The 47,443-nt window shown below is 61.1% G+C and carries 47 protein-coding genes, 1 tRNA gene and 1 pseudogene; 29 read left to right on the top strand and 20 right to left on the bottom strand.

What is annotated here, in order from left to right; all coding sequences use genetic code 11:
* A pseudogene (locus SYN63AY4M2_RS01050) lies at positions 1-169 on the top strand (IS630 family transposase); the annotation flags it as partial.
* Here SYN63AY4M2_RS01050 and SYN63AY4M2_RS01045 read toward each other — a convergent pair.
* The gene (locus tag SYN63AY4M2_RS01045; RefSeq protein ID WP_240527912.1) at positions 154-723 is read right to left on the bottom strand and encodes a helix-turn-helix domain-containing protein; all 570 of its coding nucleotides are present in this window, start codon (positions 721-723) and stop codon (positions 154-156) included. The pseudogene SYN63AY4M2_RS01050 and the gene SYN63AY4M2_RS01045 sit on opposite strands and share 16 nt — an antisense overlap.
* Before the next feature lie 139 nt (positions 724-862).
* On the opposite strand from SYN63AY4M2_RS01045, the gene purL reads away from it, so the two are divergent.
* Positions 863-3,163, top strand: a complete 2,301-nt coding sequence (gene purL, locus SYN63AY4M2_RS01040) for a phosphoribosylformylglycinamidine synthase subunit PurL (protein WP_099884011.1) — start codon at positions 863-865, stop codon at positions 3,161-3,163.
* A gap of 66 nt (positions 3,164-3,229) precedes the next feature.
* Here purL and trxB read toward each other — a convergent pair whose 3' ends face one another.
* Entirely contained in the window at positions 3,230-4,660 is a 1,431-nt protein-coding gene (gene trxB / locus SYN63AY4M2_RS01035; protein ID WP_011430211.1) for a thioredoxin-disulfide reductase, read from the bottom strand.
* Between the two features lie 372 nt (positions 4,661-5,032).
* Here trxB and glnA point away from each other — a divergent pair, with 372 nt between their 5' ends.
* The 4 genes from glnA (at position 5,033) to SYN63AY4M2_RS01015 (ending at position 10,337) form a co-directional block, all read left to right on the top strand.
* A complete protein-coding gene (glnA, locus tag SYN63AY4M2_RS01030; protein ID WP_099887141.1) occupies positions 5,033-6,457 on the top strand; it encodes a type I glutamate--ammonia ligase in 1,425 nt (474 codons plus the stop codon).
* Positions 6,458-6,723: 266 nt separating this feature from the next.
* Positions 6,724-7,305 carry a hypothetical protein gene (locus SYN63AY4M2_RS01025; RefSeq protein WP_099813189.1) on the top strand — a complete coding sequence of 194 codons (582 nt, stop codon included), beginning with the start codon at positions 6,724-6,726 and terminating at the stop codon, positions 7,303-7,305.
* A gap of 66 nt (positions 7,306-7,371) precedes the next feature.
* Positions 7,372-8,100, top strand: coding sequence for an SDR family oxidoreductase (locus SYN63AY4M2_RS01020; RefSeq protein WP_240530466.1), 729 nt, complete (start codon positions 7,372-7,374; stop codon positions 8,098-8,100).
* Between the two features lie 179 nt (positions 8,101-8,279).
* On the top strand, positions 8,280-10,337 hold the full coding sequence (locus SYN63AY4M2_RS01015; RefSeq protein WP_011430215.1) for a cation:proton antiporter: 2,058 nt from the start codon (positions 8,280-8,282) through the stop codon (positions 10,335-10,337).
* Positions 10,338-10,429: 92 nt separating this feature from the next.
* Here SYN63AY4M2_RS01015 and SYN63AY4M2_RS01010 read toward each other — a convergent pair whose 3' ends face one another.
* The 3 genes from SYN63AY4M2_RS01010 to SYN63AY4M2_RS01000 all read right to left on the bottom strand — a co-directional run bounded on the left by SYN63AY4M2_RS01010 (position 10,430) and on the right by SYN63AY4M2_RS01000 (position 12,025).
* Positions 10,430-10,921: a hypothetical protein gene (locus tag SYN63AY4M2_RS01010; RefSeq protein ID WP_011430216.1), complete on the bottom strand. Its 492-nt coding sequence runs from the start codon at positions 10,919-10,921 to the stop codon at positions 10,430-10,432.
* 147 nt (positions 10,922-11,068) lie between these two features.
* The gene (gene recR / locus SYN63AY4M2_RS01005; RefSeq protein WP_011430217.1) at positions 11,069-11,668 is read right to left on the bottom strand and encodes a recombination mediator RecR; all 600 of its coding nucleotides are present in this window, start codon (positions 11,666-11,668) and stop codon (positions 11,069-11,071) included.
* Between the two features lie 21 nt (positions 11,669-11,689).
* Positions 11,690-12,025: a YbaB/EbfC family nucleoid-associated protein gene (locus SYN63AY4M2_RS01000; RefSeq protein ID WP_011430218.1), complete on the bottom strand. Its 336-nt coding sequence runs from the start codon at positions 12,023-12,025 to the stop codon at positions 11,690-11,692.
* A gap of 167 nt (positions 12,026-12,192) precedes the next feature.
* Here SYN63AY4M2_RS01000 and SYN63AY4M2_RS00995 point away from each other — a divergent pair, with 167 nt between their 5' ends.
* Genes SYN63AY4M2_RS00995 through SYN63AY4M2_RS00985 form a run of 3 tightly spaced genes read left to right on the top strand, consistent with a single transcriptional unit; the run spans position 12,193 to position 15,870 of the window.
* On the top strand, positions 12,193-13,089 hold the full coding sequence (locus SYN63AY4M2_RS00995) for a carbohydrate ABC transporter permease (RefSeq protein ID WP_011430219.1): 897 nt from the start codon (positions 12,193-12,195) through the stop codon (positions 13,087-13,089).
* Between the two features lie 36 nt (positions 13,090-13,125).
* Positions 13,126-14,634 carry a UbiD family decarboxylase gene (locus tag SYN63AY4M2_RS00990; RefSeq protein ID WP_099812145.1) on the top strand — a complete coding sequence of 503 codons (1,509 nt, stop codon included), beginning with the start codon at positions 13,126-13,128 and terminating at the stop codon, positions 14,632-14,634.
* Between the two features lie 21 nt (positions 14,635-14,655).
* Positions 14,656-15,870, top strand: a complete 1,215-nt coding sequence (locus SYN63AY4M2_RS00985) for an SLC13 family permease (RefSeq protein WP_011430221.1) — start codon at positions 14,656-14,658, stop codon at positions 15,868-15,870.
* A 16-nt stretch (positions 15,871-15,886) separates the two neighbouring features.
* On the opposite strand, the gene SYN63AY4M2_RS00980 is transcribed toward SYN63AY4M2_RS00985, so the two are convergent.
* A complete protein-coding gene (locus SYN63AY4M2_RS00980; RefSeq protein WP_041438297.1) occupies positions 15,887-16,129 on the bottom strand; it encodes a hypothetical protein in 243 nt (80 codons plus the stop codon).
* A gap of 319 nt (positions 16,130-16,448) precedes the next feature.
* Between SYN63AY4M2_RS00980 and SYN63AY4M2_RS00975 the strand changes: the two genes are divergently transcribed.
* Both SYN63AY4M2_RS00975 and SYN63AY4M2_RS00970 read left to right on the top strand, forming a co-directional pair.
* On the top strand, positions 16,449-16,736 hold the full coding sequence (locus SYN63AY4M2_RS00975) for a hypothetical protein (RefSeq protein ID WP_011430225.1): 288 nt from the start codon (positions 16,449-16,451) through the stop codon (positions 16,734-16,736).
* A gap of 161 nt (positions 16,737-16,897) precedes the next feature.
* Positions 16,898-17,209 carry a hypothetical protein gene (locus tag SYN63AY4M2_RS00970; RefSeq protein WP_011430227.1) on the top strand — a complete coding sequence of 104 codons (312 nt, stop codon included), beginning with the start codon at positions 16,898-16,900 and terminating at the stop codon, positions 17,207-17,209.
* Positions 17,210-17,212: 3 nt separating this feature from the next.
* Here SYN63AY4M2_RS00970 and SYN63AY4M2_RS13695 read toward each other — a convergent pair whose 3' ends face one another.
* On the bottom strand, positions 17,213-17,389 hold the full coding sequence (locus SYN63AY4M2_RS13695) for a hypothetical protein (protein ID WP_168174238.1): 177 nt from the start codon (positions 17,387-17,389) through the stop codon (positions 17,213-17,215).
* Positions 17,390-17,695: 306 nt separating this feature from the next.
* Here SYN63AY4M2_RS13695 and SYN63AY4M2_RS00960 point away from each other — a divergent pair, with 306 nt between their 5' ends.
* The gene (locus SYN63AY4M2_RS00960; RefSeq protein WP_099812143.1) at positions 17,696-18,496 is read left to right on the top strand and encodes a DUF4168 domain-containing protein; all 801 of its coding nucleotides are present in this window, start codon (positions 17,696-17,698) and stop codon (positions 18,494-18,496) included.
* On the opposite strand, the gene SYN63AY4M2_RS00955 is transcribed toward SYN63AY4M2_RS00960, so the two are convergent.
* From SYN63AY4M2_RS00955 to SYN63AY4M2_RS00940, 4 genes are all read right to left on the bottom strand, one after another.
* Positions 18,493-19,170 (bottom strand): chorismate pyruvate-lyase family protein, encoded by a 678-nt coding sequence (locus SYN63AY4M2_RS00955; RefSeq protein ID WP_240530465.1) that lies wholly within the window; start codon positions 19,168-19,170, stop codon positions 18,493-18,495. The two genes, SYN63AY4M2_RS00960 and SYN63AY4M2_RS00955, sit on opposite strands and share 4 nt — an antisense overlap.
* Positions 19,171-19,245: 75 nt before the next feature.
* Positions 19,246-19,749 (bottom strand): AbrB family transcriptional regulator, encoded by a 504-nt coding sequence (locus SYN63AY4M2_RS00950; protein WP_228375487.1) that lies wholly within the window; start codon positions 19,747-19,749, stop codon positions 19,246-19,248.
* Complete coding sequence (locus SYN63AY4M2_RS00945; protein ID WP_011430231.1) at positions 19,746-20,195, bottom strand: transcriptional repressor; 450 nt, start codon at positions 20,193-20,195, stop codon at positions 19,746-19,748. Before SYN63AY4M2_RS00945 ends, SYN63AY4M2_RS00950 begins: the two co-directional genes overlap by 4 nt.
* 34 nt (positions 20,196-20,229) lie before the next feature.
* Positions 20,230-20,553 carry a DUF1825 family protein gene (locus tag SYN63AY4M2_RS00940; protein WP_011430232.1) on the bottom strand — a complete coding sequence of 108 codons (324 nt, stop codon included), beginning with the start codon at positions 20,551-20,553 and terminating at the stop codon, positions 20,230-20,232.
* A gap of 151 nt (positions 20,554-20,704) precedes the next feature.
* Between SYN63AY4M2_RS00940 and cobT the strand changes: the two genes are divergently transcribed.
* Complete coding sequence (cobT, locus tag SYN63AY4M2_RS00935; protein ID WP_011430233.1) at positions 20,705-21,832, top strand: nicotinate mononucleotide-dependent phosphoribosyltransferase CobT; 1,128 nt, start codon at positions 20,705-20,707, stop codon at positions 21,830-21,832.
* Here the strand turns inward: cobT and clpS are convergent.
* The 3 genes from clpS to SYN63AY4M2_RS00920 all read right to left on the bottom strand — a co-directional run bounded on the left by clpS (position 21,781) and on the right by SYN63AY4M2_RS00920 (position 24,597).
* Entirely contained in the window at positions 21,781-22,086 is a 306-nt protein-coding gene (gene clpS / locus SYN63AY4M2_RS00930; protein ID WP_011430234.1) for an ATP-dependent Clp protease adapter ClpS, read from the bottom strand. The two genes, cobT and clpS, sit on opposite strands and share 52 nt — an antisense overlap.
* Positions 22,087-22,289: 203 nt before the next feature.
* Positions 22,290-24,056, bottom strand: coding sequence for a hypothetical protein (locus SYN63AY4M2_RS00925; protein WP_240527370.1), 1,767 nt, complete (start codon positions 24,054-24,056; stop codon positions 22,290-22,292).
* 145 nt (positions 24,057-24,201) lie between these two features.
* Complete coding sequence (locus SYN63AY4M2_RS00920) at positions 24,202-24,597, bottom strand: hypothetical protein (protein ID WP_099812140.1); 396 nt, start codon at positions 24,595-24,597, stop codon at positions 24,202-24,204.
* A gap of 111 nt (positions 24,598-24,708) precedes the next feature.
* On the opposite strand from SYN63AY4M2_RS00920, the gene SYN63AY4M2_RS00915 reads away from it, so the two are divergent.
* From SYN63AY4M2_RS00915 to SYN63AY4M2_RS00900, 3 genes are all read left to right on the top strand, one after another.
* The gene (locus SYN63AY4M2_RS00915; RefSeq protein ID WP_240527369.1) at positions 24,709-25,362 is read left to right on the top strand and encodes a dihydrofolate reductase family protein; all 654 of its coding nucleotides are present in this window, start codon (positions 24,709-24,711) and stop codon (positions 25,360-25,362) included.
* Between the two features lie 607 nt (positions 25,363-25,969).
* Entirely contained in the window at positions 25,970-26,170 is a 201-nt protein-coding gene (locus tag SYN63AY4M2_RS00905; RefSeq protein ID WP_011430239.1) for a DUF2811 domain-containing protein, read from the top strand.
* Between the two features lie 169 nt (positions 26,171-26,339).
* The gene (locus SYN63AY4M2_RS00900; RefSeq protein ID WP_011430240.1) at positions 26,340-28,142 is read left to right on the top strand and encodes a tetratricopeptide repeat-containing glycosyltransferase family protein; all 1,803 of its coding nucleotides are present in this window, start codon (positions 26,340-26,342) and stop codon (positions 28,140-28,142) included.
* Here SYN63AY4M2_RS00900 and SYN63AY4M2_RS00895 read toward each other — a convergent pair.
* From SYN63AY4M2_RS00895 to deoC, 3 genes are all read right to left on the bottom strand, one after another.
* Positions 28,112-28,843 carry a response regulator transcription factor RpaB gene (locus tag SYN63AY4M2_RS00895; protein ID WP_011430241.1) on the bottom strand — a complete coding sequence of 244 codons (732 nt, stop codon included), beginning with the start codon at positions 28,841-28,843 and terminating at the stop codon, positions 28,112-28,114. The two genes, SYN63AY4M2_RS00900 and SYN63AY4M2_RS00895, sit on opposite strands and share 31 nt — an antisense overlap.
* Before the next feature lie 453 nt (positions 28,844-29,296).
* The gene (gene recO / locus SYN63AY4M2_RS00890; protein WP_011430242.1) at positions 29,297-30,202 is read right to left on the bottom strand and encodes a DNA repair protein RecO; all 906 of its coding nucleotides are present in this window, start codon (positions 30,200-30,202) and stop codon (positions 29,297-29,299) included.
* Complete coding sequence (gene deoC / locus SYN63AY4M2_RS00885; protein WP_099812139.1) at positions 30,199-30,900, bottom strand: deoxyribose-phosphate aldolase; 702 nt, start codon at positions 30,898-30,900, stop codon at positions 30,199-30,201. Before deoC ends, recO begins: the two co-directional genes overlap by 4 nt.
* Before the next feature lie 183 nt (positions 30,901-31,083).
* Here deoC and SYN63AY4M2_RS00880 point away from each other — a divergent pair, with 183 nt between their 5' ends.
* Positions 31,084-31,455, top strand: coding sequence for a YtxH domain-containing protein (locus SYN63AY4M2_RS00880; RefSeq protein ID WP_011430244.1), 372 nt, complete (start codon positions 31,084-31,086; stop codon positions 31,453-31,455).
* Complete coding sequence (locus tag SYN63AY4M2_RS00875; RefSeq protein ID WP_011430245.1) at positions 31,452-31,979, top strand: hypothetical protein; 528 nt, start codon at positions 31,452-31,454, stop codon at positions 31,977-31,979. Before SYN63AY4M2_RS00880 ends, SYN63AY4M2_RS00875 begins: the two co-directional genes overlap by 4 nt.
* Positions 31,980-31,982: 3 nt before the next feature.
* On the opposite strand, the gene metG is transcribed toward SYN63AY4M2_RS00875, so the two are convergent.
* The gene (metG, locus tag SYN63AY4M2_RS00870) at positions 31,983-33,533 is read right to left on the bottom strand and encodes a methionine--tRNA ligase (RefSeq protein WP_011430246.1); all 1,551 of its coding nucleotides are present in this window, start codon (positions 33,531-33,533) and stop codon (positions 31,983-31,985) included.
* Between the two features lie 76 nt (positions 33,534-33,609).
* Between metG and SYN63AY4M2_RS00865 the strand changes: the two genes are divergently transcribed.
* From SYN63AY4M2_RS00865 to SYN63AY4M2_RS00855, 3 genes are read left to right on the top strand one after another with little or no spacing between them, the layout of a single operon-like run.
* Complete coding sequence (locus SYN63AY4M2_RS00865; protein ID WP_041438306.1) at positions 33,610-35,481, top strand: FAD-dependent oxidoreductase; 1,872 nt, start codon at positions 33,610-33,612, stop codon at positions 35,479-35,481.
* 38 nt (positions 35,482-35,519) lie between these two features.
* Positions 35,520-35,837, top strand: a complete 318-nt coding sequence (locus SYN63AY4M2_RS00860) for a hypothetical protein (protein WP_041439036.1) — start codon at positions 35,520-35,522, stop codon at positions 35,835-35,837.
* On the top strand, positions 35,827-37,143 hold the full coding sequence (locus SYN63AY4M2_RS00855) for an ATP-binding protein (RefSeq protein WP_228375489.1): 1,317 nt from the start codon (positions 35,827-35,829) through the stop codon (positions 37,141-37,143). Before SYN63AY4M2_RS00860 ends, SYN63AY4M2_RS00855 begins: the two co-directional genes overlap by 11 nt.
* A gap of 101 nt (positions 37,144-37,244) precedes the next feature.
* Here the strand turns inward: SYN63AY4M2_RS00855 and SYN63AY4M2_RS00850 are convergent, their stop codons facing one another.
* Complete coding sequence (locus tag SYN63AY4M2_RS00850) at positions 37,245-37,562, bottom strand: DUF3067 family protein (protein ID WP_041439037.1); 318 nt, start codon at positions 37,560-37,562, stop codon at positions 37,245-37,247.
* A gap of 173 nt (positions 37,563-37,735) precedes the next feature.
* Here SYN63AY4M2_RS00850 and SYN63AY4M2_RS00845 point away from each other — a divergent pair, with 173 nt between their 5' ends.
* Positions 37,736-38,254, top strand: a complete 519-nt coding sequence (locus tag SYN63AY4M2_RS00845; RefSeq protein WP_011430251.1) for a cytochrome b6-f complex iron-sulfur subunit — start codon at positions 37,736-37,738, stop codon at positions 38,252-38,254.
* A 174-nt stretch (positions 38,255-38,428) separates the two neighbouring features.
* Positions 38,429-39,412, top strand: coding sequence for an apocytochrome f (locus tag SYN63AY4M2_RS00840; RefSeq protein WP_099812137.1), 984 nt, complete (start codon positions 38,429-38,431; stop codon positions 39,410-39,412).
* 61 nt (positions 39,413-39,473) lie between these two features.
* On the opposite strand, the gene SYN63AY4M2_RS00835 is transcribed toward SYN63AY4M2_RS00840, so the two are convergent.
* Complete coding sequence (locus tag SYN63AY4M2_RS00835) at positions 39,474-40,286, bottom strand: PhzF family phenazine biosynthesis protein (protein ID WP_011430253.1); 813 nt, start codon at positions 40,284-40,286, stop codon at positions 39,474-39,476.
* 243 nt (positions 40,287-40,529) lie between these two features.
* Between SYN63AY4M2_RS00835 and groES the strand changes: the two genes are divergently transcribed.
* From groES to SYN63AY4M2_RS00805, 6 genes are all read left to right on the top strand, one after another.
* Complete coding sequence (groES, locus tag SYN63AY4M2_RS00830) at positions 40,530-40,841, top strand: co-chaperone GroES (RefSeq protein ID WP_011433225.1); 312 nt, start codon at positions 40,530-40,532, stop codon at positions 40,839-40,841.
* Positions 40,842-40,931: 90 nt separating this feature from the next.
* Positions 40,932-42,566 (top strand): chaperonin GroEL, encoded by a 1,635-nt coding sequence (groL, locus tag SYN63AY4M2_RS00825; protein ID WP_011430255.1) that lies wholly within the window; start codon positions 40,932-40,934, stop codon positions 42,564-42,566.
* A 173-nt stretch (positions 42,567-42,739) separates the two neighbouring features.
* Complete coding sequence (locus SYN63AY4M2_RS00820; protein WP_011430256.1) at positions 42,740-43,567, top strand: DUF429 domain-containing protein; 828 nt, start codon at positions 42,740-42,742, stop codon at positions 43,565-43,567.
* Positions 43,568-43,722: 155 nt separating this feature from the next.
* The gene (locus SYN63AY4M2_RS00815; RefSeq protein WP_099887140.1) at positions 43,723-44,886 is read left to right on the top strand and encodes a GuaB3 family IMP dehydrogenase-related protein; all 1,164 of its coding nucleotides are present in this window, start codon (positions 43,723-43,725) and stop codon (positions 44,884-44,886) included.
* 40 nt (positions 44,887-44,926) lie between these two features.
* A tRNA-Val gene (locus SYN63AY4M2_RS00810) sits at positions 44,927-44,998 on the top strand.
* 307 nt (positions 44,999-45,305) lie between these two features.
* Positions 45,306-46,886 carry an iron uptake porin gene (locus tag SYN63AY4M2_RS00805; RefSeq protein WP_099835934.1) on the top strand — a complete coding sequence of 527 codons (1,581 nt, stop codon included), beginning with the start codon at positions 45,306-45,308 and terminating at the stop codon, positions 46,884-46,886.
* The last annotated feature ends 557 nt before the right edge of the window (positions 46,887-47,443 follow it).

Here is a 47,443-nt window from a genome sequence, read left to right as displayed (position 1 = left end):
GGAGTTGAATCCCATTGAGATGATGTGGTCGGTGTTGAAGCATTTTATTCGGCAGCTTTGCAGAATTGGGAAATATAGCATGGAGCAGATAGTGAAGACTTCTTTACTACTGATCAATCCATCCTCCTTCCGAAGTTGGTTTGCTAAGTGCTGCTATTGTACCCCTTGAGCCCTTAACAGGCTGTACCACCCATCAACCTTGCGGGTAACGGTAGCAGTCTTGATCGTAAAACCGTCGGGCAAAGGACGGTGCTGGATCAGCTTAACCGGCCCAATTTTGGGCAGATGGATAAACTTCCCTCGAATGCAGTCCTGCTTCATTTGGGGGAAGGTAAAGGAGCGGTACCGCCCAACACCCTTAAATCTCGGCCTTCCTGCCCGCTTGCCGTTGGAGTCACCTTTGATCCATCTATCAAAGGCCCTTTGTACCCGCCGTATGCAGTTTTGGAGCACCTGGGAATAAATCTCTCGGTATTCAGGAAACAAAGCCTTGGTATTGGGCAAGTCCCGCTGCTGCGAGTACAAGTCGGGCTGCTCCTTCAACTCAGGCAGATGACAGACCGTTAAGGAGCAAGCATGGATACCGCAGCGATTTTGCTCCCACCAGCGGAAGCGCTCCGCCAAGCGATAGTTGTACTGTTTACGCAACAACTCCAGCCACTCACCCATTAGGGCGACTTGGCTAGAAGTAGGGCGCAAGCGGTACTGGTAGGCAATTCGCACATGAGATTACGATATCTGTTCATGAGTGTCTTCGCCATTCATCCCGACCCTGACCGGCCCCCCAGTCCCCCCGTGTACGGGGGGATATAGGGGGGTACAGGGCAGGCCTTCCTGGCGAATTAGGTAAACCTTGAACGCTATGACCTCCGCTTCTGCCCCGCCAGACCTGAAAGCCCACGGCCTTTCCCCAGAGGAATACCGCCAGATCCAGCAGCAACTGGGCCGGGATCCCAACCCCACCGAGCTGGCCATGTTTGGGGTGATGTGGTCGGAGCACTGCTGCTACAAGAACTCCCGCCCTCTGCTAAAGCACTTTCCCACCACGGGCGAGCGGGTGGTGGTGGGGCCGGGGGAAAATGCCGGCGTGGTGGATCTGGGGGATGGGGACTGGCTGGCCTTTAAGATCGAGTCCCACAACCATCCTTCCGCCGTGGAACCCTTCCAGGGGGCGGCCACCGGGGTGGGGGGCATCCTGCGGGATATCTTTACCCTGGGCGCCCGCCCCATTGCGCTGTTGAACTCCCTGCGCTTTGGGCCGCTGACGGATCCCCGCAACCGCCGCCTCATGGCCAGGGTGGTGGAGGGGATCGCCCACTACGGCAACTGCGTGGGGGTGCCCACGGTGGGGGGGGAAGTGGCGGTGGATCCCTGCTACAGCGGCAACCCCCTGGTCAACGTCATGGCCCTGGGCCTGCTGGAGACGCCGGCGGTGGTGAAGTCGGCAGCGCGGGGAGTGGGCAACCCGATCTTGTACGTCGGCGCCACCACCGGCCGGGACGGGATCCGCGGGGCCAGCTTTGCCAGCGCCGAGCTCAAGGAGGACGCGCAGCAGGATCGGCCGGCGGTGCAGGTGGGGGATCCCTTTCTGGGCAAATGTCTCATCGAGGCCTGCCTGGAGGCCTTTGCCACGGGAGCGGTGGTGGCGGCCCAGGACATGGGGGCAGCCGGGATCACCTGCTCCACCGCAGAGATGGCCGCCAAAGGAGGGGTGGGGATCCGCTTTGACCTCGACCGCGTGCCGGCGCGGGAAAGCGGCATGGCGGCTTGGGAATACTTGCTCTCGGAGTCCCAGGAGCGGATGCTGCTGGTGGTGCAAAAAGGCCGCGAGGCGGAGGTAATGGAGATCTTCCATCGCTGGGGCCTGCAGGCCAGCGTGGCCGGAGAAGTCATTGCCGAGCCGCTGGTGGAGATCTGGCACCAGGGATCCTGCGTGGTGAGGGTGCCGGCGCGGGCCTTGGCGGAGGATACTCCTGTTTACGTCCGCCCCCTGTTGCCAGAGCCGCCGGAGTATGTGCAAGCGGCATGGCAATGGGATCCCGCCACTCTACCCCCCTGCGATCGCGAAGGGATTCACCTAGGTCAGGCAACGCTGGCCTGGCAAGAGGTGCTGCTGCAGCTTTTGGCCCGCCCCACCCTGGCCAGCAAAGCCTGGATCTACCGCCAGTATGACCACCAGGTGCAAAACAACACCGTCCTTTGGCCGGGACAGGGAGATGCGGCGGTTATCCGCATCCGCTCCCAAAAATTTGGCGTGGGCGAGGTGCCCCCTCTGCAGGCTGCCCGCAAAGCCATTGCCGCCACCCTAGATGGCAATGGCCGCTGGGTGTATTTGGATCCCTACGAGGGGGCCAAGGCCGCCGTGGCCGAAGCCGCCCGCAACCTCTCCTGCGTGGGGGCGGATCCCCTAGCCATAACCGACAACCTCAACTTCGGCAGCCCGGAAAACCCAGTGGTGTACTGGCAGTTGGCCCTGGCCTGTCGGGGGATTGCCGAGGCCTGCCGCGCCCTGGGCACGCCGGTTACGGGGGGGAACGTCTCCCTCTACAACGAGAAGGGATCCCAGGCCATCTACCCCACCCCCGTCATCGGCATGGTGGGCCTCATTCCGGACTTGAAATTCATCTGTGGCCAGGGGTGGCAGCAAGAAGGGGATCTCGTCTACCTCTTGGGATCCCAGGCCGTCACCAGCCTGGGCGGCAGCGAGTATTTGGCGGCAATCTACAACAAGGTCACGGGTCGTCCTGCCCCCGTGGATCTGGAGCTGGAAAAGCGCGTGCAAGGGGCCTGCCGCCACGGCATCCGCCAGGGGTGGGTGCGCTCCGCCCACGACTGCAGCGAGGGAGGGCTGGCGGTGGCCTTGGCAGAAGCCTGCCTGAGTGGGGGCCGCGGCGCCAGCGTCTCCCTAGCTCCTGGATCCCTGCGCTGGGATCAGGCCCTCTTTGGCGAGGGATCCAGCCGCATCCTCGTTTCCGTCGATCCAGCCCAGCGCTCTCCTTGGGAAGCCTACTTAGAGTCGCAGCTCCCCGGCCAGTGGCAGCTTCTAGGACAGGTGGGCGGGCCAGCGGATCCCTTGGTGGTGACTACTGCAGAAGGGGATCCCGTGTTGTCAGTCTCTTTGGCCGCCCTGCAGGGTGCATACTACAGCGCCTTTGCCGACTAGCCGCCTAGCTCCCCTCTCCCTCAGGGAGAGGGGCTGGGAGAGGGGCCGGGGGTGAGGGGGACTACCTCAAGCTGATTTTGCCTCAGACAAATTGGCCTGGATCACCTCCCGGTAGTGGGACTTGGGCTTGACACCCACCACCTGAGCCACCAGCTCCTTGTTTTTGAAAAACTGCACCGTCGGCGTGCAGGTGACCCCCCCTGCCTCGGCGATCTCCGGGTCTTTCTCGATGTCGATCTCCACCACATGCAGCTTGTCGGCAAACTCTTCGATGACCTTGTTCAAGATCAGCTTGAGGGCATGACAAGGGGCACAGGTGGGGGCGGTGTACTTGACCATCAGCAGGCGATCGCTTTCGTGGTAGAGCCGCCGCAGGGCATAGCTCCCCTCGTGGCAGGTCTGGCTGAAGTCGAGGTCATCTTGCACCTCCTGCTCAAAACTGGCCTCCTCAACAGCCGAGTCTCCCTCCGGCTCTACCTCGACAGCAGAGGCAGAAGCGGGCTCAAGATGGCTTTGAGGGACGACGTGATACTCCTGTGCCAGGCCGTGTTCGGAGAGCCAGCGCTCCGCCAGCATGGCCGCCATACAGCCGGTGCCGGCAGCGGTGATGGCCTGGCGAAACTCGTGATCCTGCACATCCCCGGCGGCAAACACGCCCTCTACACTGGTGGCTACAGATCCTGGGCGGGTGACAATGTAGCCCACTTCATCCAGTTCCAGTTGCCCTTTGAACAAGTCGGTGTTGGGCTTGTGGCCGATGGCGTAGAACAGGCCGCCCACTGCCATCTCCCGGATCTCGCCCGTCTGGTTGTTGCGCACCTTCACCCCCGTCAGGCGCAGGCCGTCGCCCAGAACCTCCACCGCCTCCGTGTGCCAGTGGACGGTAATCTTGGGGTGGTTGAGCACCCGGTCTTGCATGGCCTTGCTGGCCCGCATCTTGCCACTGCGCACCAGCATGTGGATATGGGATCCAAACTTGGTCAGGTAGGTGGCCTCCTCACAGGCGGTATCGCCGCCGCCAATGACCACCAGCTCCACCCCCCTAAACATGGGCATGGCCCCATCGCAGACGGCGCAGGCCGACATGCCCCGGTTCCAGTAGATCTCCTCTCCGGGCAAGTGCAGGCGCTTGGCCGTGGCCCCGGTGGCAATAATCAGGCTGTGGGTGCGCACTTCCCGTTCGTCAGAGCGAACCACAAAAGGCCGCTGGCTCAGATCCACAAAGGTGACGTCCTCGGGGTAAAGCTCTGCCCCCCACCGCTGCGCCTGGGCACGCATGTTTTTCATGAGTTGGGGGCCACTGATGCCCTCGGGAAAACCCGGAAAGTTCTCCACCTCGGTGGTGGTCATCAACTGCCCGCCCGGGATCCCGCCCACCTGAAACCCCTCAAACACAACCGGCTTCAGGTTGGCACGCCCGGCATAAATGGCCGCCGTAAACCCAGCAGGGCCAGAACCAATAATCACCACGTTCTCAACCCGACTTTGCTCTGTCATCCGATGTCGCTCCTTGCTGTTGCTGAAAACTAAACCAAACTCATAACGACTACGTTTTAGCCTAACACGAGCTGGTACCCTCGGCGAGGCTGGAGCTTGTTAGTCCCATTTTCGCTTTCCTCTAGCTAGGGGGACAGGGTTTTGTCTCTGTCTGGAGGACAACAGGGCAGAAACGCCTGGCTGAGAGGCGCGATGGCCAACCTCTGGAGCAGAAGGCCAAAGCCAGGGCAATTTCGTATCAGAAACTACAAAATGCTGAGATCGGCTTTTCTAGGATGGGTGAGCGCTTTTGGCTCATTCAAGTCGAAGCGTGGGGATCCCGTCTACCTTTGATTACCCCAGTCTCAACCGCAACCCAATCAGGAGAGAGTAATGGCATCCACGCCCCAAGAAGTGCTTCAGATGATCCAGGACAACGATGTCCAGATGGTGGATCTCAAGTTTGTGGATCTCTTTGGCACCTGGCAGCATGTCTCCTTCCACTCTTCAATGCTGACGGAGCAAGTTTTTAGCGAAGGGCTGCCCTTTGATGGCTCCAGCATCCGGGGCTGGAAATCCATCAACGAGTCGGACATGTACATGGTGCCAGACCCCAAAACGGCCTGGATCGACCCCTTTTTCCAAGTGCCTACCCTCAGCCTCATCTGCAACATCATCGAGCCGCGCACTGGCCAGCCCTACAGCCGTTGTCCTCGGAGCCTAGCCATGCGGGCTGTGGCTTACCTGCAATCGACAGGCATTGCCGATACGGCTTACTTTGGGCCCGAGGCGGAGTTTTTCATCTTTGAAGATGTACGGTTTGACCAAACTCAGAACGCCGGCTACTACTTCGTCGATTCCATTGAGGGCCGCTGGAACTCAGGCCGGGAGGAGAAAGGGGGCAACCTGGGCTACAAGCCGCGCTACAAAGAAGGCTATTTCCCTGTGCCGCCCACCGATGCCCACCAAGACCTCCGCACCGAGATGCTGCTAACCATGGCCAAGTTGGGGGTGCCCATCGAAAAGCACCACCACGAGGTGGCCACTGGCGGGCAAGGAGAGCTGGGCTACCGCTTTGCCGATCTGATCACGGCTGCCGACTACATGATGATTTACAAGTACGTGATCCGGAACGTGGCCCGCAAGCACGGCAAGACGGTGACGTTCATGCCCAAGCCCCTCTTCAATGACAACGGCAGCGGCATGCACACGCACCAGTCCCTCTGGAAAGACGGTCAGCCCCTGTTCTACCAAGAGGGCAACTATGCCGATCTCAGCGAAACGGCTCTCTACTACATCGGCGGCCTGCTCAAGCACGCCCCGGCCATCCTGGCCTTCACCAATCCCACCACCAACTCCTACAAGCGCTTGGTGCCCGGGTTTGAGGCGCCGGTAAACCTGGCCTACTCGCAGGGCAACCGCTCGGCTTCCATTCGCATTCCGGTCACGGGCAAAAATCCCAAGGCCAAGCGGCTGGAGTTTCGCTGCCCCGATGCCACCTGCAACCCCTACATCGCCTTCTCGGCCATGTTGATGGCCGGCTTGGACGGGATCAAGAACAAGATCCACCCCGGCGAGCCCCTGGACAAAGACATCTACGATCTAGAGCCAGACGAGCTGGCCAAGATCCCCTCCACGCCCGGATCCCTGCTGGATGCTCTGGAAAGCCTGCAGAAGGATCACGCTTTCTTGTTGGAGGGAGGTGTCTTTACCGAAGATCTCATCGAGGCCTACATCGAGTACAAAATTGACAACGAGATCAACCCCATCAACCTGCGGCCTCACCCCTACGAGTTCGCGCTCTATTTCGACGCCTGATTCTCATCTAAACCATTAGTTCTCGGCCAAGGCTTTTGAACGGGATCCCTTCTTGCTGGAGGGATCCCTTTTTTGTGCCTGCTCTGGTACTCTGGGTGGGGGTGCTGAAGTTTACAGACTCAGGGGGGGTTTGGATGGGATGGCTTATAGCTCTTATTATTTGGGTCCTTATTCTCTTAGGCCTTCTGGCGCTTGTTGTCTATCTAGCTGACTATCTAGAGAAGAAGCGTCGGGAAGCTTTGGAGCAGGTGGCCAGGAGCCTGGGCATGTCGTTTTCAGCAGAGCTACCCGAAGGGATCCGCTCCCGCTTGCTTCAGGCAGGCTTTAAACTATTTGAACAAGGCTACGATCGACGTTTCTACAACTCAATGTCCAAGCGGCTAATCGATGGAACTGAGATCGGTGCCTTTGACTATCAGTATAGGTACCCCAGCGGCAGGGGCAAGAGTCGCAGGATTGTCTGGGGCAAGAGTCGCGGCACTCATTGCCAGTCTGTTTTCTGGGCCTATTGCGAAGACCTACGGCTACCTCATTTTCGGCTACATCCGAATATTCCCCTGTTTCATGACATTGCCAAAGCCTTTGGCATGCAAGATATCAACTTCGAGGGCCACCCTCGGTTTTCCCGCAGCTACCTTTTGCGCGGAGAAGATGAGGCTAAGATTCGCCTGCGCTTCCATCCTAGGTTTCTTAGCTTCTTGGAGCAGCATCCTCCTTGTTGCGCTGAGGGATCCGGGCCGCAGCTTATTGTTTGGCGGGACGACCAACAGGTGAGTCCAGAAAAAATGGCAGACTGGCTGCGCTTCGGGGAAGAATGGGTGCAACGACTGCGGCTGCGTCGCGTTTAACTCTCTGGATCGTCCCTCAAGGCCACTCCCTGGGTATGATGAGAGGAAGAGTTTAAAAAACGTAACGTGTCTTCCTCATTGTCCCAGGCGGTTGTTCTCATTACAGGGGCCACAGGGGGAATTGGCAGTGCCCTTGTGCCTCTCTTGGCCCAGGCCGGAGCCCATCTGGTGCTGGCGGCGCGGCGAGAAGGGCCCCTAGCCACCTTGGCCGAGAAAGCAGTAGCCCTCGGGGCTGCTTCTGGAGTAGGGATCCCCACAGATGTAACCGACTACGCCCAGGTCGAGGCGCTGGTGACCCAAACGCTGCAGAGGCACGGGCGGATCGATGGGCTAATCAACCTCGCCGGCGCCGGCATCCTCAAACCTGCCCCGCAAATTACCCCCGCTGACCTGGAGCAGATGCTGGCGGTCAACCTCAAGGGCAGCTTCTACACCAGCCAACTGGTGGCCAACGCCATGCGGGAGCAAAAATCCGGCCACATCCTCAACTTCCCCGGCATTCTGGGCCGCCACCCCATGGCCATGGCCTCTGCCTACTGTGCTGCCAAGTTTGGCGTGGTCGGTTTTACCAAGTGCATGGCTGACGAGCTGAAGCGCTTTGGGGTACGCTTTACTCTGTTTTACTTTGGCGGCATCGACTCCCCCTTCTGGGATCCCATCAGCCTCAAGGTGCAGCGGGACAAAATGCTCAGCCCTGCCACGGCTGCCGAGGCGATTCGCTTTGTCCTGACGATGCCTGCCAATGCCGTGCCCAACGAGGTGGTGTTGCAGCCGGAAAGCCACCAGTTTCTCTAAGGCTTGCCGAGTTCTGGAAGAAATCCCTGCTGCAGGATCCAGAGCTGGCACAAGTCGGTATTGCCAGCGGGAACTTCCCCAGGCAAGAGAGGGTGGGTTGGGGCTGGCCAGATCTCCTTGCGGCCCTTTGGGCAGATTGCCTCCATAATCAGGAAGACGTCCAGCCGGGGGCCTAGCCGATGGAGGCCATACGCTCACTTGTGCAAGAGGAGCCCATCCTCTCCTTTGCTCTGTTGCTGGGGGTGATCCTGGTGGTGCCGCCGCTATTTGAGCGGCTGCGCCTGCCGGGGTTGGTGGGCCTTTTGGTGGCGGGGATCGCCCTGGGTCCTCAGGGACTGAACCTGTTGACTTCAGAGCTGCCGACGGTGCAGTTGCTCTCGGAGATCGGCGTGGTCTATTTGCTGTTTGTGGCCGGGCTGGAGATCGACCTGGAGCAATTTCGGCAGACCCGCAACCGCTCTGCCACCTTTGGCTTGTTGACCTTTGCCATTCCCCTAACCGTGGGCACCGCCATTGGGCGGCTGTTTGGCTTTGGCTGGAACGCGGCCATCCTGCTGGGATCCCTGTTTGCCTCCCACACCCCCCTGGGCTACCCCATCGTCAGCCGCTACGGTCTGGTGAAAAACGAGGCGGTGCTGGTCACCATCGGCGGCACCATCTTCACCGACATTGCCGCGCTGCTGGTCTTGGCGGTCTGTGTCGGCATCCACGGCGGCGAGTTTTCCCTCTGGAGCTTGGTGCGGCTGCTGGGATCCCTGCTGCTGTATGCGGCTGCTGTGCTGTTTGGGGTGGACTGGCTGGGGCAGCGGTTTTTTCGGGTCACCGGCAGCGAAGAGGGCAACCAATTTTTGTTTGTGCTGCTGGCTCTGTTTGTGGCGGCTCTGGGGGCGCAGTGGATTGGGGTAGAGAAGATCATCGGCGCCTTTCTGGCGGGGCTGGCCGTGAACGATGTGCTGCGGGAGGGCTCTGTCAAAGAAAAGATCGTCTTTGTCGGCAGCATCTTGTTCATCCCCGTCTTCTTTGTGGATATAGGGCTGTTGCTTGATCTACGCGCTTTTTTGCAGACCCTTAGCTCCCTTTGGCTGCTGTTGAGTATCCTGCTGGGGCTGGGCCTCAGCAAGTACGCTGCTGCCCAACTCTGTCAGTGGCTCTACCGCTACACCCCGACCCAAAAGCTGATGATGTGGTCGCTCTCCTTGCCCCAGGTGGCGGCTACCTTGGCGGCAACCCTGGTGGGGTACCGCGTGGGGTTGCTCAATGCAGACGTGCTCAACAGCGTGGTGGTGTTGATGTTGGTAACGGCCACCCTGGGCCCAATTTTGACCAGTCGGGCGGCCACGCAAATGGCTATGGAGGAGGAACAGAGTCGGTTCCCATCTCCACCAGGAGTCGCTCCCGCCTCCGCAGCGCCGCCTCCCCAGCCCTACGTGGTCGTGGTGCCGCTGGCCAATCCCGAAACCGAGGAAAACCTGCTGGAGATGGCCTGCCTCCTGGCCAAGCAGGAGGGCGGGCGGGTGGTTCCCCTCTCGGTGGCGACCGGCCACCTGCACATGGACTCTCCCTTGCTGCAAACTTCCCTGGAGCACGGAGACCACCTCCTCAAGCGGGCGACGGAGTTTTGTCGGCCCTTTGGGGTGGAGGTCACCCCTCTCTGCCGCATCGACAGCCACGTGGCCCAGGGGATCAGCCACGCCAGCCGTGAGCAGAACGCCAGCCTCATCGTCATGGGCTGGAGCGATCCCACCCGCTTACAGGCCCGCCTCTTTGGCAGCGTCATCAACAGCGTCCTCTGGGCTGCCCATTGCCCAGTTGCCGTAGCACGCCTGCTCCATCCCCCCCACAAGCTGCGGCGGATCCTGGTGGTGCTGGAAAACTTTCGCTCGCAGACGGCTCGGGCGGTGCGCCTAGCCCAGATCTTGGCCGCCGCCAGCCAGGGAGAAGTTACCTTGCTTCACATCTGCTTCGCCAGCACCCCCGAAAGCGATCGCCAGTGGCTGGAGGCGCAGCTTTTATCCCTAGCCCAACAGCCAGACTTGGGCTACCCCGTCCAGGTCAAGGTCTTGGCCAGTGACGAGGTCGTCAAAACCCTCTTGCAGGAGGCCCAAGGATTTGACCTGGTGGTGCTGCCCTCTTTTCGTCGGCGCAACCCCAGCGGGAGCCTATCCTTCAGCGACACGACCACTCGCCTCCTAGAACGCCTCACCTGCTCTCTGATCATGCTCGGAGAGCCACTGTAAACTGCTCTTCCAAGGGTAGGCCCTGAGGTGGGACTCGATGTATTTGCCTAGTTTCGGCAACAGGGATGTGGTAGCGATAGCTGCTAGCGGGCTTAGAAATGCTGATGGGTGTGGGGGTGCTGCTTGATGTTGTCGGCATCCCTCACTTCCATTGCCGCATTGAGAATCCGCCGCGGCTCAGCGCTGAAATGGAGCTTGAACACCCCCCTCTCTGGCGTGCAGACCTGGTGCAGAGGGATGTGACGAAATTGGGGCTTGCTGCGGTACGTACGGGCCGCCGCTTGTAGCCGCTCCACAAAATCTTCTCCCAGCACCACCCCTGGCGGGAAAACATCGGCGGGCAAAGTCGGGATCCCGTTGTCGACAACTTCTGCGTAAGTAGTGGCGTAGAGAAGGCAGTAGGAAGTGCTGCGGCGCTCTTGGGCCAGGCAATCCAGGGCGGCGGCGGGAACCGGCTCGGCCACCAACACCTCCCTGAGGCGACCGTCCTCATCCCGTTGGAAGCAAGAGGCCACTCCCAGAACTACATAGTCCAGCCCCTGGACGGTGCCTGAGCTGAGGTGAGTTTGTGCCGTATCCGCCATCGCTGCCCTCTCCGCGTTGCTGGTTGAACTTTCTTGACCTCAGGTAAGTGCCGGGATCCCATGACAAGACCCGTGGTCCTCACCTTAGCAACAACTTCAGGGTTGGACACCTTGCTCTGGGCAAGCCCAGCCCGCAGTTACCTGGGCCTAAAACTCCTGCCGCGCTTCTAGGGCACGGGCCAGGGTAACCTCGTCGGCATACTCCAACTCGGATCCCATGGGCAGGCCAAAGGCCAGACGGGTCATGCGCAGGCCGGGGGCAACCGGCTTCAGGTAATCTTTAACCACGTGCATAGTGACCTCCCCCTCCACGCTAGGGCTGAGGGCGAAGATCAGCTCTTGGGGCTTCTCCCGCGCCACCCGGGCCACCAGCTCGCGGATGCGCAACTGCTCGGCCCCGATCCCGTTCATGGGCGAGATCAGACCCCCCAAAACGTGGTAAAGGCCCTTGAACTCGCGGGTGCGCTCCATGGCGATGAGATCCTTGACATCGGCCACTACGCACCAGGTCGACGGATCCCTCTGCGGCGAGCGACAGATCTCGCAGGGATCCTCCGCCGACCAGTTAAAACAGATGGAGCAATGCTTAACGGTTTGCTTAGCCTCCAGCAGGGCTTTGGCCAGGGCCTCGACCTCGCCAGCAGGCCGGTTGAGCAAGTGCAAGGCCAGGCGCTGAGCTGTTTTGGAGCCAATGCCGGGCAGGCGCTGCAGCTCCTCGATCAGGCGAGCCAAAGGGCGAGTGTACATAGGAAGCCAGGCTGGCCGGGATCAGCCCAACCCCAACCCCGGCAGGCTGATGTTTCCGGTCAGCTCCTCCATGCGCTTGCGCATCGTCTCGGCGGACTGAGTGTAGGCGTTCACCATCGCCGTCAGGAGCAAGTCCTCCACCACATCCACCGGCTCCTGGAGCACTTGGGGATCCAGAGAGACCTTGAGGGGCTCCTGGTTGCCGTTCACTGTCACCTTCACTAGCCCATTGCCGGCCTCGCCGACGATCTCCATTTCTTCTAGCTCTTTTTGCAGCCTTTGAGCGCCGTCGCGCACCTCTTGGGCCTTCTTGAGGGCTTCTTGGATTTTGCCGAAGGGACCAAAGCCTCGGGTCATGGGATCCTCTTCTAGACACTGCTGTTCTACTCTACCCCTTTCCTCTTGTCGGTAAAAGTACCCGCCAAGCTGGAAACCCAGGTCAGATCGGCCTTTTTAGCCTGGGGTTAACCCTGACGAATTATCCTCAACAGAGAGGGCAAAAGCGTCCCCTGCCTGGAGGTGTCATGGCTCAACTGTTGCAGGATCCGCAGTCGCTAGCCGCCCAGCCCAGCCCCGTGCGCCAAAAGGCTTCTCCCTTGTCCTGGCGGCGCTGGATCCCGGAGCGCTGGTATGTTCACCTAGGCCTGTGGCTGGCCTGTTTGGCGCTGGGGTTTCCGGTGCTGTATGCGCTGATCGTGAGCACCCAAAACAATGCCGAGGTATTTCGCTATCAATTGACCTTTGGCTCCTCGTTGGCCTTTAACTGGCAGCAGGTGATGGTGGCGCGTCACCTAGGCCATTACATGGTCAACAGCGCCATCGTGGCCACGGCCATCACGGTGGGCAAAACGGTTTTGTCACTATTGGCGGGGCTGGCCTTTGTCTACTTTCGCTTTCCGGGCAAGGGGCTGGCCTTCGGCTTTGTGCTCATTACCCTGATGATGCCCACAGAAATTCTGATCATCGCTCTGCTGCGGCTGGTCACCAACCTGGGCTGGGGATCCACCTACTACGCCCTGATCGTGCCCTTTCTGGCCAGCGCCACCTCGACGTTTTTGTTTCGCCAACATTTTTCCAACATCCCCCGCGAGCTGGCGGAGGCGGCTCAACTGGACGGGGCCAACCCGCTGCAGTTTCTCACCCAGGTGCTGATCCCCCTGAGCTGGAACGCCATCGGAGCCCAGGCGGTGATTCACTTCGTCTACGCTTGGAATACGTACCTGTGGCCCCGCTTGATCGTGCAAGGCCGGGAGCGGCAGGTGGTGCAGGTGGGGCTGCAATCCCTGCTCAACCTGGATAGTTCCGCCTCCTATGGCCCCATGATGCTGGGGGCGATCATCGCCAGTATTCCGCCGCTGGTGGTGTTCATTGCCCTGCAAAAGCCTTTCATGAGCGGCCTGGCCCTCAGCCGCGACAAGTAAGTTAGCGAGATCCTCATCCCCGCGAGTGCTCCCTTCATGCCCAGAGATCTGCGCCGTTTCATCGCCCTGCTGGAGTCCCGTGGCCAGCTTCGCCGCATTTCAGCAGAAGTAGATCCCGACCTGGAAATTGCCGAGATCGCCGATCGCCTCTTGGCCTGCGGGGGGCCGGCGCTGCTGTTTGAGCGGGTGAAGGGATCCTCGATGCCCCTGCTGATCAACGTTTTGGGCACGGTGGAGCGCATCTGCTGGGCGCTGGGGATGGAGCAGCCGCGGGAGCTGGAGGAGCTGGGGAAAAAACTGGCCTTGCTCTACCAGCCGCGCCCGCCCAAAAATTTTGCCCAGGCCCTGGAGCTGGGGCAGGCGCTGTTCCGAGTCTTCCAAGCTCGACCCAGCCGGGATCTCTTCCCCCCCTGTCAGCAGGTGGTGCTGCTGGGTGAGGCGGTCGATCTCACCCAACTGCCCCTGCTGCGGGTCTATCCCGGCGATGCCGGGCGGGTGCTGACCTTGGGGCTGATGGTTACCAAAGACCCGGAAAATGGCATTCCCAATGTGGGGGTGTACCGCCTGCAGCTCCAGAGCCGCAACACGATGACGGTGCAGTGGCTGTCGGTGCGGGGGGCCACCCGGCATTTGCGCAAGGCGGCGGCCCTGGGCCGGAAGCTGGAAGTGGCAGTGGCCATCGGGGTGGATCCCGCCGTGATCCTGGCGGCGGCTACGCCCCTGCCGGTGGATCTGTCGGAGTGGCTGTTTGCCGGCCTCTACGCCGGCGAAGGGTTACACCTGGCCCGCTGCAAGACGGTGGATCTGGAGGTGCCGGCCCACGCCGAGATTGTTCTGGAGGGCACCATCACGCCAGGGGAGGTGGCCCCCGACGGCCCTGCCGGGGATCACATCGGCTACTACGGCCCTCGCAACGAGCAAGCTCCGCTCATCCGCTTCCACTGCCTCACCCACCGCCGCGATCCCATCTACCTCACCACCTTCAGCGGCAAGCCTCCCAAAGAAAACGACATGATGGCGCTGGCCCTGAACCGCATTTACACCCCCATTCTGCGGCAGCAGGTGCCGGAGATCGTGGATTTCTTTTTGCCCATGGAGGGCTTGGGCTACAAGGTGGCGATTCTGTCCATCGACAAGGCCTATCCCGGCCAGGCGCGGCGGGCGGCCCTGGCTTTTTGGAGCGCCTTGCCCCAGTTTAGCTACACCAAGTTCGTCATCGTGGTGGACAAGGACATCAATGTGCGGGATCCGCGGCAGGTGCTCTGGTGCCTGTGTTCGCGGGTGGATCCGCAGCGGGATGTGTTTATTCTGCCGGACAACCCCTTTGACGCCCTGGACTTTGCCACCGAAAAACGGGGTCTGGGGGGCAAGATGGGGATCGATGCCACCACCAAGATCCCCCCGGAAACCGACACCCCCTGGCGGCAACCGCTTGCCCCGGATCCGCAAGTGGCCCGTCTGGTGGATCGCCGCTGGGCGGAATACGGCCTGGCGGATCTGGACTTGCAGCCGGCGGATCCGCGCCTATTTGGCTACGAGTTCTAGGGGTGGCTAAGAGGCTGGCAGGTGCAACAAGCGCTGTCTTGGCTGGTGCTGCTCCTGAGCTATGTCGGGCTGGGGCTGGGATCCCTGCCCAGGCTGCGCATGAACCGGGCCACGATTGCCCTGGCGGGATCCGCTTTGCTGATTGCCCTAGGAACAGTGCCGCTGCTGGAGGCTTGGGCAGCCATCGACGCGACCACGATTGTCTTTCTCCTCAGCATGATGGTGGTGAACGCCAGCTTGTCCCAGGGCGGCGCCTTCCAGCTAGCTTTGCTGGGCCTGATTCGGGTTAGCCGCAGTCCCTTTGGCCTTTTGCTCATGCTGGTGTTCGGCAGCGGGCTGCTCTCGGCCTTTCTCCTCAACGATACCCTGGCACTGGTGTTTACCCCCCTCACGTTGCAGGTGACAGCCGTGCTGGGGCTGAACCCTATTCCTTACCTCTTGGGCTTGGCGGCGGCCACCAACCTAGGGTCTGTAGCCACCCTGAGCGGCAACCCGCAGAACATCCTCATCGGCTCCTTCTCCGGGATCGGCTACCTGGAGTTTGCCGCCCAGATGACCCCGATTGCCGTGGTGGGGCTGCTGTTGGAGGTGGGGCTGCTGTGGCTCTACTACCCCGAGGTGCGCTCGCTGCAGCCCTTCGCCCAGGTGCCTTGGACGCCGCTGCGCCTCTATCCCCCCCTGTTGCGCAAGAGCGTGGCCATTACAGCGGGCCTGTTTGGGGCCTTTGTGGCCGGCCTGCCCCTAGCGGAGTCGGCCCTGGTGGCGGCGGCCTTGCTGCTGATTACCCGCCGGCTGAAGCCGGAGCGGTTTTTGGGGCAGGTGGACTGGAACTTGCTGGTGATGTTCTCCGGGCTGTTTATCCTGACACGGGCAACCCGAGAGCTGCTGGCCGGCTGGGGAACGAGTCTGGGGCCCTGGGCGGAGCAGGTGGCGGGATCCCCGTTGGCGCTGCTGGCCGCTGTCGCCCTCTTGTCCAACCTCATCTCCAACGTGCCGGCGGTGCTGCTGCTGCAGTCGCTGCTCCCGCTGCAGGGAAAGACGGCCTGGCTGTTGCTGTCTGCCGGCTCTACGCTGGCCGGTAACTTGACTCTGTTTGGGGCAGTGGCCAATTTAATTACCGTCGAAGCGGCAGCTAGAAAGGGGTATGTGTTAACGTTCGGGGAACATCTCCGCTTTGGCCTGCCCCTGACGCTGCTTACCCTTGGGTTTAGCGGTCTGTGGCTGGGTCAGCCCTGAGCCTTGCCGGGAGCCCTCACTGGGCACTAAGGGCGGCCAAAAGCTCATCTGCCAACAACACTGCCGTGTAGACCAAAGCCTGTCGCTGCTCAGGCGAGAGATTGCCAATGGCAGTTTGGGGATTGCTGAGCATGCCCTGCAACACCCTGCTGGCCACGTATTCCCGTTTGGAAACGCCGGGGCTAGAGATGGTGGGGTTATCCAGGGAAAACTTCTGGTGGTGCTCGAAGGGAAAGGCATATTCAGAAGCTACCGGCATGGCTCCACTCCAAACCTGGACTCTACGCTGCGCTTGGCCTATTTTCGCATTGTCCCTTGCGGGGAAGCTCCAAAAACAGATGCGCCGTACGCCTATTTGCTTCACCTGAACCGCGTGCGGCATCCCGGCTCCAAAGAGCTTGCCCGTCGCCTGGAGCAGGCGGCCAGGGAGCCCTCCAGTTGTTACCCTGGGGCTCCGGCAGGGGCAGCAGCGTTAGCGACAGGATTGGGCATTCCCAAAAAGATGCAGGAAAATCAGGAGAAGTTGAGCCGGGATCCCAGACCCACCGGCTCTCCATCTCGTTTGCTGAGGAAACCCGATGCACGACCTGGACAGTTTGCCAGAACCGGTAGCCGATGCCCTAATCAAAAGCCTGCTTACAGATGTGGAGCGGCTGATCAACCAGCACGGTTTGTCGGAGGTTTTGGTGGGGTTGGCCATGTATTGCAATGTGCAGTTCAAGGCCAAGTTCAATAAACCCAACCGCACCGAAAAGGATGAGGAGCTGGGATTTTACTTCCGCGACGCCGCCAAAGCTCTGGAGGTAGCGGCCAGCCTCACCTATCGCACCATCGATCGCTCTCGGCCCACCTCGCCTGGCACCTAGACTTTAGGGATCCCTTTTCAACCCTCACCCCCGGCCCCTCTCCCAGCCCTCACCCCCGACCCCTCTCCCAAAGGGAGAGGGGAGTTGGCGAGCGCTCCGGGGTGGCAAGGGATCCCCCTGAGTTTTTATGCTGGTGGGCGAAAGTTGCAGTGAGGCCGCGCGTGAGAGTTGTCTGGGAACGCAGCATTTACGGGGGCAATGGCCGGGTGCCCTGCATCGTCTGCGGTGGATGGGCCGCCCCTATCCCAAAAAAGGGGCAGCAGGTGTTGCTGGCGGTGGTCTATAACGACCGCGGCCAAATCTACGGCGAGATCTGCCGCAGTTGCCTCAGCCTGGGGCCCAAGGGCATCAAAGAGTATCTACGAGAGCGGATTGCCCGCCTGCGCAGGCAACTGCAAGACCTAGAGGAGCTGGAACGAGGAGAGGTGCAGTTGCCCACCCTGGAGCAGGAGCTGAGCGCCTACTTGGATTAACCGCTATACCTTCTTCTCGACCGAAACCTGCAGCCAGCAGCCCAGCTCGGCGGCCAGCCATTGCAACTCCGGATCGTGCAAGTTCTTCAGCTCGTACTTGCAAACGCCCGCCCAGATGTTCAACTGTGGGCCCACCTCTACCCGATCCCCATCGCAATCGCGTCGGGTATGGCGCGGCATCAGCTCCAGCCGGTGAGGAGATCCCGCGCCAGGCGGGTGGGTCTGCCGCTGCACCTGCTCAGCCGCCGCTCCGGTCGATGCCGCTGCTGCCAGGGTGGGCGCTCTGAGACCATATCCCCTCGCTTCTGGGACTTCTAAACAGGGATCCCTTGAGAAAGTTGTTCTGGATCCCAGAATCATCCCTGGAAAGCCTGTCCGCAAGCCCCCACGCATGGGCCAGCAGCTTTCCCGAAACGGGGAGGATATGCTGGGCGACAGAGAGGGATCCCCACTTGCCGAGGCGATGGTTTTCTAGCTGAGTCTTCCATGTCTACTCCGTCTGTTTTCCCCACCTACTACCAACAGTTGGGGCTTTCTCCCCAAGCCAGCCTGGAGGAGATCAAAGCCGTCTACCGCCGGCGGGTGCGCGAGATTCATCCGGATCGTCTGCCTGCCGATCTCCCCGAGGGGTTGCGGCAATTGGCCCAGCGAGAGTTTCTTCAGCTCCAACAGGCCTACCGCGTCCTCAGCGACAGCCGGCAGCGCCGGGCCTACGATCTCAGCCTCCAGCCTTCTCCTTTGCCGGTGCCGCAGCCGACCGTGGCCCCTGCCGGTTGGCTGGCCCTCTTGAGCGCTGTCTTGAGCGGAGCTGCTCTCTGTTTGGCAAGCTTGGCCCTTTGGAATGCTCGCATCCCGGCCCAAGGTTTGGATGTGGCCGGCAAAACGGCTGTTGTTGGCGCCCCTCAGTTGTCCGGCAACGCGGATCCCTCCCTGGCCACCGTCCCCCAGACATCCGAGACGGGCAACGCCTCGGAAAGGAGGATCTCGGCCCCAGCCGCCCCTTCTGAAGACTTCTTGAAGCCTTCCCCAGAGCAGGTCGACCGCTTCGCCCGCGCTCTGCTGGCGGTGCAGCCCCTTCTGGCGGCCACCCAAACTCGCCTGCAGCAGGCCAAGGGCAGCGAGGAACGTCGGCAAATTGAACAACAGTTTGAAACCGCAGCCGCCAAGATCATCGCCGCCCATCAACTGACCCCAGAGGACTATCACCGCATCTCTGCCAGCGCCCAGTCGGATCCGGGTGTGGCAGCCGCAGTCACCGCAGCCGTGCGCCGCTGGATGTCGCCCTAGCCCGACAAGACCCTGGCCTGTAGGCGGGAAGAAAAAACTTCGTAAATAACAGTCAAAGGCTGGCCTCGGTGCAGCAAAAGATAATGCCTAGCCCAAAAAGGGCCGCGACAGTTGAGCAGCCGGGCAACTGGCTCGGCTTCGCCATAGTAGAGGCGACGCACTTCGCGAAAGGTCTCCAGTTTTTCTTGGATTAGATTCTGGCCGATGGGCAAATCGGGATGGGGCAAGTATTGAGCCAGATGTTCCGCGTTCCACCAAGAGGTGGCATAGAGCAAGGGCTGCTGAGAGGTTGCTCCACACAGCCAAACCCGCCGCCGCAGCAAGGGGGATCCCAGCCGCGCCAGATCCTTGGTCAGCCGTTGCATGGACTGGGGGGCGGCGCTCTGCTCTGCCAGCAGCTCGACCCGGCCCGTGTCGAGCAGATGGGCCTGAATCGGCTCTTGGGTCAAGGCAGCCAGAGTGCGGGTGGTCAAGCCATCCCCCAAAAGCAGCAAGCGCAACACAGGATCCACCTGCACCAACTCAGGCTGTAGCGGATCTGCCTCCCCCTGCCAATACAGTTGCAGGGGCCACCAATCGCCTTGGCCAGAGGAGACGTTAGAACAGAGGGCAGCGCTCCAAGGGGATCCCGCAGCGTCGCCATGGCAGGTGAGTGAAGAAGGGAAAAGTTCCAAGGCGGAGGTTGAGTTGTTAAGTTCTGTATCGCTCCTTAGTCTAGCCCACCCCATGTCTCTGCTCTAGGGATGTTCCTAGCTGGTGCCCGGCTGGATCAGCAGCCGTACCAGCCAGGGGACGACCACGATGACGCTGATCAGGCGGGCCAGGTGCATGACCACCACCGTGCTGGCTTGCGCCCCCATGTCCAGGGCTATCAGGCTCATGTCCGAAATGCCTCCCGGAGCGGTGCCCAAGATGGCGGTCAGGCGCTCGATCCCCAGCCAACGGGAGATCAAGTACCCCGACAAAACTCCCGTGCCCACCGCAATCACCGTACAGAGCAGGGCCGGTCGCCACAGATCTTTCAAGGCCAACAGCGTATCGGCGGTGAGCTTGCTGCCCAAAAGAATGCCCAGCACCACCTGCATGACAAAGCGGATCCCGGCTGGGGGAGTGGGGATCGGGATCGCTCCCCAAACATTGACCAAACCCACTGCTACCATCGAACCCACCAAAGCTCCTGCCGGCAGCCTCAGCTTGACTGCAATCAGGGCGCCCGCCAATCCGATCAACAGCGTCCAGAGATAGTTCATCATTGCGGTTTGGCCTCAAGGCAAGAGGATCGCTGTGAGCCAGGGTTGGAGCTGCTCTCCCCACGGCATTCGGCGCAGATGCCGTAGAAGTCAAGCACATGGTACTCGATGACAAATTGGTAGCGGCTGGCAAGCTGCTCCTCCAGGTCTCCCACTGGGCAATCCGGCAGAGGCACCACCCGCCGACATTCGGTGCAAATGAGGTGATGGCGGTTGTGGCCGTTGCTGGGCAAAACCTGATAGTAGGTCTGCTGATCTCCCAAGTTGACCGCTTGCAGCTTGCCCTCGTTGCGCAGAGCCTCCAAAGCCCGGTAGACCGTGGCCAAGCCAACGCTATGGTTGGCATTGCGCAACTCCAGGAAGATCTCTTGGGCCGAGAGGGGCCGCAAGCTCTGCTTCAAGACTTCCAGGATCAGTTTTTGGCTGCGGGTCTGGCGGGAGGAGGACATGATCCCTTTTCGTTCTGAGGGGTCACCAGCAAGGTTAGCGCTCGGCGTCGGCCTCGGCTTTCATGCGCTCTAGGGTTTGGTGCATTTGGTCGAACATTTGGCTGAGGGTGAGCCCAAACCCCCCAAGCTGGGTTTGCAGTTGTTTGATGGTCATCTGAGCCATAAAGTCGTCGGAGAGCTCCAGCCGCTTCATGAAAATGCGCTGCCGCTCCAGCAATTCTTCCATTCGCTCGATGAAGATTTTTTTGCCTTCCCGGTCGAATTGGCCGTAGCGCTCGCCAAGTCGCATCAGGTTTTGGAAGTCCTGAAACAGCTGCTTGGCTTCTTCTTGAACGATCTCCGAGTCGAAGAAGCTCATGGCCTTTCGTCTGCCCTAAATAAACTGCATTGGGTATACCCATCCTATCCGATCGGGTTGGGGGGTCGCAGTCCCTGCCGTTTTCCGGCCAGTACGGGATCCCGTCCTTCGCTTGGGTGGAGAATGGAGTTTTGACCTGTCTGCCCCGCTTATGTTCCCCTTTCCTGGTGTGAAGGCTTATACGCAGCCGTCTTTGGCCCAGCAGTGGTGCCAACGGGTGCAGGGATCCCGACCGCTGTTTTTGGCCTGCCTGGGGTTTACGGAAACGGCCCTTATTCCCGGCATCTCGGCTGCCGGCGCCACGCCCTCCTTGCGGCGCTACACGGCCCTTGCCGATGGAGAGGTGTTGCTGGGGGACTATTCTCACCGCCTGCCCACCTCTCCCGATGGCTATCCTTCACCGGTGGTGATCAGCCGCGCCGTCCTGAGGGAGTTGGGGATCCCCTGTCGCGTGTTCGACTGTGGTTTGCCGGAGCCTCTGCCGGGGGCAGAAACGGTCAGCGCCAGGGGAATAGCCCGCTGCTTGAGCACAGGGCAGGCTCTGTCTTTGGAGCAGGTGGGATCCCTGTGGCAGGAGGGGTATGAGCGGGGATCCCGGCTGGAGTCGAGCTACTGCGTCATCGGAGAATGTGTGGCGGGAGGCACCACCACGGCGCTGGCAGTGTTGTTGGGGCTGGGCTGGCAAGCAGAGGGCATGGTCAACAGCAGCCACCCGGTCTGTAACCACGCCCAAAAGCTGGCCTTGGCCCGGCAGGGATTGGCCAGACTTCCCGCCAGGGCTACCGCCCCAGAGGTGGTGGCCGCTGTGGGGGATCCGATGCAGCCTTTTGTAGCCGGGCTGGCGATGGCGGCAGCCCAGCGGGGGCCGGTGCTGCTGGCGGGCGGCACCCAAATGCTGGCGGTGCTGGCCCTGATGCGGCGCTGGGGGGAAGAGCAAGGGATCCCCTGGCCCCCGGAGAATGTAGCCATAGGTACCACCCGCTGGGTGGCCGAGGATCCCTCGGGCAATACGGTGGGTTTGGCGGAGCTGCTGGGCGAGGTTCCCCTTTTGGCCACCCAACTCAGCTTTGCCCAAAGCCGCTATGCCCCCCTCCGGGCCTACGAGCGGGGCTATGTCAAGGAAGGGGTGGGGGCGGGTGGGCTGGCCATTGTCAGCAGCCTCTATGCCGGCTGGGGCCAGGCAGAGCTACTGGCCGCCGTTGAGCGCAGCTACGAGCAGCTCGTGCTTCAGGCCGGCTCCAGGGGGGCCATCGTCAGGCCCTCCCGCAGCAACTGTTGATGGTAGAGCTCTGCTTGCTCTTGCGGGCCGACCCAAACCACCGCCTGCCCTTCGGCATCCACCTGCACGGTCAGTTGCCGTGCCAGGGGCAGGGTCATGCCGGGGATGTACTTGAGCAAGCATTCGGTAACATGCTGAAAGGTGTTGAAATCGTCATCCAAGACGATCACCTTGAAGTGGGGGTAGGGCTGGCGAACCCGGGTTCTCGACGGAGACGACTGCTGAGCAGGTCGAGTGGGAGCTTCCGTGGTCATAGCAGCAGAACTCAGGACAACATCTGGATACCTAGGTCACATTCAACTTTCTCAACAGCCAAAAATCGGTCGCTGTTGATTCTGAGTCCATTCTAGTTCCTAGTCTCCAGTGGACGCATGGGGTCTGCCGGCAGCCCGTATTTGCCTTTGGATCCCTTGCCGGTGCAAGAGATGGGAAAGAGGTGCGGATCCCCGATCCGCTCTCACAACATCAGCTCTTGCCGCAGGGAGCGACGGGGCTTTTTGCCACCGAAGTGGCGCTCAAAATAGAGGGCGGTGGCTTGCGACAGGATCCCGGCTTCGACAAGCGCCTGGCAGAGGGATCCCCCAGGGGGTAGGTGCTCTTGGATCTGCTGGATTTGCGCGGCGCTGACCAGCCCCGAAGCCTTAAGGTAGTCGGCCACGTGCCGTCCGCCTGCCAGGTAGACAGAGTAGCCGTCTTCGCTGAAAAACTTGACTGTCTCCGGCTTGAGGCCGCTGTGGTGGGTCAGCACGTCTGTGAAAGTGCCGCCCTCTGTTTCCCAGGCGTGGAGGACGGTTTCGATGCCGGCGTTGTCGAGGAGACCGGCTGCGCGCAACTGGGTCAAGATCCGCCGCACCCAAGGGTTGGCCCGCTGCAGCGCTTCCAGATCTTCTTCTCCCAAATACTCCTGAGGCGGCAGCTCGGCATCTGCGGTCGATTCGGCCACGCTCGCAGTTTGGGTAGCCGGGGCAGGCGACGGCGTCCGGTTGGCCTGCACTTGGGCCTGGAGCTGGCGCACCTGCTCTCGGGCCTGTTGGAGCTGGGCTTCGGTGGACTGCAGATGGCTTTGGGTGGCTTGCAGTTGGGCTTGGACTTCCTGCAGGCGTTCTTGAGTTACCTGGAGTTGGGTCTGGGCTTCCTGAAGTTCCCCCCGCAGCCGGTGGATGGTCTGGCTGGCTTCTTGGCGGGCGTGGGCCAGGTCGGCAATGAGGCGGGCCTTCGTCGATTGGGCCACTTGAAGCTGGTGCTGCTGCTCCTGCAGCGATTGGCTGAGAGCGGCCAATTCGGCTTCCTTGTGCTCAAGAGCCTGGCGCAGTTGAGCCTCAGCTTGCTGATGCTGCTGCAGCCGGGATCCCAACTCTTGCAGCTTGAGCTTGGCCTGAGATTGCCATTCCGTCAGCTCGTGGCAGTGGCGCCGCAGGGTCTCCAGCTCGGCCTGGGCAGCTTGCAACTGCTCGGCCAGTGCCTGGACTTGCGCGGATCCCCGATCTTGCTGCGCTCGGAGCTGCTCCTCCAACTCCTGAATGCGCTGCTGGGCAGCCCTGTGTTGCTCGGATCCCTGCTGGATTTGAGCCGCCAGTTGGGCTTCCAACTCGGCAATGCGCTGTTGCTGCTGCTGCTGGCGGGATTGAGACTCAACGAGCTGCTGTCGCTCCCGCTCCAGTTGCGCTTCTAGGGCGGCAACCTGCTCTTGGTAGTGCTCCAGTCGGGCTTGGTATTGCGCGGTAGCTTTGTGAACTTGCTGCGCCACCTGCAGCGGCGAAGCGTAGAGGGGGGGCTGATCCGGAATGGTGGACCACTGCTCCAGCATCACTTCCCAACTGTTGGCAGCTCCTCGCCGTCGCCGGAGCTGCTGCTGCTTGTCGAGGGCCCACTCCAACCAGTGGGGCTGCACCCAGCCCTGCTGCACCAGGATCTGCCCCAACTTGCGCTCGGGGTGGTGCTTTTGCTGAAGCAAAGCTTGATACACGTGCTCCAGTTCCAGATACCCATGCAGCACCAGGATCTCGCCGATGCGCACCAACTCGACCGGGATAAAGGGATAGAGATCTTGCGGGGCAACCCAGCCGTGCTGCATGCACAGCTCCCCCAACATCAAGGGGTTATCCGCCTTTTCCCACATGGCCTGAGCCAACTGGGCGGGGGTGAGCAACCCCGCTTTGTTGAGGGCTTCCCCCAAACGGATCTCAAACTTTTCCTGGTCGGCTGCAGCTAGGGGAGGGTTCATCGGGCTCCTTCGCTGTGACTAGTAAATCTAGTACATCTCTCGTAGCAGAAAACCCTTGAGGAAGGGAGATTTAAACCTACAAGTTAGCTCGATAAACCGCGGATCCACGGATTTTATTGCAGCGCCCGCTTTGGTTAATTCCTGCTCAGGAGGGCTGTTGTTCTTGGCGTCGGGCAAACTGTTGCAACTGCCTCAGGAGCAGCAACTGCCCCAGTCCAAGGGGCAGGAGGGAGACGGCCTCAACCCGGAGCTGTACCCAGCCGTTGCCCCACATCCAGTCGCAGTAGCCATCGGCTCCGCCCCACATTAGTAGGCGTAGCCGTTTCGGCAGCAGGGTTTCCACCTGGTGCGTGATCGAGACGGGGCCCCACTGGACGGCAAAGGTGCTGCCCAGCTCCAGCCTAGCGGGCAGGGATCCCTGCAACTGCTGCGGCCAGAGCCACTGCTGCAACAGCCCCACCTCGGTCAAGCAGCGCTGCAAGGTCGAGGAACTGGCCTCGACCTCGATGCGGATGGTGGAAGATTGGAATGTCCCGAGCATACTTATCCGGCTGAGGCGACCCCAGAACCGAAGCGGCAGCCGGGGCGACAACTTCTAACTCCATTCTGGCCAATTGTTCGAGAGTTGCCTTTGAAAACAGCTCGTCCTCACGTGGTTGCCATCCTGGCCCAGAGTCTGGACGGCAGGATCGCCACCCACCGCGGGCAAAGGCCCCACTTCGCCAGCGCCGAAGACCACCAGCACCTGGAAACCCAAGCTGCCCGGCAACAGGCTTTGATCATGGGGGCGGCCACGCTGCGGGCCTACGGCACCAGCCTGCGCATCCGGGATCCCGAGCTCATCCAACGCCGACTCCAGCAGGGCCTCTCCCCTCAGCCCCTGACGATCATCTGCTCCGGCAGCGGGGAGATTCCTGAGGATTTGCCGTTTTTTCGCCAGCCCCTCACCCGCTGGCTGTGGACAACTCCCCAGGGATCCCGGCTTTGGCAGAACCGAACCGGCTTTGAAGAGATCTGGGTGGCTGCCGATTGGGATCTGCCGGCACGGCTGGCGCGCCTGCGCAGTTTGGGCATCGAACGGGTGGGGTTGCTGGGCGGGGGCCGGCTTTTGGGGGCGTTTTTGCAGGCAGGGGCCTTGGATGAGCTGTGGGTGACCCTGGCGCCGGTGCTGCTGAGTGGGTATGCCGATGCGCCCGCCAGCATCGAGGGCTGGCAGCTGCAGGGATCCCCGCCCCAACTGGAGCTGCTGGAGTGCCACCGTGGCTCTAAGGAGCTGTTTTTGCGCTACCGGGTCGAGTGGCCCTGAGGGGGCTCGCGAGAAAAATTTTTGGACAAATTTAGATTTCTCAGAAATCCACAGGTTTTCCCCAGACTTTCCACAGAGAGGAGGCCTGTTTTCCACAGGCCTGTGACCTCAGGAAACGGCAGCGAGGGTTTTTGTGGAAAAGTCCAAACTGGAAAGTTCAGACGGATACACCTTGAGAAACGCAACGGGATCGCGCCGTTTTTGCCGATGGCATCAAAGCCGGCGGCGGGCTTGAACAAACTTGGAGCCGCTGCCCAGGATTGACACCCCCCATGGGGCAGAGGGCAGAATAGCCGCACCTGAGGTGAGGGGGAGATTTTCCTGGCAGCTCTCCTCAGAGGCAAAGAACCCTTTGCCCAAAAACTCTATCCCTTCTCCTGCCTGAGACAAGGCCAAGGGGCAGTTTGGTATCCTCTGGCCGCTGCCGGACGGGCTAGGGGCAAACTTCTACACACTGTCTTGCTTTTGGCGGGACCGATGCGGCCCCCGGCGTACCCAAGTTAGAGAGCTGGGTTGGCTTGTTTTTTCCCTTCTGGGCAGGCCCGGTTTTGGCCGGCTCCTTAGGTTTTCTTGGTTTCCCTGTTAACCCCGAGTAGGTGGTTGGGCTATGGATTCTCCCACCGTCAGCATTTTGAGCGAAATTCCCGAGGAGCTACACGACACCCTCAAAAACTACCTCTCTCGTCACCCCGATTGGGATCAAGATCGGGTCGTAACGGCAGCGCTCTCGTTATTCCTGCTCCAGAGCGGAGACACGGATCGGCGCGCTGCCCGTATTTACTTAGACAGCCTGTTTCGCCGCAACTGAGCCCTCGCAAGGCAAGCGCCGAGGATGGCCCGATTCAGGAGCGGGGGGGTAGGAACGCTCTGTCAAGAACGTCCTATTCACCTGAACTGTTAACCTGAGTAGGGAGATGTCCCGCTGTTGCTGAATACCGGCGGGAAGGGCAAAAAAGGGATCCACCAAGGGAAAAACCGTGCCACAGGGCTTTGGGCGAGGAAAGGGCGACCGGCAGACGGCTGGGCCAAAAGGCCTAGGAAGAGGCTCCGGTCTATCCCCCTTCCCTTCCCCAGAGGCGACCCTGGCGCTGGCCGAGCGCCACCGACAAGCAGGGGATCTGGAGACAGCACTGCACCTCTGCCGGCAGCTTACCCGGGCCCATCCCCACCTGTTCGCCGCCCAGGCGTTGCTGGGATCCCTCTATCTGCAGATGGGGGATCCCCGCCAAGCTTTGACCCCTTTGCAACTGGCGCTGCACCTACGGAGAGATTGGGTGCCGGCCTGGCAGGAGCTGGGCGATGCCTGGATGCTGCTGGGCAACCCGGAGGAGGCGGCGCGCGCCTACAAGCAGGGGCTGGCCTTTGCCCCTAACGACGGGCAACTGCTCTTCCGGTTGGGCAGTTGTTGGCTGGCTTTGGGGAAACGGGAGCAGGCGATTGCAGTGCTGCGACAGGCGGCAGCGGCCCAACCTCCTCAGGCTTATGCGCTGGCAGCTCTGGGCAATGCCCTCCTATTCGACAACCAGCTTGCAGAAGCCGAAGCCTGGTTTCGCCGCGCTCTTGTCCTGGCGCCGCAGGAGGGGCGGATCCTCGTCAACCTCGGCCACTGCCTACACCTGCAAGATCGCCTGGAGGAGGCCGCCGACTGTCTGCTACGGGCCATCCCGCTGCTGCCAGGGGAGGCGCAGCCCCACAACAACCTGGGCACCGTCCTGCAAGAGCAAAACCGACTCGAGGCCGCTATCGAGGCCTATCGGCGCGGCCTGCAGTTGGCCCCCGACTGGCCGGAGATCCACTACAACCTGGGCACGGCCCTGCTCACCCTGGGCCGCTACGAGGAGGGGTGGCAGGAGTACGAGTGGCGGCTGCAGCGCCAGGGAGCGGCCTACCCCTGCTTCCCTTTGCCCCTGTGGACGGGATCCCCCTTGGGCCGGCAGACGCTGCTTGTCTACGCCGAACAAGGGCTGGGAGACACAATTCAGTTCGCGCGCTACCTGCCCCTTTTGGCCGCCGCCCATCCGCAGGCCTCCCTCTATTTCCGCTGCCCTCACTCCCTAGTCGAGTTGCTGCGAGCCTCCTTTCCTCAAGTCCAGGTCATTTCCGATACGGATCCCCTGCCCCCCTTCGACTGGCACCTGCCCTTGCTTAGCCTGCCCCATCGCCTGGGCACCACGCTGGAGACAATTCCCGACCGCATCCCCTATCTGGTTTGTCCCGATGGGAGCTCCGCCTGGCCGGAAGATTGGCCAGAGCTTCCCCAGAGGGGGATAAAGGTGGGGCTGGTGTGGGCCAGTGGCCGCCGCGACGACCTCGCCCTCAGCCGGGTGCAGAGGTTAAAAAGCTGTTCTCTTAACCTCTTCCTCGAGTACCTTAATCTGCCCCAGGTGCAGTGGGTTAGCCTGCAGGTGGGTGAAGATCTAAGCCAGGTAGAACCCCTTCTCAAGCAGCACCAGGTGGTGGAGCTGGGATCCCGTTTCCGGAATTTTGTTGATACTGCTAGGGCAGTTGCCCAGTTGGATCTGGTAATTAGCGTCGATACTGCCGTTGCCCACCTGGCTGGGGCGCTGGGCAAGCCGGTGTGGGTGCTGCTGCCCTTTGCCGCTGATTGGCGCTGGCTACTGCAGCGGCAAGACAGCCCCTGGTACCCCAGGGTGATGCGCCTATTCCGCCAAGAAGCCCGCGGCAACTGGGTTGGTGTGCTGCAACAGGTGCGGGCAGCCCTGGAAGAGCTACTAAGGGGGATCCCGTCCTACTCCTCGCCTTTTGGAACGATGCGCTGAAACAGATAGCCGGTACCGCGGGCTGTCAGGATAAGCTCAGGGTTGCTCGGGTCATCCTCCAACTTGGCCCGCAGCCGCGAGATGTGGACATCCACCACCCGCGTATCCACGTGGCGCTCCGGCGTGTAGCCCCACACCTCTTGCAAAATCTCGGCGCGGGAAAACGGCTCCCCCGACCGGCTGACCAGCAGCTCCAGCAAACTAAACTCCATCCCCGTCAGGCGGATGCGCTCGTCCCGCTTGTAAACCTGCCGCTTGTTGGTATCGATGCGAAGATCCCCCACCTGAATTACCCCTGAGCTGGGGATCCCTTCATGGGACGACCGCGCCACCCGCCTCAGCACCGAACGAATGCGGGCCTCCAGTTCTTTGGGCGAAAACGGCTTAACCACGTAGTCGTCTGCCCCCAGTTCCAAGCCAGTAATGCGGTCGGCCACGTCCCCCAACGCCGTGAGCATGATGATCGGGATGTCGGATTCTTTGCGCAACTCCTGGCAGACCCCGTAGCCATCCAGCTTCGGCATCATCACATCCAGCACCACCAGGTCAGGATCCTGCTTGCGAAAAACCTCCAGCGCCTCCTCTCCGTCGGCAGCAGTAACCACGTCGTACCCGATCATCGAGAGGCGGGTCTCCAAAATGCGGCGGATGCTGGCCTCATCATCGACCACGAGAATCCGTTCTTTGCGCTGGGCTTCCACGGTGCTGCAACTCCTAAACTTCTAAATGAAAAGGATTGGAAAAAATTGAGGTGAGCGCGAACTCGAGGTGGTCAGATGCAGCCTCCTCAGGGGCTCCTCCTGGAGGGGTGGACTCACCCCGGGAGCTGCAACGCTGCCAAACCCTTGTTTGTCGGCAACGGAAACCGCAACCCAAGGATGGAGCTTCAGAAAACAAACACCGAAGGCTCGCCCGGCAGTCGATTCAATCTTGTTAAAAGCGCCAACTTCAACTTCACTTGCCCCTGCTCGGTAGCACAGGTGTGGCACTCCTCCCCAAACGCTACCCCGGTCGACCGCCGCCAAACCTGAGAGGCCTTCGTAAGAAGTTACTAAGAGGTTACTTTCTACCACCCAATTTATCATCCAGAAGCGGCTGCTAACCCGCCTTAACCCTTTATTGTGCAGCTATTTTGCTCGACTTGATACATACCTTCACAACTTCTTCAGGTTGCTGCCAAGCGTTTCGGAATCCTCCTCAGAAAAAGCTGCTGCCGCCACTGGGGATCCCTGGCCACTGGGGGTAGGAGGGAGGGTTTCGGCAACAGGGACAGAGTAGCAACTGGCCAGCAGGCCAGCGGAACGGATTGCGCGGTCGGCATGCAGCTCCAAAACCCGCCGCAACAGACGTTCTGCCGCCAGCCAACTCGCCAGAGGCAGCGCACGCTCGGCCAGCGAGGGCAAGGTCGGGTTGGGCAGGGATCCTAAGGCCTGCAGGACAGAACTGGAGACCCAGGCAACTGGGCTGAGCCGCTGCGCCAGCCGACAAGGATCGCAGACCAGGCCACCCGCGTGGGGAGAGAAGAAAGCCTCACCTGCTAACTCCTCCCCACAGGAGTAGCAGGCTTGTACTGAGGGGGCAACCCCCCCCACCACTAAAAGGTGGTAGAGCCCATGGACAAGGAGCGGCAAAACGGCCTCTGTCGCAGGGGCCTGCTCGATGCGCTCCAGATGCTCCACCAGCAGCACAAACAGCTCTTCCTGGGGCTGGTTGGGCAGGGCCAAAAGCAGGGCCACCTCTGCCAAGTACTGCGCCGCCGTCAGATGGGCCAGGCTGCGGCCAAGACGGGGAAAACTCTGCAGGGTTTCTGCCTGGGCGATGCGCTGGAGACACTGCGAGGGATCCGTTTGGGCCGACCAACGCCCCCGCGCCACCAGCAGATCGTTGACAACAAAGGGCTCCATCCGCCCTCCCCACTTGGAAAGCTGCTTACGGGATCCCTTGGCCACCGCCCGAATCAAGCCCTGCTCGCGGGTCAAAATAGTAATGATCCGATCCGCCTCCCCCAGCGGCATCGCTTTGAGGTTAATACCCGTCACCCGGTAGGTGACCCCGCTCATGGGCCGCCGGCTCCTCTAGCCTCCAGCTCTCGCATCAGCTCCAGCCCCCAGGAGGTGCCGATGCGGCTCGCCCCCGCGGCGATCATCGCCTCCGCCTGCGCCACGGTGCGGATGCCGCCGGAAGCTTTGACTCCCACCCTGCCGCGGCTAAGCTGCCACAGCAGTTGCACATCGGCCGGTGTCGCCCCTCCCATCCAGCCGGTGGAGGTCATCAAGAAGGCAACTCCCGCGTCCATGCAGATCTCGGCGGCCAGCTTTTTTTCCTCGTCAGTGAGCTGGGCAGTTTCCAAAATGGCCTTGACGCAAACCCCCGTTTCTTCCACCAGTTGGGCAATCTCGGCATGGAGGCGATCCAGCTCCCCCGCCTTGAGCCAGGCCAAGTTGAGGCGGACATCCAGCTCCCGGCACCCCTGCTCCACCGCCAGTTGAGCTTCGTAGAGCTTGACCTCCGCCGTGTTGGTGCCCAGGGGAAACCCCACCACTGTGCTCACCCGTACTGGCGACCCGTGCAGCCGCTCAACCACCCGCGGCACGTAGCACGGAGGCACACAAAAGGTGGGGAAGCCATAGCGCAGAGCAATTTCACACCCCTGGTCAATCTCCTCTGGGGTCACCATCGGCAGCAGCAGGGTATGGTCGATGTACTCCGCCAAGTTGATCGGGCCGTCTGCCAGGCCCTTGGGCTCCAGAGAGAGCATCAGTTGCCAGATCCCACAGCACTACCTCTACTTTAGCCCCAAGGATCCCGGAGAGCAGCCGCAGCAGCCAATCCCCCCTACCCCTGAGATTTCAGCCAATTCGACGCCTCCACGGCAAAGCACAGCATCATTTGATAGTCTGGTTTGGGGGCCACCTGTATCCCCCCTCAACCCTGGCAAGGCATGGCGGAAAACCGGACTGGCGCGTTTGTCGGCGGGCTGCTGTTGGGAACGGCGGTGGGCACGGTCATCGGTCTGCTTTTGGCTCCCCGCAGCGGACGGGAGACGCGGCGACTGCTGAAAAAATCGGCAGAGGCCCTGCCGGAAGTGGCAGAAGACGTGACCACCAGCCTGCAATACCAATCGGAAAAGCTGCTCGACTCCGCCCAAAAAAGTCTGGATGAGGCCCTGCTGCGGCTGCAGCAGGCAGTGGCGGTGGGCAGGGAAGCCATGTTGCAGAAACGGCAAGAGCTGATGCAAGCCCAAAACCTGCGTCCCCTCGCCCGGGAGGAAGCCGACTCAGAAGCCCAAGGTCGGGAGGAGGCGGCGCGATGACCGAGCCGGTATTTTGGTTGGGCCTCTCGGTAGGTCTGGTGGCAGTGGCCATTTTGGCGGTGATCCTGACCCTGTTGCCCGCCGTCATTCAATTGGGTCGAGCCGCCCAGAGCGTGGAACGCTTTTTCGACACGCTGCTGCGGGAGTTACCGCCCACGCTGGAGGCTCTGCGTCTGACCAGCTTGGAAGTGAGCGAGATCGCCGACAGCCTCGACGAAGGGGTCAAGGGGGCCGGACAGGTGGTGAAGCAGGTGAACCGCTCCCTGGAAGGGGCCCGCAAGCAAGCCCGCGGCGCTCAGGTCAATGTCCGCAGCTTTTGGGCAGGGGTACGGGCGGCCTGGCAGGCGCTGTCCAGCGAGACTCCCCCCACCGCCATGGGTAACTCTCAGCTGCGCTCGGGCCAGGCTGGCCGTTCTTTCTCTGCTGCTGTGCCAAGCATTTCCTTGGGAGATATGGGTCTTTCCGCCGGCAAGGCAACACCAGAGGGATCCCAGCCTTCCCAACCCGATGCCGCCAATTCTTAGGAGCTACTTGAGTATTCTCTGGAAGACGGGCACAGGAGGTTGGGGCTCTTGCCCAGGCGGAAGCCGGCCCCAACGGGCATCGGGATCCCAGCGCAGTTGTGCGACATCCTGCAAAGGAAACCCCATCTGCTGCAGGATCTTGAGGCTGAGGTTGGGAATGATGGGCGAAAGGGCCACGGCCACCCAGCGCACGCTTTCCAAAACGGCGTAGAGGATCTGGGCCACCTGCTCGCTTTGCCCTTGTTTGTGCAACGTCCAGGGGGCCTGCTCGTCGAGGTATTTGTTGCTGGCCTGGGCCAAGCTGAGAGCTTTGCGGGCGGCAGAGCTGGGATCCAGCCGCTCGTAGGCGTCGGCCACTGTCGGGGCCAGGCGCTCGGCCAGGGTTTTGAGGGGGTGATCCGCAGGGATCTCGACGGCGGGGATGCGGTAGTCGGGCTGGTATTTTTTGAGCATATTGAGGGTGCGGTTGAGCAGGTTCCCCAGGTCGTTGGCTAGGTCAGCGTTGAGAACCTCGATGAAGCGGCCCTCACTAAAGTCTCCATCCTTGCCCAGCTCAATTTCAGTCAAGAAATAGTAGCGCACGGCATCGGCACCGTAGCGCTGCACCAGCTCAAAGGGATCCAGCGTGTTGCCCAGGCTTTTGCCCATCTTGAGGCCATCTTTGGTGAGAAAGCCGTGGCCAAAGATCTGTCTGGGCAGCGGCAGCCCTGCCGACATGAGCATGGCCGGCCAGTAGATGGCGTGGAAGCGGACGATATCTTTGCCCACCAGGTGCACGTCGGCAGGCCAGTAGCGGCGCAAGGCGTTTTCCAGCGTCGGCTCGTCCTCGGGATCCACGGCGGCGCTGAGGTAGTTGATGAGGGCATCAAACCAGACGTAAAGGGTTTGGCTGGGATCCGCCGGGAAGGGGATCCCCCAGGAGACGCTGGGGCGAGAGATGGAGAAGTCCCGCAGGCCCTGCTTGACAAAGTTGATCACCTCATTGCGGCGGCTTTCTGGTTGAATGAACTCCGGGTGCTCCGCATAGAGGGCTTCCAGTTTTTCCTGGTAGCGAGAGAGGCGAAAAAAGTAGTTTTCTTCGTCTTTCCACTCCACTTTTTTGTTGGGGTGAAGCGGGCAAAATCCGCCTTCTAAGAGCTCTGACTCGTCCTTGAACTCCTCGCAGGCAACACAGTACCAGCCCTGCTGCCGGCCAACGAAAATATCCCCCCGATCCCACACTCGCTGGAAAAACTCCCGCACAATGGCTTTGTGGCGAGGGTCGGTGGTGCGGATAAAGCGGTCGTAGCGGATGTCCAGCAACTGCCAAAGCTGGGCAAACTGGGCCGCGATCTCGTCGCAGTGCTGCTGCGGGGGAAGGCCGCGCTCTTCGGCGGTGCGCTGGATCTTCTGGCCGTGCTCGTCGGTTCCCGTTACCATCAGCACATCCTTGCCCCGCAGGCGATGGTAACGGGCGATGGCATCCGCCGCCAGGGTGGTGTAGGCGCTGCCGATGTGGGGGGCAGCGTTGACGTAGTAGATCGGCGTGGTGATGACGAAGGTGGAATTCGGCATGAGCACTCGCAGCGCTTTCCCCCATGATAAAAGTTGCCGGAAAGTCCGACAGGCCCAGTTACGGGGCGGAGGTGGGATGAAACTTCTGTTCAACCTCAAGGGATGGGGCGGCGGCCTTGTGGGGGCCGGGATCCTGGGCGCCGGGGCGGCTCTGGCCCAGCCCTTGTCGGAAACCCGCATCCCCTGTGAGATCTTCATCGCCGGGGGCGGGCTGGGGGGGGTGGCAGCGGCCTACGAGGCTCTGCAACTGGGCCGACAGGTGTGCATGACCGAGATCACCGACTGGATTGGCGGCCAGGTGAGCGCCCAGGGGGTCTCGGCTTTGGATGAGCGGCCCTTGCAGCGGGAAAACGAGATCTTTCCCCAGGGCTATAGAGAGTTTCGCCGCCGGGTGCGGGAAAAGTACGGCGGTGATCCCAATCCCGGCAAGTGCTGGGTGAGTGTGCTCTGCTTCTCGCCCCAGGTGGGCCACCAGGTCCTGCGGGAGATGGTGGATCCCTATCTGCAGTCGGGGCAGTTGCGGCTGTTTACCGAGACGGTGGTCAAGGACTTGCAGATCGAGGATTACCAAATCCGCAGCGTGCAGGCCATCCGCAACATCCCCAAACACGCCGGCGTCCAGCCGGAGAATCGGGGGGATCTCTCCAGCTACTTTCTGGATTTTTACCGCCTAGAGCCCACCGAGGATTGGGACAAAGAGATCCTGCGCTTTGAGCCGCCGCCAGAACGCCAAGGCAAAACCCTGCCCTGGGTGGTTATCGATGCTACCGAAACCGGCGAGCTGCTGCCGCTGGCGCGGGTGCCCTACCGCCTCGGCACGGATGGGGAAAGCCGCTGGGAGCCCAGCTCCAAGCCCTACAGGGATCCCTACTGCACCCAGGGGTTTACCTACACCTTTGTTATGGAGCGCTCTGCTGTGCCGCAGGTGCCCATCAAGCCCAAGTTCTACAACGACCCGCTGCACGGCCCCTACTACAGCTTTGAACATCCACGCTTTAACTTTGGGATGGTCTTTACCTACCGCCGCATCCGCGGCCAGGTGTTTGGCTTTGGGGAAGAGGCCATCCGGGTGGGGGATCAATCCATGCAAAACTGGACCTGGGGCAACGACTGGCGCATCACCGGGCCGGAGATGAACCTGATTCTCACCCACGAGCAACTGCAAGCCTCAGGCCAACTGGATCCCGGCGGCTGGATGGGGGGCTTGCGGGTGGAGGCGCTGCGGCGGGCCGAGCAGCATGCCAAGGGCTTTTTCTACTGGCTGGTGGCGGGGCGGACGGATTTTCTGTTGCAGCAGGCGGATCCCGACTTTCAAAAAGACTTCTACCTGCGCTATGCCTACCTGCGGGGGCCCGATAGCCCCATGGGAACTGCCAGCGGCCTTTCCAAGTACCCCTACATTCGCGAGTCGCGGCGCATCATCGGTCGGCCCAGCCCTGCCTACCCGCAGGGATTTACCATCTACGAGTCGGATATCACCACGCGAGAATCGGAGCTCAATCGCGGGCGGCCCTTTATTTTCTACGACTCGGTGGGGGTGGGCCAGTACCCCATCGACTTTCACGATTGTCTATTGCCGGATTTTTCCCTGCCCCCCAGCCACAACCAGGATGCACAGGCCCCCAGCTACCCCTACCAGATCCCACTGCGGGCTTTGATCCCCCAGCGCATCGACAACCTCTTGGCCGGCAACAAGAACATTGCCACCAGCCGCATTGCCAGCGCCTCCTATCGGGTGCACCCGGTGGAATGGGCCATCGGCACAGCCGCCGGCCACACGGCCCACTTTGCCCTGGAGCGGGATCTGATCCCGGCGGAGATCCTGCGCGAGCCGCTGCTGGACTTGCGGCTGTTGCCGGCTCTCCAGGCCCAGATCCAGAGCCTGGGCAATCCCATCCAATTTCCCGGCACCACCATCACCGCCACTGAGTGGGCCCAATCTCGCTAGCCTAGAAAGGCAAGGTTGGGAGCTGGCCGATGGATGCTATGGGGGTTGAACTGGGGGGACTGGAGGCGATCCGCCCTTCGTTGTGGGCGGCCACAGCCCTGTGGAGTCTGGGGCTGATGTGGGGCTTGTCGCCGCTGCACCGCCGCCTGCAGGAGGGTTGGGAAAAACAGTTGGCCTGGGATCCCAGCGGAGCTCTGGCCTCTTTGCTCAGCGTCCTTCCTTTCTTGCTGGCAGCAGCGGTGGTGGTGGCCCTCACCGAACTCTCTTTGGGCAACAGCTGGGCCGTCTCCTGGGGTCTGATTGCCTGCGTTGGCGGTGGCCTCTACGAGCTGGGCCGGCGGGACAATGCCCGCTAAGCGCTCTGGACCGGCCCTCACCCCCAGCCCCTTTGACAACGCCAAGTTAGAGCGACTTGAAGCGATGACCCCCCTCGAAGAAGCGGCGGAAGCGGCGGCTAAGCTGCTGGTGTTTCGGGAAATCTGCGCCCACCCCTTGGCCCTGACCTGGCAGGAGCTCACCCAGGAGTTGATGAGCGGGGATCCCTTGCCCTGCTGGAGAGCCTACGGACGCTGGTTTGAGCTTTTGGCCCAGGAGGGCTTGAGCTGGCGGGAGTGGCTAATCCGAGAGATCCGCTGGGCCGATAACCCTTTCTCGCGGGCGGCGCTTCGACCCCAAGGGATCCCAGCCCCCCTTGTGCAAGCGGCCCGCCACGATCTCCGCTGCCTGCAGATCCTGGCCGATAGCCAGGAGACCATTGCCGAGCAGATGCGGGCGCTGGGCCTGGGGATCCCTTGGCCGGATGGGGAAGGGGAGAGCCCTGGCTGGGATCCGCGCTCTTTTGCCGACTGGGGCCTGAGCCTGGAGGCGCTGATCGCCCACTACCGCCGAGCGGGGGTGGGGCTCTGTGGCCGCTATTGGGCCTTTCGCTGGGGGCCGGCAGGGCTAGAGGGGATCCCCACTCCCGACTTGCCCGACTGGGAAGAGATCTACGGCTATGAACGGCAGAAACGGCAGTTGGCTGCCAACACCGAAGCCCTGCTGCGGGGGGATCCGGCGTTGCATGTGCTGCTCTATGGGGCGCGGGGCACCGGCAAGTCTTCGCTGGTGAAGGCGTTGCTGCGCCGCTACGGTTCCCAGGGGCTGCGCCTTTTGGAGCTGAGACGGGGAGATTTGGGTCAATTGCCTCAGATCTTGGCAGATCTGGGAGGGTGGGGGCTGCCCTTTGTCCTGTTTGTGGACGATCTCTCCTTTGAGGCCGACGAAACTGAGTTTAAGCAGCTCAAGGTGCTCCTGGAAGGAGATCTTGTTCCACCACCGCCCAACGTCCGTCTCTACGCCACCAGCAACCGCCGCCACCTTATCCGCGAGTTTTTTGGCGATCGTCCCAGTCCCCAAGATCAAGAGGTCCACGCCTGGGATACGGTGCAGGAAAAGCTGTCGCTGCGGGATCGCTTCGGCCTTACCCTTACCTTCACCCCTTTTAGCCAAGCTGACTACCTGGCCACGGTAGAACACCTGGCGCAACGGCTGGGCCTCCCGCACCCTTTAGATACCTTGCGCCGCCAAGCCCTCCTCTGGGCGCAACAGCAGAACGGCTTTTCCGGTCGCACCGCCCGCCAGTTCCTGCATGCCTTGCAGGCCGGCCTGGTGGAAGTTGGATAGCCGCAGGCCGGCTGAGGTCTGGAGTTTTCGTCATAGGGACGAACCTGTCGGTTGCTGCAATTGCAAACTCCCCTTCAGGGAAGAGCCGGGGGCGAGGAAGACTACAGCAGCCACTCGGAGGCGCGCTCTCCCACCCCTTGCAAATTCAAAGGAATGGCCACCGCCTTGCCTATGCGGGGTTTCTGACGGGTAGCCTCAATTTCTCGCTGCACCGCTTCCCACACGCCCCACGCCTGCAAATGGGCCATGACAGACTCCAGGCGAGCCAGATACTCGGCCTCGCTCAAGGGGAAAGAGGGCTGCTCCAGGTAGCGCCACATCACCAACAGAACCACCCTGCCCCCCATGCGGCGCAGTTGCACGTCGTAGGAATAGCCCCACTTCTCCCGCAGCAAAGCTTGAAAGTCGGATCCCGTCATGGTCTGGCTCGGATTGGGTTGGGACTGAGCTGGGCCGCAGCAGAAAAACCGCCGCCTCTTCCCTTGCACTTCCTTTAGCTTTGCATTTCTTAATGATATTAGCCAAGGAGCTCGGTTAGGATGATGTCATTTGTCAACGAACATTAAAACTTCTCAGGTTTGTACTGGCCATTATGACGGAAGCGGTTAGCAACTTCGAGGCACCCCCCATGAGCCGGCGGGTTTTTCTGAATGCCCTCCTCAGCAGCTCGGTGGGGGTGGTGGTGGTGGGCACCCTCTACCCGGTGGTGAAGTATTTTATTCCGCCCTCTTCCGGTGGGGCAGGAGAAGGTGTGATAGCTCAAGATGCTCTCGGCAAGCCCATCAGCGTCAGTGAGCTGTTGGCCACTCACGCCGCCACGGATCGCGTGCTGGCCCAAGGCTTGAAGGGGGATCCCACCTACATTGTGATCGACAACGGGGCGGTGGCCAACTACGGCCTCAACGCGGTTTGCACCCACCTCGGCTGTGTGGTGCCCTGGAACGCGGGGGAAAACCTGTTCAAGTGCCCCTGCCACGGATCCCAGTACGCGGCCAACGGCAAGGTCATCCGGGGGCCGGCTCCCCGCTCCCTGGAGCTGGTGAGCGCCACGGTGGACGGCGACAACGTTCGCTTCAGCCCCTGGCAAGGCCCCGATTTCCGCGAGGCCTGAGGCGTTACGATAGGCTCCAGAGAGACCCCTGTAAGGGGCCACAGCCGGGTCAGAAGTGGGGGAAAAGGCCAGAGAGGTTGCTGCGCTAGTCCTGGCTAGAGCATGAGTTGTGAGCTTTGAGGAGATTGCCCCAAAGGGCTTGCGAGAATTTTGATTGAGATTCTGAGCTAACTTATGAAGCGAATTTACTTGGCCTTGTGTGCGCTGCTGCTGTTGCTGGGGACGGGATCCCCTCCGGCAGCAGCCTATCCGTACTACGCCCAGATGGCCTACGACAACCCGCGCGAGGCCACCGGGAAAATCGTCTGTGCCAACTGCCACCTGAACGCCATGCCTGCCCGTGCCGAAGTGCCGCAGGCAGTTACCCCGGGCCAGGTGTTCACCATCAAGGTCGGGATCCCCTATGACTTGAGCAAGCAACAGGTGTTGGCGGATGGCAGCAAGGGCGGCTTGAACGTTGGCGCTGTGGTGGTGTTGCCAGAAGGCTTCCGCCTGGCCACCGAGGAGGAGATGACGGAGGAGCAGCGCCAGGAAACCGCTGAGACCTACATCACTCCCTACAGCGACGAGAAGCCCAACATTCTCCTGGTGGGTCCCCTGCCCGGCGAGCAGCACCAGGAAATCGTCTTCCCGGTGGTCGCCCCTGACCCGAAGGAGGATCCCTCCGTGGCCTTCATGAAATATCGGGTTTACATTGGCGCCAACCGCGGTCGTGGCCAGATCAACCCCGATGGCAGCCTCAGCAACAACAACGTCTTCCGCGCTCCTGCCACGGGTCGTCTGACAAGCATCGCCACCATCGAATCTGACCTCAGCGATCTGCCGCCTGAGCTGGCCGCCCTGGTGCCGCCCGAATACGAGTTGCCGGGCACGCGGGTGCTCAGCTTCGAGACTGAAGGCGGACTGAAGCACTTGGTGGTGCCGCCGGGGCCGGAGTTGGTGGTTAACATTGGCGACAGCGTCCAAGAAGGGGATCCGGTTACCAACAACCCCAACGTGGGCGGCTTTGGCCAAGTGGAGCGGGATCTGGTGCTGCAGAACCCGGAACGGGTGAAGTGGTTGGTGGCCTTCCTGGCAGCGGTGGCCATCACCCAGCTTCTGCTAGTGCTCAAGAAAAAGCAAGTGGAGCTCATCCAGGCGGCAGAACTTTTGGGCTAGCTTGCGCACTTATTCTTCGCGAGAGTCTTCCCAGCACCTCGGAGCCAGCCGGGGTGTTTTTTTAGGGAATCCTCAGCTCTCCCGCTATCACCAGCACCGCCTGCCCGGCAATCTCCACCCGAGTGCCGAGATCGCGACACCACAGCTCGCCTCCCCGCGCCGAGAGCTGGCGGGCTTTGAGCTCAGTCCGGCCCAGGCGCTGCGACCAATAGGGTGTCAACAGGCACTGGGCAGACCCGGTCACCGGATCCTCCGGGATCCCCAACTGGGGGGCAAAAACACGACAGACAAAATCTGGCTGGTCTTCTAGATCCCCTCCCGAGGCAGTGACGATCAACCCAGAAACAGGCAGTGCCTGAACCCGCTCCCAATCCGGCTGCAGCTGCTGCACCTGCTGGGCCGAAGTCAGCACCGCTACCCCCATGCTGCCGCGGTACAACTCCAGAGGAGGGATCCCCAATGCCGCAGCCACCTGCTCTTGGCCTTCCGGCCAGGGTTGCGGGAACTGGGCGGGAAAATCCATCGCCAGCCGCTCCCCCTGCCGCCGCACCTGCAGCCGGCCACTGCGGGTGGAAAAGGCCACCCCCTGAGCTTCCGGGTGAATCTCGGTCAAGAGCACATAGGCGCTGCCCAACGTGGCATGGCCACAGAGTTCTACCTCCGTGGTGGGAGTAAACCAGCGCAGCCCATAGTGGGGAACCTCGCCTTCGGATCCCTGGGGCAGCAAAAAAGCCGTTTCCGACAGATTGTTCTCCGCCGCAATTGCTCGCATCAAAGCTGCCGGCAGCTCCTGAGGCAGCAAACACACCGCTGCCGGATTGCCCTTAAAAGGCACTGCCGTAAACGCATCCACTTGAAACAACGGGATCCGCACCTGCTTGCCCAACCTACCTCAGGCCATGATCCCACAACAGGCCCAGAAGTAGGGGGATCCGCACCCCGACCGTACCCGCCAAAAGCGGGATCCCACCGACAGAGGCTATTGTCAGGCCAGAAAGTTGGCTGATAAACTAGCACTCGTAAGTCGAGAGTGCTAAGTCGCTTCCCTTCGGGGAAGTGGAACTAATGGAAATGAAAACTTCAGCTTCGTGCTTTAGGATCACGGAGGACATTCGTCATGGCTGCAGTAGCTCTTAACGTCTCTACCCTGAAGCCGCTGGGCGACCGCGTGCTGGTCAAAATCGCTCAGCAGGACGAGAAAACCGCAGGTGGGATCTTCTTGCCGGACACTGCCAAGGAAAAGCCCCAGGTGGGGGAAGTGGTTGCTGTTGGCCCTGGCAAGCGCAACGACGAGGGCAAGCTGATCCCGATGGAACTGAAAGCCGGCGACAAAGTGCTCTACTCCAAGTATGCCGGAACCGAAGTCAAGCTGGGCAGCGATGAATATGTGCTGTTGGCCGAGCGGGACATTCTCGCCATTGTTCAGTAATAGTCAGTGATTCAGCAGCAGTTCAACGAACGATTGAATCCTTAAGACTCTGTTTCACCCTTACCTGCATTTGCATCGGAGAGGTTGACTATGGCCAAATCAATCATCTTCAGTGAAGAAGCCCGCCGCGCCCTAGAGCACGGCATGGATATTTTGGCAGAAGCCGTAGCCGTTACCCTGGGTCCCAAAGGGCGCAACGTCGTGCTGGAGAAGAAGTTTGGCGCACCCCAAATTGTTAACGATGGGGTAACCATCGCCAAAGAGATCGAGCTGGAAGACCACATTGAAAACACTGGCGTCTCCTTGATCCGTCAGGCGGCTTCCAAGACCAATGACACGGCTGGGGACGGCACCACCACCGCCACCGTCCTGGCCCACGCCATGGTTAAAGAAGGGCTGAAAAACGTGGCCGCCGGCGCCAACCCGATTGCCCTCAAGCGCGGCATCGACAAAGCCGTGAAGTTCCTGGTGGACAAGATCGCCGAACATGCCCGCCCGGTGGAAGACTCCAAAGCCATTGCCCAGGTGGCGGCCATTTCCGCCGGCAACGATGAGGAAGTGGGCCGCATGATCGCCGAGGCCATGGACAAAGTGGGCCGCGAAGGGGTGATCTCCCTGGAAGAAGGCAAGTCCATGACCACTGAGCTGGAAGTGACGGAGGGGATGCGCTTTGACAAAGGCTACATCTCCCCCTACTTCGTCACCGACACGGAGCGGATGGAGGCGGTTCTGGAAAACCCCTACATCCTGATTACCGATAAGAAAATCACCCTGGTACAAGACCTGGTGCCGGTGCTGGAGCAAGTGGCCCGCGCCGGTCGTCCGCTGCTGATCATCGCCGAAGACATCGAGAAAGAAGCCCTGGCCACTCTGGTGGTGAACAAGCTGCGGGGCGTGCTGAGCGTGGTGGCGGTGAAAGCGCCTGGCTTTGGGGATCGCCGTAAGGCCATGCTGGAAGACATCGCCATCCTCACTGGCGGTGAGGTCATCAGCGAAGAGCGCGGCCTGAAGCTGGAGAACGCCCGTCTCGACTCCTTCGGCTCGGCCCGTCGCGTCACGGTAACCAAAGACCACACCACCATCGTGGCCGAAGGCAACGAAGCGGCTGTCAAAGCCCGCTGTGAGCAAATCCGTCGCCAAATTGAAGAAACCGACTCCACCTACGACAAAGAAAAACTGCAAGAGCGCCTGGCCAAGCTCTCCGGCGGTGTGGCGGTGATCAAAGTGGGCGCGGCCACCGAAACTGAGATGAAGGATCGCAAGCTGCGCCTGGAAGATGCCATCAACGCCACCAAGGCGGCGGTGGAAGAGGGGATCGTCCCCGGCGGCGGCACTACCCTGGCGCACCTGATGCCGGCGGTAACGGAGTGGGCGCAGGCCAACTTGTCCGGCGATGAGCTGGTAGGGGCCATGCTGGTTGCCCGCGCGCTGGGCGCTCCGCTGCGCCGCATTGCCGAGAATGCCGGCCAGAACGGCTCGATCGTGCTGGAGCGGGTGAAAGAGAAACCCTTCACGGTGGGTTACGACGCCCAGAACGACGCCTATGTGGATATGTTTGAGGCGGGCATCGTTGACCCGGCCAAAGTCACTCGCTCTGCCCTGCAAAACGCTGCCTCGATTGCCAGCATGGTGCTCACCACCGAGGCCATCGTGGTAGACAAGCCGGAGCCCAAGAGCAACAAGCCCGCTGGCGGTGGCGGCGGCGTGGATGACTACGACTACTAATCTTCGGGCAGGAAGAGGCAGAGGCTTCGCCAGCTAGCGGAAAGTCTGCTGCCTTGTCAGAGCAGCCATCTTCCGGGATCCCGGCTGGGATCCCTTTATTCTTGGGCATTTCCCTCTCCCAGGCGTCCGGGGGGTGAGGGCGAGCCATCCTACTAACGGAAGGAGAAGGCGGCGTGGCACGGTTAATCTGCATTGGCCTAGACCTGGCCTGGTCGGCCCGCAACCCCTCTGGCGTGGCAACGCTGGAGGTTGAGAGCGGGGATCCCCAAGCCCCGAACCTGACGGGCCACCTGCGGGACAACCGCCTCTTGCAAACCGACCAGGAGATTGTGGACTACATCCAAGCCCAAGCGGGAGGGGATCCCTGCCTGGTGGCGGTGGATGCCCCCCTGCGCGTCCCCAACCCCAGCGGCCAGCGGCGGGCGGAAGCCGAGCTGAACCGGGTGTTTCGCGCCTATGCCGCTGGCGCCCACCCGGCCAACCGCCGCCTCTTGGCCAAAAACGGCCAGGTGCGAGGGGAGGCCCTGGTGCAAGCTCTCTCCCGTTATGGCTTTCGCGAGCAGGCCAGCATCGAGCAGGGATCCCTGGCCCGGCAGATCACCGAAGTCTTCCCCCACAGCGCCATGGTGAGCCTGTTTGGCCTCAGCCGCAGCCTCCCCTACAAAGCGCGTCCCCGCCGCACCTGGCTGCAACGAGAACAGGCGTGGCGGCTGTACCAGCAACATCTGCGCGCCTTGGCCAGCGCCGATCCGTCTCTGCAAGGCCACGAGCCCCTGCTCCAAGTGGAGGTGGGATCCCTTAGGGGCCGCCAACTCAAAAACTACGAAGACCAAGTCGATGCCTTAATGTGCGCCTACATCGCCCTCTACGGCTTCCGCTGGGGATCCGAGCGCTGCCACAGCTTCGGCAACCTGCAAGAAGGCCACATTTTCACTCCCCTGCCCCCCTCATTGCAAGGGAAGAGCCCTGTTTCCTCGCCGGAAACTCCACAAGGGCTTTAACTCGGGCGAGGGTATGGCTTCTGCCAGACCGGCCAGACTTCCGTTGAGGCAGAGACAAGCGAAGCTAAACCGGAGGGAAAACCCGGCTCTTGCTAGTCTCAAATCACACGTTGGCGGCATGATAGGAAGAAGGGATCCTGTCAGAGGGGAGGGAAATGAACCCACAACTGGGGCGCAATCGGCAGGCAAGACGCGCTTACGGGCTGGATGAGATCGCGCTGGTGCCGGGCAGGCGAACCCTGGATCCCAGCTTGGTGGACACCCACTTCACCCTGGGAGGGATCCAACGGCAAATCCCCATCATCGCCAGCGCCATGGACGGCGTGGTGGACGTCAAGATGGCCATCTTGCTCTCCAAGCTGGGGGCAATGGGCGTGCTCAACCTGGACGGGATCCAAACCCGCTACGCCGATCCCGACGAGGTGCTGGATCAGATTGCCGCGGTCGGCAAAGACGAGTTCGTTCCCCTGATGCAGCGCCTCTACAGCGAGCCGGTCAAGCCGGAGCTGATCCAAGAGCGCATCCGCCAAATCAAAGCGGCCGGCGCCATCGCGGCCGCTAGCTGTGTGCCCGCCCACGCAGCTGAATATGGCCCCCTGGTGGCTGAAGCCGGGGGGGATCTGTTTTTCGTTCAGGCCACGGTGGTTTCCGTTCACCACAAGGTTCCCGAAGGCATGGAACTGCTGGATCTGGCCCAATTTTGCCGGTCGATGCCCATTCCTGTTGTGGTGGGCAACTGCGTTACCTACGATGTCGCTCTGGAGCTGATGCAGGCCGGAGCTGCCGGTGTCTTGGTGGGGATCGGCCCTGGCGCTGCCTGTACTTCCCGCGGCGTGTTGGGGGTGGGGGTACCACAGGCTACAGCGATTGCCGACTGTGCCGCTGCACGGGAGCAGTTTTTGGCGGAAACCGGCACCTATGTCCCTGTGATTGCCGATGGGGGATTGGTGACCGGTGGCGACATTTGCAAGGCCATCGCTTGTGGAGCCGATGCAGTGATGATCGGATCCCCCTTGGCCCGCGCCTATGAGGCCCCCGGTCGCGGCTTTCATTGGGGCATGGCCACCCCCAGCCCCATCTTGCCCCGCGGCACCCGCATCCGCGTGGGATCCACCGGCACCCTGGAAGAGATCTTGTGCGGCCCCGCCCGCCTGGACGACGGCACCCACAACCTCTGGGGTGCTCTGCGCACTAGCATGGCCACCCTGGGGGCTGCCAATCTCCGAGAAATGCAGCAGGTGGAGATCTGCATCGCCCCCTCCCTCCTGACCGAGGGGAAGGTGTACCAGAAGGCGCAAAGCCTGGGCATGGGGAAATAGTTCTTTGGGAATGCTAAACTCGGTGGACTGGGATCCCCCAGGGCGGTTAGCTCAGCGGTAGAGCGCCTGCCTTACAAGCAGGATGTCACTGGTTCGAGTCCGGTACCGCCCATCCCCGCTTCAGCCCGCGACTTAGGAGCTCTGTCTCGGCTTTGGCGTGCACCCGCTAGTCAGGGTCGGATCCCTGAGGTAAAGTAATGGGTATGGGGCCTGGAGCGTCTGCCGCCGTTGAGCCTCACGTTGAGTCTCATTCAAAAAGAAAAAGTGTGTAAAGTGGTAGACGATGTGAAACAGGGCTGTACCATGTTTTTCGAGGGTCCGCAGTTGTCAGACTCGTGCTTGAGTTAGACAGTTGACTACCTCTAGAAGACATCGCCACAGCCGAGACAGGTGTGAGGACACAGAACAAGGAGAGAAACATGCCCGCGAAACACGCGAACTACTGGAAAACGTTGCTGGCCGGCACCCTGGGTGCAGCAGCAGTCTTGACCCCTGGAGTGGCCTATGCCCAAGCTACTGGGCCCGTCACCTCCATCTCTGAACTTTCTGATGTGCAGCCCACTGACTGGGCTTTCCAAGCACTGCAATCGCTGGTCGAGCGTTACGGCTGTATTGCCGGCTACCCTGACCGCACCTTCCGCGGCAACCGGGCTATGACTCGCTTTGAGTTTGCCGCCGGTATGAACGCCTGCTTGGATCGCATCAATGAGTTGATTGCAGCCGGTTTGGCCGACAAAGTCTCCAAGGAAGACTTGGCCACTCTGCAGCGCTTGCAAGAGGAATTTGCTGCTGAGCTGGCAGCCCTGCGCGGGCGGGTGGATGCGGCAGAGGCTGAGATTAACGATCTGAAAGGGAAGATCTTCAACCCAGTTACCAAGCTTAACGCTCAGGTCATTACCGCAATTCTTGGTAGCGCTCTTACAGAAGACCGGGTCGTACAAGGAAGAGTGGTAGCCGAGCAAAATCAGGCAAACATGACTCTTCCCTATCGGGTACGCCTGAACTTCGATGCCTCCTTTGTTGGCCGGGATCGCTTGCGTATCCGCCTACAAGCTCGCGATGCGGTTACTACCTTCTTTGAGGGTGACCCAGGCGTTGGCTTCCAGGGGGGTGCAGGTGGTACCTTCACCCTTGCCCAGCTGGTTTATCAATTTCCTGCTTTCGACCGCGCTGCTACTATCTACACGGGCATTACGGGTACGGGAGTGTCGAGCGTTCTGCAGTACAGCACGCCCTTTGATGCTCTGTCGGACTTTGCCGATGCTCCCAACTCTACGGCAGATGTGCCCAGCGGAACCCTATTTGGTTTTCGCTACCGTTTGAGCGACCAGTTTCGTTTAGCCTACGCCTACAGCACCAGAAGAGGTCAAGCTCTGGGGAGAGGCTTTGGCGATAGTGGCTTAACAGGTGATGATAGCGCTCACACCGTCGAGCTGGGCTTCTTGCCGACAAAGGGTCTGGAGTTCTACCTCCAATTTGCTTCCACCTACCTGCAGCAGGCGAACGACGGCCCCACCTTCCTGGCCACGGGTAAAAGTCTCTTCCGCGGGCCGGTAAGAAGAACGCAGGTCAATGTCTCTGCGCGGGTAAACGCCTTTACAGTCGCAGCCAACTGGGAAATCAGCCCTCGCATTACCTTGTCTGGCTGGTTTACGGCTGGCAATGTGGATTACAACCTGCCCAATGTGGTACCGGCTGGTACTGTGGATCCGGGAGAGGAAGACTTTAATGGTTTCCTCTTTGGCTTTGTTTTCCCTGACCTCTTTGTGGAGGGTGCCAAAGGCGGGATTGTATTTGGGCAGCCAATCGTGACCACAGACAACGACGGAGTGTGGGATACTCGCCCCTTCGTTGTGGACGTCTACTACAGCTTCCCGGTCAACGAGTACATTACTCTAACGCCTGCTGCCTACTTTGTGAGCAACCCCAATGGCGGCAGACCCGGAGACAACGACCCAACCATCGGCGTGGGGGCTTTGCGAGCTGTGTTTACTTTCTAGTTCTTAAAATCCCTGCGCTGACATCCAAGTTGCTAAGTAGGGATCCACTGGGTTGGATCCCTTCATTGAATAAGAATAATCAACTCCTCTGTGGGGATAAGGATGCTGACATTGAAGAGCTTGAGGTTGAGCTTAAGACGAGGCCATGGGCTACAAAAAGCGCACTGCGTGAGATCTGCCCAGGTCTTTGCTACAGGCTCGGTGTAGGTGTGAGAATGGCGGGAACAGATACCCATGTCTTGGCCACAGATGTGGGGACACCGCATTAACTGTAGGGCAGGCCGGACAGCAAGAGGATGTGGACTTCGGCTGTATCATAATCTCCACATCATGTCTTCACCGAAGTCCGCAGTTGCCAGACTTGTTCTTGAGTTAGGCAATTGGTTACCTCTAGAAGACATCCCTACAGCCAAAAAGGTGTGAGGAAAAGAACAAGGAGAGAAACATGCCCGTGAAACACGCGAACTACTGGAAAACGCTGCTGGCCGGCACTCTGGGTGCAGCAGCGATTCTGACCCCTGGAGTGGCTTATGCCCAAGCTACCGGGCCGGTCACCT

The sequence above is a fragment of the Synechococcus sp. 63AY4M2 genome (genome assembly GCF_002760475.1).
Lineage (GTDB): Bacteria > Cyanobacteriota > Cyanobacteriia > Thermostichales > Thermostichaceae > Thermostichus.
Note: the sequence above shows the minus strand (reverse complement) of the source record. Positions and strands in the feature narration are given on the sequence as shown.

Excerpts from the sequence above, each read along its gene's own strand:
- purL (WP_099884011.1), top strand. The coding sequence starts at position 863 with ATGACCTCCGCTTCTGCCCCGCCAGACCTGAAAGCCCACGGCCTTTCC.
- trxB (WP_011430211.1), bottom strand. The coding sequence starts at position 4,660 with ATGACAGAGCAAAGTCGGGTTGAGAACGTGGTGATTATTGGTTCTGGC.
- glnA (WP_099887141.1), top strand. The coding sequence starts at position 5,033 with ATGGCATCCACGCCCCAAGAAGTGCTTCAGATGATCCAGGACAACGAT.
- SYN63AY4M2_RS01025 (WP_099813189.1), top strand. The coding sequence starts at position 6,724 with ATGTCGTTTTCAGCAGAGCTACCCGAAGGGATCCGCTCCCGCTTGCTT.
- SYN63AY4M2_RS01015 (WP_011430215.1), top strand. The coding sequence starts at position 8,280 with ATGGAGGCCATACGCTCACTTGTGCAAGAGGAGCCCATCCTCTCCTTT.
- SYN63AY4M2_RS01010 (WP_011430216.1), bottom strand. The coding sequence starts at position 10,921 with ATGGCGGATACGGCACAAACTCACCTCAGCTCAGGCACCGTCCAGGGG.
- recR (WP_011430217.1), bottom strand. The coding sequence starts at position 11,668 with ATGTACACTCGCCCTTTGGCTCGCCTGATCGAGGAGCTGCAGCGCCTG.
- SYN63AY4M2_RS01000 (WP_011430218.1), bottom strand. The coding sequence starts at position 12,025 with ATGACCCGAGGCTTTGGTCCCTTCGGCAAAATCCAAGAAGCCCTCAAG.
- SYN63AY4M2_RS00995 (WP_011430219.1), top strand. The coding sequence starts at position 12,193 with ATGGCTCAACTGTTGCAGGATCCGCAGTCGCTAGCCGCCCAGCCCAGC.
- SYN63AY4M2_RS00990 (WP_099812145.1), top strand. The coding sequence starts at position 13,126 with ATGCCCAGAGATCTGCGCCGTTTCATCGCCCTGCTGGAGTCCCGTGGC.
- SYN63AY4M2_RS00980 (WP_041438297.1), bottom strand. The coding sequence starts at position 16,129 with ATGCCGGTAGCTTCTGAATATGCCTTTCCCTTCGAGCACCACCAGAAG.
- SYN63AY4M2_RS00975 (WP_011430225.1), top strand. The coding sequence starts at position 16,449 with ATGCACGACCTGGACAGTTTGCCAGAACCGGTAGCCGATGCCCTAATC.
- SYN63AY4M2_RS13695 (WP_168174238.1), bottom strand. The coding sequence starts at position 17,389 with ATGCCGCGCCATACCCGACGCGATTGCGATGGGGATCGGGTAGAGGTG.
- SYN63AY4M2_RS00960 (WP_099812143.1), top strand. The coding sequence starts at position 17,696 with ATGTCTACTCCGTCTGTTTTCCCCACCTACTACCAACAGTTGGGGCTT.
- SYN63AY4M2_RS00950 (WP_228375487.1), bottom strand. The coding sequence starts at position 19,749 with ATGATGAACTATCTCTGGACGCTGTTGATCGGATTGGCGGGCGCCCTG.
- SYN63AY4M2_RS00945 (WP_011430231.1), bottom strand. The coding sequence starts at position 20,195 with ATGTCCTCCTCCCGCCAGACCCGCAGCCAAAAACTGATCCTGGAAGTC.
- SYN63AY4M2_RS00940 (WP_011430232.1), bottom strand. The coding sequence starts at position 20,553 with ATGAGCTTCTTCGACTCGGAGATCGTTCAAGAAGAAGCCAAGCAGCTG.
- cobT (WP_011430233.1), top strand. The coding sequence starts at position 20,705 with ATGTTCCCCTTTCCTGGTGTGAAGGCTTATACGCAGCCGTCTTTGGCC.
- clpS (WP_011430234.1), bottom strand. The coding sequence starts at position 22,086 with ATGACCACGGAAGCTCCCACTCGACCTGCTCAGCAGTCGTCTCCGTCG.
- SYN63AY4M2_RS00925 (WP_240527370.1), bottom strand. The coding sequence starts at position 24,056 with ATGAACCCTCCCCTAGCTGCAGCCGACCAGGAAAAGTTTGAGATCCGT.
- SYN63AY4M2_RS00920 (WP_099812140.1), bottom strand. The coding sequence starts at position 24,597 with ATGCTCGGGACATTCCAATCTTCCACCATCCGCATCGAGGTCGAGGCC.
- SYN63AY4M2_RS00905 (WP_011430239.1), top strand. The coding sequence starts at position 25,970 with ATGGATTCTCCCACCGTCAGCATTTTGAGCGAAATTCCCGAGGAGCTA.
- recO (WP_011430242.1), bottom strand. The coding sequence starts at position 30,202 with ATGAGCGGGGTCACCTACCGGGTGACGGGTATTAACCTCAAAGCGATG.
- deoC (WP_099812139.1), bottom strand. The coding sequence starts at position 30,900 with ATGCTCTCTCTGGAGCCCAAGGGCCTGGCAGACGGCCCGATCAACTTG.
- SYN63AY4M2_RS00880 (WP_011430244.1), top strand. The coding sequence starts at position 31,084 with ATGGCGGAAAACCGGACTGGCGCGTTTGTCGGCGGGCTGCTGTTGGGA.
- SYN63AY4M2_RS00875 (WP_011430245.1), top strand. The coding sequence starts at position 31,452 with ATGACCGAGCCGGTATTTTGGTTGGGCCTCTCGGTAGGTCTGGTGGCA.
- metG (WP_011430246.1), bottom strand. The coding sequence starts at position 33,533 with ATGCCGAATTCCACCTTCGTCATCACCACGCCGATCTACTACGTCAAC.
- SYN63AY4M2_RS00865 (WP_041438306.1), top strand. The coding sequence starts at position 33,610 with ATGAAACTTCTGTTCAACCTCAAGGGATGGGGCGGCGGCCTTGTGGGG.
- SYN63AY4M2_RS00860 (WP_041439036.1), top strand. The coding sequence starts at position 35,520 with ATGGGGGTTGAACTGGGGGGACTGGAGGCGATCCGCCCTTCGTTGTGG.
- SYN63AY4M2_RS00855 (WP_228375489.1), top strand. The coding sequence starts at position 35,827 with ATGCCCGCTAAGCGCTCTGGACCGGCCCTCACCCCCAGCCCCTTTGAC.
- SYN63AY4M2_RS00850 (WP_041439037.1), bottom strand. The coding sequence starts at position 37,562 with ATGACGGGATCCGACTTTCAAGCTTTGCTGCGGGAGAAGTGGGGCTAT.
- SYN63AY4M2_RS00845 (WP_011430251.1), top strand. The coding sequence starts at position 37,736 with ATGACGGAAGCGGTTAGCAACTTCGAGGCACCCCCCATGAGCCGGCGG.
- SYN63AY4M2_RS00840 (WP_099812137.1), top strand. The coding sequence starts at position 38,429 with ATGAAGCGAATTTACTTGGCCTTGTGTGCGCTGCTGCTGTTGCTGGGG.
- groES (WP_011433225.1), top strand. The coding sequence starts at position 40,530 with ATGGCTGCAGTAGCTCTTAACGTCTCTACCCTGAAGCCGCTGGGCGAC.
- groL (WP_011430255.1), top strand. The coding sequence starts at position 40,932 with ATGGCCAAATCAATCATCTTCAGTGAAGAAGCCCGCCGCGCCCTAGAG.
- SYN63AY4M2_RS00815 (WP_099887140.1), top strand. The coding sequence starts at position 43,723 with ATGAACCCACAACTGGGGCGCAATCGGCAGGCAAGACGCGCTTACGGG.
- SYN63AY4M2_RS00805 (WP_099835934.1), top strand. The coding sequence starts at position 45,306 with ATGCCCGCGAAACACGCGAACTACTGGAAAACGTTGCTGGCCGGCACC.